This window comes from Spirosoma profusum, assembly GCF_014699005.1.
Lineage (GTDB): Bacteria > Bacteroidota > Bacteroidia > Cytophagales > Spirosomataceae > Spirosoma > Spirosoma profusum.
This window is the reverse complement of the sequence record NZ_JACWZY010000003.1, coordinates 285,945-343,615: the sequence shown is the minus strand read 5'-3', so window position 1 is coordinate 343,615 and position 57,671 is coordinate 285,945. Positions and strand designations below refer to the sequence as shown.

General features: G+C 47.5%; 53 protein-coding genes and 1 tRNA gene (2 of these 54 cut by a window edge). 25 read left to right on the top strand and 29 right to left on the bottom strand.

The genetic code is table 11. The features are described from left to right. From IC229_RS06165 to IC229_RS06155, 3 genes are all read left to right on the top strand, one after another. Window positions 1-638: the 3' portion of a FecR family protein gene (locus tag IC229_RS06165; protein ID WP_190886056.1), read on the top strand. 484 nt of this gene lie to the left of the window's left edge; the window shows 638 of its 1,122 coding nt (coding positions 485-1,122); its start codon lies beyond the left edge, outside the window; it ends in the stop codon at window positions 636-638. A gap of 223 nt (window positions 639-861) precedes the next feature. Next, a complete protein-coding gene (locus IC229_RS06160; RefSeq protein WP_223833881.1) occupies window positions 862-4,395 on the top strand; it encodes a SusC/RagA family TonB-linked outer membrane protein in 3,534 nt (1,177 codons plus the stop codon). A gap of 20 nt (window positions 4,396-4,415) precedes the next feature. Continuing rightward, window positions 4,416-6,188, top strand: a complete 1,773-nt coding sequence (locus IC229_RS06155; protein WP_190886055.1) for a RagB/SusD family nutrient uptake outer membrane protein — start codon at window positions 4,416-4,418, stop codon at window positions 6,186-6,188. A gap of 148 nt (window positions 6,189-6,336) precedes the next feature. Here the strand turns inward: IC229_RS06155 and IC229_RS06150 are convergent, their stop codons facing one another. Beyond that, window positions 6,337-6,879: a nuclear transport factor 2 family protein gene (locus IC229_RS06150; protein WP_190886054.1), complete on the bottom strand. Its 543-nt coding sequence runs from the start codon at window positions 6,877-6,879 to the stop codon at window positions 6,337-6,339. A 151-nt stretch (window positions 6,880-7,030) separates the two neighbouring features. Between IC229_RS06150 and IC229_RS06145 the strand changes: the two genes are divergently transcribed. Then, the gene (locus IC229_RS06145; RefSeq protein ID WP_190886053.1) at window positions 7,031-8,062 is read left to right on the top strand and encodes an AraC family transcriptional regulator; all 1,032 of its coding nucleotides are present in this window, start codon (window positions 7,031-7,033) and stop codon (window positions 8,060-8,062) included. A gap of 109 nt (window positions 8,063-8,171) precedes the next feature. Here IC229_RS06145 and IC229_RS06140 read toward each other — a convergent pair whose 3' ends face one another. Then, entirely contained in the window at window positions 8,172-9,011 is an 840-nt protein-coding gene (locus tag IC229_RS06140; protein WP_190886116.1) for a ThuA domain-containing protein, read from the bottom strand. 299 nt (window positions 9,012-9,310) lie between these two features. Here IC229_RS06140 and IC229_RS06135 point away from each other — a divergent pair, with 299 nt between their 5' ends. Together IC229_RS06135 and IC229_RS06130 are read left to right on the top strand one after the other, a co-directional pair. Next, a complete protein-coding gene (locus IC229_RS06135) occupies window positions 9,311-9,469 on the top strand; it encodes a hypothetical protein (protein ID WP_190886052.1) in 159 nt (52 codons plus the stop codon). After that, on the top strand, window positions 9,450-10,121 hold the full coding sequence (locus IC229_RS06130) for a hemerythrin domain-containing protein (RefSeq protein ID WP_190886051.1): 672 nt from the start codon (window positions 9,450-9,452) through the stop codon (window positions 10,119-10,121). Before IC229_RS06135 ends, IC229_RS06130 begins: the two co-directional genes overlap by 20 nt. A 342-nt stretch (window positions 10,122-10,463) precedes the next feature. Here IC229_RS06130 and IC229_RS06125 read toward each other — a convergent pair whose 3' ends face one another. Both IC229_RS06125 and IC229_RS06120 read right to left on the bottom strand, forming a co-directional pair. Then, on the bottom strand, window positions 10,464-11,210 hold the full coding sequence (locus tag IC229_RS06125; RefSeq protein ID WP_190886050.1) for a LytR/AlgR family response regulator transcription factor: 747 nt from the start codon (window positions 11,208-11,210) through the stop codon (window positions 10,464-10,466). An 11-nt stretch (window positions 11,211-11,221) separates the two neighbouring features. Next, a complete protein-coding gene (locus IC229_RS06120; protein ID WP_190886049.1) occupies window positions 11,222-12,382 on the bottom strand; it encodes a sensor histidine kinase in 1,161 nt (386 codons plus the stop codon). Between the two features lie 248 nt (window positions 12,383-12,630). Between IC229_RS06120 and IC229_RS06115 the strand changes: the two genes are divergently transcribed. Further along, window positions 12,631-12,972, top strand: coding sequence for a hypothetical protein (locus IC229_RS06115; RefSeq protein WP_190886048.1), 342 nt, complete (start codon window positions 12,631-12,633; stop codon window positions 12,970-12,972). A gap of 80 nt (window positions 12,973-13,052) precedes the next feature. Here IC229_RS06115 and IC229_RS06110 read toward each other — a convergent pair whose 3' ends face one another. After that, on the bottom strand, window positions 13,053-15,692 hold the full coding sequence (locus tag IC229_RS06110; protein WP_190886047.1) for a S8 family peptidase: 2,640 nt from the start codon (window positions 15,690-15,692) through the stop codon (window positions 13,053-13,055). A gap of 349 nt (window positions 15,693-16,041) precedes the next feature. Between IC229_RS06110 and IC229_RS06105 the strand changes: the two genes are divergently transcribed. Then, on the top strand, window positions 16,042-17,502 hold the full coding sequence (locus IC229_RS06105; protein WP_190886046.1) for a Gfo/Idh/MocA family protein: 1,461 nt from the start codon (window positions 16,042-16,044) through the stop codon (window positions 17,500-17,502). A gap of 112 nt (window positions 17,503-17,614) precedes the next feature. Further along, entirely contained in the window at window positions 17,615-18,673 is a 1,059-nt protein-coding gene (locus tag IC229_RS06100) for a class I SAM-dependent methyltransferase (RefSeq protein ID WP_190886045.1), read from the top strand. 7 nt (window positions 18,674-18,680) lie between these two features. Here IC229_RS06100 and IC229_RS06095 read toward each other — a convergent pair whose 3' ends face one another. Next, complete coding sequence (locus IC229_RS06095; protein ID WP_190886044.1) at window positions 18,681-19,004, bottom strand: potassium transporter KefB; 324 nt, start codon at window positions 19,002-19,004, stop codon at window positions 18,681-18,683. A 305-nt stretch (window positions 19,005-19,309) separates the two neighbouring features. Between IC229_RS06095 and IC229_RS06090 the strand changes: the two genes are divergently transcribed. From IC229_RS06090 to IC229_RS06080, 3 genes are all read left to right on the top strand, one after another. Next, window positions 19,310-19,708, top strand: coding sequence for a hypothetical protein (locus tag IC229_RS06090; protein ID WP_190886043.1), 399 nt, complete (start codon window positions 19,310-19,312; stop codon window positions 19,706-19,708). A gap of 378 nt (window positions 19,709-20,086) precedes the next feature. Then, window positions 20,087-21,265: an acetyl-CoA C-acyltransferase gene (locus tag IC229_RS06085; RefSeq protein ID WP_190886042.1), complete on the top strand. Its 1,179-nt coding sequence runs from the start codon at window positions 20,087-20,089 to the stop codon at window positions 21,263-21,265. Between the two features lie 142 nt (window positions 21,266-21,407). Continuing rightward, window positions 21,408-23,219: an acyl-CoA dehydrogenase family protein gene (locus IC229_RS06080; RefSeq protein WP_190886041.1), complete on the top strand. Its 1,812-nt coding sequence runs from the start codon at window positions 21,408-21,410 to the stop codon at window positions 23,217-23,219. A 122-nt stretch (window positions 23,220-23,341) separates the two neighbouring features. On the opposite strand, the gene IC229_RS06075 is transcribed toward IC229_RS06080, so the two are convergent. From IC229_RS06075 to IC229_RS06045, 7 genes are all read right to left on the bottom strand, one after another. Then, on the bottom strand, window positions 23,342-28,885 hold the full coding sequence (locus tag IC229_RS06075; RefSeq protein ID WP_190886040.1) for a putative Ig domain-containing protein: 5,544 nt from the start codon (window positions 28,883-28,885) through the stop codon (window positions 23,342-23,344). Between the two features lie 340 nt (window positions 28,886-29,225). Then, complete coding sequence (locus IC229_RS06070) at window positions 29,226-31,160, bottom strand: helix-turn-helix domain-containing protein (protein WP_190886039.1); 1,935 nt, start codon at window positions 31,158-31,160, stop codon at window positions 29,226-29,228. Window positions 31,161-31,336: 176 nt separating this feature from the next. Next, a complete protein-coding gene (locus IC229_RS06065) occupies window positions 31,337-31,615 on the bottom strand; it encodes a DUF167 domain-containing protein (RefSeq protein WP_190886038.1) in 279 nt (92 codons plus the stop codon). A 5-nt stretch (window positions 31,616-31,620) separates the two neighbouring features. Beyond that, on the bottom strand, window positions 31,621-32,010 hold the full coding sequence (locus IC229_RS06060; RefSeq protein ID WP_190886037.1) for a tautomerase family protein: 390 nt from the start codon (window positions 32,008-32,010) through the stop codon (window positions 31,621-31,623). Further along, window positions 32,007-32,921, bottom strand: coding sequence for an SDR family oxidoreductase (locus IC229_RS06055; protein ID WP_190886036.1), 915 nt, complete (start codon window positions 32,919-32,921; stop codon window positions 32,007-32,009). Before IC229_RS06055 ends, IC229_RS06060 begins: the two co-directional genes overlap by 4 nt. Before the next feature lie 84 nt (window positions 32,922-33,005). After that, window positions 33,006-33,713 carry a peptidylprolyl isomerase gene (locus IC229_RS06050; RefSeq protein ID WP_190886035.1) on the bottom strand — a complete coding sequence of 236 codons (708 nt, stop codon included), beginning with the start codon at window positions 33,711-33,713 and terminating at the stop codon, window positions 33,006-33,008. A 21-nt stretch (window positions 33,714-33,734) separates the two neighbouring features. Continuing rightward, window positions 33,735-34,361 (bottom strand): ABC transporter ATP-binding protein, encoded by a 627-nt coding sequence (locus IC229_RS06045; RefSeq protein WP_190886115.1) that lies wholly within the window; start codon window positions 34,359-34,361, stop codon window positions 33,735-33,737. 124 nt (window positions 34,362-34,485) lie between these two features. On the opposite strand from IC229_RS06045, the gene purN reads away from it, so the two are divergent. Then, the gene (purN, locus tag IC229_RS06040) at window positions 34,486-35,061 is read left to right on the top strand and encodes a phosphoribosylglycinamide formyltransferase (RefSeq protein WP_190886114.1); all 576 of its coding nucleotides are present in this window, start codon (window positions 34,486-34,488) and stop codon (window positions 35,059-35,061) included. After that, window positions 35,054-35,479 carry a hypothetical protein gene (locus IC229_RS06035; protein ID WP_223833879.1) on the top strand — a complete coding sequence of 142 codons (426 nt, stop codon included), beginning with the start codon at window positions 35,054-35,056 and terminating at the stop codon, window positions 35,477-35,479. Before purN ends, IC229_RS06035 begins: the two co-directional genes overlap by 8 nt. A gap of 94 nt (window positions 35,480-35,573) precedes the next feature. On the opposite strand, the gene IC229_RS06030 is transcribed toward IC229_RS06035, so the two are convergent. Next, window positions 35,574-35,807 carry a DUF4834 domain-containing protein gene (locus IC229_RS06030; protein WP_190886034.1) on the bottom strand — a complete coding sequence of 78 codons (234 nt, stop codon included), beginning with the start codon at window positions 35,805-35,807 and terminating at the stop codon, window positions 35,574-35,576. Between the two features lie 126 nt (window positions 35,808-35,933). Next, the gene (locus IC229_RS06025) at window positions 35,934-37,457 is read right to left on the bottom strand and encodes a M20/M25/M40 family metallo-hydrolase (protein WP_190886033.1); all 1,524 of its coding nucleotides are present in this window, start codon (window positions 37,455-37,457) and stop codon (window positions 35,934-35,936) included. A 128-nt stretch (window positions 37,458-37,585) separates the two neighbouring features. Between IC229_RS06025 and IC229_RS06020 the strand changes: the two genes are divergently transcribed. Beyond that, entirely contained in the window at window positions 37,586-39,340 is a 1,755-nt protein-coding gene (locus IC229_RS06020) for a DUF6044 family protein (RefSeq protein WP_223833878.1), read from the top strand. Between the two features lie 76 nt (window positions 39,341-39,416). On the opposite strand, the gene IC229_RS06015 is transcribed toward IC229_RS06020, so the two are convergent. Beyond that, on the bottom strand, window positions 39,417-40,319 hold the full coding sequence (locus IC229_RS06015) for a LysR family transcriptional regulator (RefSeq protein WP_190886031.1): 903 nt from the start codon (window positions 40,317-40,319) through the stop codon (window positions 39,417-39,419). Window positions 40,320-40,676: 357 nt separating this feature from the next. On the opposite strand from IC229_RS06015, the gene IC229_RS06010 reads away from it, so the two are divergent. From IC229_RS06010 to IC229_RS05995, 4 genes are all read left to right on the top strand, one after another. Then, entirely contained in the window at window positions 40,677-42,014 is a 1,338-nt protein-coding gene (locus IC229_RS06010; RefSeq protein ID WP_190886112.1) for a dihydroorotase, read from the top strand. Between the two features lie 82 nt (window positions 42,015-42,096). Further along, window positions 42,097-42,180 (top strand) — tRNA-Leu (locus tag IC229_RS06005). Window positions 42,181-42,239: 59 nt separating this feature from the next. Beyond that, the gene (locus tag IC229_RS06000) at window positions 42,240-43,475 is read left to right on the top strand and encodes a tyrosine-type recombinase/integrase (protein ID WP_190886030.1); all 1,236 of its coding nucleotides are present in this window, start codon (window positions 42,240-42,242) and stop codon (window positions 43,473-43,475) included. A gap of 270 nt (window positions 43,476-43,745) precedes the next feature. Next, window positions 43,746-45,311 carry a hypothetical protein gene (locus tag IC229_RS05995; RefSeq protein ID WP_190886029.1) on the top strand — a complete coding sequence of 522 codons (1,566 nt, stop codon included), beginning with the start codon at window positions 43,746-43,748 and terminating at the stop codon, window positions 45,309-45,311. 66 nt (window positions 45,312-45,377) lie between these two features. On the opposite strand, the gene IC229_RS05990 is transcribed toward IC229_RS05995, so the two are convergent. Both IC229_RS05990 and IC229_RS05985 read right to left on the bottom strand, forming a co-directional pair. Continuing rightward, complete coding sequence (locus IC229_RS05990) at window positions 45,378-45,554, bottom strand: hypothetical protein (protein WP_190886028.1); 177 nt, start codon at window positions 45,552-45,554, stop codon at window positions 45,378-45,380. A 7-nt stretch (window positions 45,555-45,561) separates the two neighbouring features. After that, window positions 45,562-45,759, bottom strand: a complete 198-nt coding sequence (locus IC229_RS05985; RefSeq protein WP_190886027.1) for a hypothetical protein — start codon at window positions 45,757-45,759, stop codon at window positions 45,562-45,564. Between the two features lie 365 nt (window positions 45,760-46,124). Between IC229_RS05985 and IC229_RS05980 the strand changes: the two genes are divergently transcribed. Further along, window positions 46,125-46,313, top strand: a complete 189-nt coding sequence (locus tag IC229_RS05980; RefSeq protein ID WP_190886026.1) for a hypothetical protein — start codon at window positions 46,125-46,127, stop codon at window positions 46,311-46,313. A gap of 80 nt (window positions 46,314-46,393) precedes the next feature. Here the strand turns inward: IC229_RS05980 and IC229_RS05975 are convergent, their stop codons facing one another. Genes IC229_RS05975 through IC229_RS05960 form a run of 4 tightly spaced genes read right to left on the bottom strand, consistent with a single transcriptional unit; the run spans window position 46,394 to window position 48,452 of the window. Further along, on the bottom strand, window positions 46,394-47,302 hold the full coding sequence (locus IC229_RS05975; protein ID WP_190886025.1) for a hypothetical protein: 909 nt from the start codon (window positions 47,300-47,302) through the stop codon (window positions 46,394-46,396). Between the two features lie 55 nt (window positions 47,303-47,357). Further along, entirely contained in the window at window positions 47,358-47,972 is a 615-nt protein-coding gene (locus tag IC229_RS05970; RefSeq protein ID WP_190886024.1) for a recombinase family protein, read from the bottom strand. Then, entirely contained in the window at window positions 47,969-48,196 is a 228-nt protein-coding gene (locus IC229_RS05965; RefSeq protein WP_190886023.1) for a hypothetical protein, read from the bottom strand. Before IC229_RS05965 ends, IC229_RS05970 begins: the two co-directional genes overlap by 4 nt. Window positions 48,197-48,230: 34 nt before the next feature. After that, window positions 48,231-48,452, bottom strand: a complete 222-nt coding sequence (locus IC229_RS05960; RefSeq protein ID WP_190886022.1) for a hypothetical protein — start codon at window positions 48,450-48,452, stop codon at window positions 48,231-48,233. Between the two features lie 698 nt (window positions 48,453-49,150). Between IC229_RS05960 and IC229_RS05955 the strand changes: the two genes are divergently transcribed. Further along, window positions 49,151-49,525, top strand: a complete 375-nt coding sequence (locus IC229_RS05955; protein ID WP_190886021.1) for a LytTR family DNA-binding domain-containing protein — start codon at window positions 49,151-49,153, stop codon at window positions 49,523-49,525. Between the two features lie 33 nt (window positions 49,526-49,558). Here IC229_RS05955 and IC229_RS05950 read toward each other — a convergent pair whose 3' ends face one another. Further along, complete coding sequence (locus IC229_RS05950) at window positions 49,559-49,906, bottom strand: hypothetical protein (protein ID WP_190886020.1); 348 nt, start codon at window positions 49,904-49,906, stop codon at window positions 49,559-49,561. Between the two features lie 120 nt (window positions 49,907-50,026). Here IC229_RS05950 and IC229_RS05945 point away from each other — a divergent pair, with 120 nt between their 5' ends. Further along, window positions 50,027-51,310 (top strand): Y-family DNA polymerase, encoded by a 1,284-nt coding sequence (locus IC229_RS05945; protein ID WP_190886019.1) that lies wholly within the window; start codon window positions 50,027-50,029, stop codon window positions 51,308-51,310. Between the two features lie 21 nt (window positions 51,311-51,331). On the opposite strand, the gene IC229_RS05940 is transcribed toward IC229_RS05945, so the two are convergent. From IC229_RS05940 to IC229_RS05925, 4 genes are all read right to left on the bottom strand, one after another. Then, a complete protein-coding gene (locus IC229_RS05940; protein ID WP_190886018.1) occupies window positions 51,332-51,793 on the bottom strand; it encodes an RES family NAD+ phosphorylase in 462 nt (153 codons plus the stop codon). 26 nt (window positions 51,794-51,819) lie between these two features. Then, a complete protein-coding gene (parS, locus tag IC229_RS05935) occupies window positions 51,820-52,710 on the bottom strand; it encodes a type II RES/Xre toxin-antitoxin system antitoxin (RefSeq protein WP_190886017.1) in 891 nt (296 codons plus the stop codon). Window positions 52,711-52,877: 167 nt separating this feature from the next. Further along, the gene (locus IC229_RS05930; protein ID WP_190886016.1) at window positions 52,878-53,171 is read right to left on the bottom strand and encodes a hypothetical protein; all 294 of its coding nucleotides are present in this window, start codon (window positions 53,169-53,171) and stop codon (window positions 52,878-52,880) included. Window positions 53,172-53,298: 127 nt separating this feature from the next. Beyond that, the gene (locus IC229_RS05925) at window positions 53,299-53,877 is read right to left on the bottom strand and encodes a phage antirepressor N-terminal domain-containing protein (RefSeq protein WP_190886015.1); all 579 of its coding nucleotides are present in this window, start codon (window positions 53,875-53,877) and stop codon (window positions 53,299-53,301) included. Window positions 53,878-53,978: 101 nt separating this feature from the next. Here IC229_RS05925 and IC229_RS05920 point away from each other — a divergent pair, with 101 nt between their 5' ends. Next, on the top strand, window positions 53,979-54,125 hold the full coding sequence (locus IC229_RS05920) for a hypothetical protein (RefSeq protein ID WP_190886014.1): 147 nt from the start codon (window positions 53,979-53,981) through the stop codon (window positions 54,123-54,125). A 71-nt stretch (window positions 54,126-54,196) separates the two neighbouring features. Continuing rightward, window positions 54,197-54,742 (top strand): hypothetical protein, encoded by a 546-nt coding sequence (locus tag IC229_RS05915; RefSeq protein WP_190886013.1) that lies wholly within the window; start codon window positions 54,197-54,199, stop codon window positions 54,740-54,742. A gap of 113 nt (window positions 54,743-54,855) precedes the next feature. Here the strand turns inward: IC229_RS05915 and IC229_RS05910 are convergent, their stop codons facing one another. Beyond that, window positions 54,856-55,167 carry a hypothetical protein gene (locus tag IC229_RS05910; protein WP_190886012.1) on the bottom strand — a complete coding sequence of 104 codons (312 nt, stop codon included), beginning with the start codon at window positions 55,165-55,167 and terminating at the stop codon, window positions 54,856-54,858. Between the two features lie 248 nt (window positions 55,168-55,415). Between IC229_RS05910 and IC229_RS05905 the strand changes: the two genes are divergently transcribed. Next, on the top strand, window positions 55,416-56,099 hold the full coding sequence (locus IC229_RS05905; protein WP_190886011.1) for a hypothetical protein: 684 nt from the start codon (window positions 55,416-55,418) through the stop codon (window positions 56,097-56,099). Between the two features lie 44 nt (window positions 56,100-56,143). Here the strand turns inward: IC229_RS05905 and IC229_RS05900 are convergent, their stop codons facing one another. Then, on the bottom strand, window positions 56,144-57,671 hold the 3' portion of the coding sequence (locus IC229_RS05900; RefSeq protein WP_190886010.1) for a phage tail tape measure protein. Its footprint extends 2,183 nt past the window's final position; 1,528 of the gene's 3,711 nt are visible here — the last part of the coding sequence; its start codon lies off the right edge, out of view — the gene reads right to left on this strand; the stop codon is at window positions 56,144-56,146.

Below are 57,671 nucleotides of genomic sequence, written 5' to 3'. Positions count from 1 at the left end.
GCTCTTTGGTGGTGTTGGCTCCGCAAAGCCGATTACGGTATCCGGCTTCTTATGGCCAGCAGGAACGTTCGGTGTTTTTACTGGGCGAAGCTACGTTCGACGTTCTGAAAAATCCCCGGAAACCGTTCTACGTCTATGCCGATAAGGTAATCACCCGAGTTCTTGGAACGCGCTTTATCGTTCGCTCCTTCGACCGCGATCCGCAGGTAGTTGTGCAGGTTCAGCAAGGTCACGTAAGTGTTTATAAGGGGCCGTCTGCTACGGAACAATTGACTTCCAATAAAACCAGACAGGGCGTGTTGTTGCTACCAAATCAACAGGTTGTTTTCTCCCGCGAAACCGAAACGTTCACGAAAACGCTGGTCGACACTCCGCAACGTATTGACACCAAACAACCTGTACCAGTCAGTTTTGTGTTCGATGAAACGCCCGTTGCCCGCGTATTCGCTACGTTGGAGAAGGCGTATGGAATCGATATTGTGTATGATGACGATGTATTGGAACATTGCCAGTTAACAGCCTCTCTGACCGAAGAATCTCTTTTCCAGAAACTCGACGTGATTGTTCAATCAATTGATGCTTCCTACACCCTGGTCGATGGGCAGGTTGTCATTAATGCGAAATCCTGTACACCCTAACCTATTTCACGTTTTTCTCCTGGACCTGCATGACAGAACCTTAACTTACAAGTCAAAACAATCCTTAGTTTTTGCACACTTATTGACTGTCGATCCCTTCGTTTTATGGTCGTAAATACAGTTTAAAGAACTGTATGGAAGTAATTCCCCTGATTTTCTTAACCCAAATAAACCGTACACCAGTATGAGAAAAAATCACTTTTACCTAATTCATTACCTGAAAATGTCGTTAGTACAAGTACTGATGGCTGTTGTTTTTGCCGGAATTTCCTGGGCAACTGATGCCAATGCTCAGGAACTACTCGACCGTCGACTAACGCTACAGGTACGTAACGAGAAGATTAAAAACGTGTTGATGATGATCGAAAAGTCGGTCAATGTCAAATTTTCGTACAGCCCACAACTCATTCAGTCAGGCCGCCGGATTACGTTTCAGGCGCAGGGTGAGCCACTTGGCGATGTGCTGAATAAACTTCTGCCAACTCTCCAGTTGACCTACAACGTAGCAGGAGCGCAAATTATCCTCAAGCAGTCGCCTAAAAATATGTCGGGCGAGCCTACCTCTCAGTTGCTCATTCCAGAACCAGCCACGGCACAAAATTCTGCTGATCAGACCGTTACAGGCACAGTAAGCGATGAGACAGGGGCTGGTATACCCGGCGTGAGTGTTGTCATGAAAGGCACGCAACGTGGTACCAATACAGATTCGCAGGGAAAGTATTCGCTGAACGTACCGAATGGCTCAACCGTATTGGTCTACTCATTTGTGGGTTATACAACACAGGAAGTTACGGTTGGTAATCAGTCGTCGATCAACGTATCGCTTAAAGCCGATCTGAAAACACTCAGCGAAGTGATTGTTGTGGGTTACGGTGTGCAGAAAAAAGCCAACCTGACCGGCGCTGTCGACATGGTTACCAGCGAGGTGTTTGATAACCGCCCCATGACCAACCTGAACCAGGGCCTTCAGGGTGTTTTGCCGAACCTGAACATAAAAATGGGTGACGGAAAACCGAATCAGGCACCTTCATTCAACATTCGGGGTACTACGTCTATTGGTCAGGGCGGCAGCGCGTTGGTCCTGATCGACAACGTAGAAGGCGATCCGAGTTTGCTGAACCCCAACGACATCGCCAGCATCACGTTGCTGAAAGACGCAGCTTCCGCGTCGATTTACGGAGCCAGAGGGGTGTTTGGGGTTGTGCTCATCACCACCAAAACGCCAACAGTGGGCAAAGTAAGCGTTAATTATTCCAGCAACTATTCCTTCAAAAGCCCCATTGCGAAACCTGATTTAGTTACCGACGGCGCTACGTGGGCCACCATGTTTGCCGAATCGTTCGTCAACTTCGGTGGTACGTTCCCGCAGAATGCCAACAAAACGCTGAAGTTTTCGCAGGCGTATCTGAATGAAGTAAAGCGACGGGCAACGGTTGGCGGATTGCCGGAAGTTGAAATTGACCCGACAACGGGTGAGTACGTTTATTATGGCAACACGGCCTATTACGATTTGCTGTACAAACCCACTACGTTCGCCAACGAACAAAACCTGAGCATTTCGGGCAGTACCGAGAAAGCCAGCTATTTGCTTACCGGCCGCTACTACGGCCAGAATGGGTTGTTTCGGTACAATTCCGACAATTATCGGGTATTTAATTTCATGGGAAAAGGGTCGATTCAGTTAGCTCCGTGGCTAAGAATCAACAACATGTCGCAGTATTCCGATATGTTTTACCACAATCCGTCGAACGTTGGCGAAGGCGGTGGTATCTGGCGAAATATTGCCGACGAAGGTCACCCATTATCGCCGTTGCTGAATCCAGACGGTACGCTCACGGCGTCGGCGGCTTATACCGTTGGTGACTTTTATTACGGTAAAAACGGCATCGACAACAACAAGCGGATATTCCGGAATACATCTGGCTTTGCCACTAATTTTTTTAATGACAAGCTCAGATTCAAGGGCGATTTCACGATTCAGCAAACCGACAATAACGACAAAGCCAAAGCGGTTCCGGTGCCGTACAGCATCAAACCGGGTACCATTGCCTACGTCGGAACGACAACCAACTATATCGGTGATACGTATCGGGAAACGGCTTACATGACCACGAACCTGTATACCGAGTACGAAAACACGTTCAATACCAATCACTACGTAAAGGTTCTGGCGGGTTACAACTACGAGCAATCGACGTACAAACGACTCATCGCCCAACGTAACGGATTGATTTTCGAAGACGCCAACGACATCAGTTTGGCGCTTGGACAGGCGATTACAACAACGGGCGGCTGGGAACGCTGGAAAATTCAGGGCGGTTTTGCCCGACTCAACTACTCGTTTGGCGACCGTTACCTGCTCGAAGTGAATGGCCGCTACGATGGTTCAACCAAATTCCCGGCTAATCAGCGCTTTGCGTTTTTCCCGTCCTATTCGTTTGGCTGGCGGGTATCTAAAGAACCTTTCTGGAAGGTGTCCGATCAGCTTATTTCTGATTTAAAATTCAGAGCGTCGTATGGTTCGTTAGGGAATGGCAACATCGGTTCGTACGCCTATCTGGAGCAATTCAACATCTCCCAATCATCCATGGTTCTGAACGGGCAGCGTCCGCAGCAGACCCGGAACCCAACGGTGATACCGGAAGGGCTTACCTGGGAAACGGCCACAACCAAGAACATCGGTATCGATTTATCCATGCTTTCCAACCGATTAAATTTCGTTGCTGACGCCTATATCCGCACCACAACGGATATGTTTACGGTTGGCTTGACGCTGCCTGCCGTTTTTGGAGCTACTGCGCCTAAAGGAAACTATGCCAATCTGGAAACCAAAGGGTTTGAAGCCGCGCTTACGTATCGGGATAAATTTTCGCTCGGTTCAAAACCGTTTAACTTCGATCTTCGGCTCACTCTCGCTGATTATACGTCTACCATTACCAAATACAATAATCCTCAGAAACTGCTGAGCGATTATTACGAAGGCCAGCGCGTAGGCGAAATCTGGGGATATACGACCGCTGGTTTCTTTACGTCGGCTGAGGATGTAAAAAACAGTGCCAACCAGAATCTGTTCCGAACGGCCTCCAGCGGTCTGTGGTTTCCGGGTGACATCAAGTTTGCGGATACCAACGGCGATGGTGCCATTACGCCCGGTACCAGTCGGGTTGATAATCCCGGCGACCGGTCTATCATCGGCAACTCCACACCCCGCTACACCTACGGGGTCATGCTGGGAGCTGACTGGAATAACTTTTTCTTCTCGGCCTTTTTTCAGGGCGTGGGTAGCCAGCAATGGTATCCGAGTGGCGAAGCGAGCCTGTTTTGGGGTCAGTATAACCGACCATACGGCGGTATTCCAAAGGCGCAGCTAGGCAACATCTGGACGGAGCAAAATACGGATGCTTATTTCCCACGCTACGTATCACGACTGGCCAGCAACGCCAACGGAACGCTGATTGCGCCCCAGACTCGATACCTGCAAAGTGTGGCTTATGTACGTCTGAAAAACATTCAGATTGGCTATAATCTGCCCCGTAATCTGGTATCGAAAATTGGTTCGTCGGCGGCACGCGTATACGTATCAGCCGAGAATGTCTGGACGTTGTCTCCGCTGCTTAAACGTACCAAAGATTTCGACGTAGAGAATGCTGTTGCTTCTGACCGGGTATTTAATCCTGATCCAAACAGCAATTCTGGAGATGCCTACAATTATCCTCTGATGAAAAGCATCACCTGCGGCTTATCCATTACGTTCTAATTACCCAAAAAATCGTAATCATGAAACTGAAGTATATTCTTATCCTGCTCACCACCGTATTCTTCACAAGCTGCGATCTGGAGGAGCTTCCGGAAGCTACTACGTCTAAAGGCCCCATATTTAGCAATGAAAGTGGTCTGGTGCTGTATACGAACTCGTTTTACACGATGTTCAACGGCAAAAACCTGCACCGGGCCGATGCCATGTCCGATTACCTGGCCCGTAAGGATACCCCGCCGTTTATCACCGAGGGCAACTACAGCCCTCAGGTAAGTACCGACTGGACCTGGACTGATTTACGGAACATTAACTATTTCATTCAGAATTGTAATGATCCCCGCGTGCCGGTGGCCGTCCGGAAAAACTACCTCGGGATTGCCCGGTTTTTCAGAGCCTGGTTTTATTTCGCGAAGGTAAAACGGTTTGGCGACGTACCGTGGATTGGCAAAGCCATCGACGTAACAGAAACCGACCTGCTCTTTAAACCCCGCGATTCCCGCACGGTGGTGATGGATTCGGTGATTGCCGATCTGGATTACGCCAGCCAGAACATTACGTCGGCCAGTGAACCTACGCGCAGTTTGGTGACCAAATACGTAGCATACGCCTTCAAATCGCGGGTGTGTCTGCACGAAGGTACGTTCCGGAAATACCACACCAACTTAGGCTTGCAGGGTTCGGTAGAAAATCTGTTGAATCAGGCTGCTGTAGCTGCAAAAAAGGTGATGGACGAAGGCGGTTATAAACTGAACGACGGTGCCGGAACGGATAAATCGTATCGTCAGGTGTTTATTAATGGTGCGCCAGTCGCAACAGAAGTGATGCTTTCGGCGGTTTGTGACCTCGCCTTGAACAACCTGAACGATGGCAACTGGTACTGGACGAGCGGTACGTATGGCGATAAGGCCAGTTTTATCCGAACGTTCATAAATACCTATCTGAACATCGACGGTACGCCCTATACGAACAATCCAGCCTACAAAACCATGTTGTTTAAGGATGAGGTGAAAAACCGCGATAAACGGCTTCAGCAAACCATTCGCGTTGGCGATTATAAACGAACAAACAATGGTGTTCTGGTTGCTTCTCCTCCGCTTTTCTCGTACACGTACACGGGCTACATGCCCATCAAGTGGACGCTGGACGATATGTATTACGATACCCGCGACTTGAACATCAACTCCGTCAGCATTTTCCGCTACGCCGAGGTTTTATTGAATTATGCCGAAGCAAAGGCCGAACTGAATACGCTTACCGATGCGGATTGGGCGCTAACCATCGGCGCGTTACGTAAACGGGCGGGTATCACGGGTGGCCTGACCGCCAAACCCGTAGTTATCGACCCATATCTGCAATCAAAATATTTTCCGGGTATCAACAGTGCGGTCATTCTGGAAGTACGTCGGGAACGGGGTATTGAATTGTGTCTGGAAGGTTTCCGTTTCGACGACATCGTCCGGTGGAAACGGGGTGAACTGATGCAGATGGAATGGAACGGCATGTACGTTCCTGAACTGAATACACCGATGGATTTGAACGAAGATGGTATTCTGGACGTAGCGTTTTATAAAAACACTTTGCCCGCCAACCGTCCCGCCGGTGTTACGTACGTAGATGTTTCGCCTACAGTTGGCGGCAAACCCAATTCGCAGCTTCTGGCCGGTGATACGTCCGGTGAACTTACATGGCTGAATAACATTCCCCGGAAATTCACCGATAAAAATTACTATTACCCCATTCCAACCGGCGACATTATTACAAATCCGAAACTGACGCAAAACACGGGTTGGTAAGTTGAACGTAGCAAAACAGCAAAGCCTCTGATTCAACTTGAATCAGAGGCTTTGCTGTTCTCTGGGGTCGCGTTTTTTGTCATTCTTCGTTCCTCAGAATGACAAAACGTATTCATAACTAGTCAGCCTATGGGATGTACTGAGCGATTTATTTCCCCCAAAACTCATCTTCCTGGGCGATGTCTTCCGAGTAAATCATCGCTTCCACGATTTTACCCTTTTCGACGGTGTACACATCGATGTTGTGAACATCCAGCACACCACCACCGGGCATCACGGCTTTCCACCGAACCAGGCAGGCCACTTTATTACCATTGACAGTCAGTTGTTTTATATCAGCCAGGCTCAACGTCTGCGACGACGCCTGAATCATGCCGCCCACCATATGTACGACCGCGTCGCTCGACTTTTTGAGTCCTGAGAAGCGATTTGTCCCCGGCTGGTTCCATTGAATATTCGGATCAATCAATGCTTTCGCGGTCGGGTGGTCGCCCTTTTGCACGGCGGTCAGGAAGGTTTTGATAACTTGAGCAGGTTGGTCGATTAGTACGTCAGATGCATTCATGGTTGATAAACTGGTTTTATTTGACATTGCGGTAAGACTGGTTTGTGCTTTTGCGCACGTAGTGGCTACGAGTAGAATCGATACGGAAAGAGCCGAAAACAACGTAGTAACTGAGTGATTTTTCATGGCGTTTCAATTGATTATCAGTGTTTGACTGATGCAAAACTAGAGCTGACAATTGGGAGAGGGCTTACCTCAATCCGCCAATCACTTACCATTTCACGCCAGCTTATGACGCGGGTAGTTTATTCCGTTTACCTTCGCAAAAACTTCTGTCATGGACGATTTTCAAGTACGCTTTGTCGGTACGTTGCTGAGCTATGCCGCCCAGCGCGACCTTTCACCGGAGCAGCTTTGTCAGCTTTCTGGGATCGATTGGGAGGGAATTAAACAACGTAGCGGTTTTATCATTACACCCCAGCAGTTCAATAATCTGTGGCTGAATGCCAGCCAGCTCAGCAACGACGCCCTTTTCGGCTTGCATTTTGGCGAATCGCTGCAACTGGCGGCACTCGGAATTGTAGGGCAGATCGTTCAGAATAGTCAGACTGTAGGCGACGCGCTCACGCAAGCGGCAGACTTTATTCCGCTATTGACCAATCTGTTCGATATGGACGTATCGAAAAGCCACGATACGTTTACGGTTCGGTTCATTCCCTACCTCGACCGGGCGGATGAAGCTCCTTTTGCCCTGCGGCAGATGCTTGATTTGGCGATGGTGTTCGTGCTACACGAAGTCAATGGGTTGATGCTGAGCAAACTGAAGCCGGAAGCGATTTTTCTACCATACGCAGCAGAAAATGAATTGGAATATACCCGAGTGCTACGTTGTTCTCCTACCCAAACCGACGGTACGTATAGTCTGACATTTGCCGGACATAATTGGGACGTACCGATTCTGACGGCTAATTATGATGTACAACAATTTTTGGTACAGCAGGCAACGGCGTTGAGCAATCCAGTCAATGCAGAGCCGACGCTGAAAGAACGTATCGGCAACTACCTGATTACGAACGCGTATCTGGGAATTCCAACGCTGGAAGGAATGGCGGCTAATTTCAACACCAGCGCCCGTAGCCTACAGCGTAAACTTCAGGATGAGGGCGTTACGTATCAGCAACTGGCCGATTCCATCCGAAAATCGCTGGCCATGACGTATCTGGAATCTGGAAAATATCCGCTTAAAGAAATTTCCTATTTACTGGGATACAATGAGTTAAGCGCTTTCAGCCGAGCGTTTAAACGCTGGACGGGAGCCGCACCGGTAACGTATCGAACTTTTGTCATGCTGACGAAGGAAGCATCTTAAGGCGTCCTAATGCTCAAATAAGGAAACGTTAAGATGCTTCCTTCGTCAGCATGACAAAACACCCTTTTTTGTCATTTCCGAAAAACGCGGACTATCTCTAGATAATTACTCATTTCTTCCGACTGCCGAGCCACAGCAATGCGTTGATTAATAGCTCATTCTGCGTATCGCTTTCGAACGTAGAGGAAAGTTCCTTGTTGGTTTTACCCTCGTAATCGATGTCGTTATGGCCCATATTAACGTAAAGCATCCGATATTTTTTGTTCGTCCAGATTACTGGATAATCGCCACTGTGCCAGATTTCGTGGGGTTTCGGGCCGGTGCCGAGCGGGAAACTGGTTGAGTCGATGGAAGCGAGGACGGTAATGTCTGGGTTTTTCCGTAAGTCATTCGTCCAGCGATACCACTCGTTTGGGGCCGTTTCGAACGTACTGGGTATGTGTTTCATAACGGGGTGTTTTCGATTTTCGACCCGAAGAATGGCTGAGGTAGGTCGCCACGTATTGCTTTTATACGAGCCGGAACCCAGAAATTCATTGTGGTACCAATCCCAATTCTGCGGGTATTTCGACGGCGTCAGCGCAAACCCAGCGAAGTGACAGCCTAGCCAGCCTCCCCCGGCCTCCATATATTTTCGAAACGCTTCTCGCTGCGCGGGTTCTTCGGGGCGAGTATCCAGAAAAATAACAACCTGATAGTTTTTCAAGAAATCGGTGTTCAGATTATTCCAGTTATCAGTGGAGTCGTAATAGAAATTATACCGCTCACCCGTCTTCTGAAACCATCGATTGGCTTCGTGTACGTAACTGATGTGTGCTCTGTCATTCTGCGCTGTATAAAATCCGATGACTTTAAATTTAACAGACTTTCTCTGCGCCTGAACATTGACAATCAGGCCAATTACGCAAATTATAATAAGTAAATATATTCGCTTGCTGAACAGAAACATGAGCGTTACGTGGTGAATGTCGGTGCCTGCTAAAGCACGAAAACGCATGAGCCTACTACGTTCACTACGTTGAGGGACTGAACCACGCGACTACGTTTAATTAGTACGTCTCACTCCTGTCTGGGCCAAACAACTCTTCACGCAAAAATAGTGGACCTACGGATCAGTGGTCACTTTTTACGGTTGATACGTAGCTTCTGTCACTCTAAAACATTGGTCGTTGAAACTAGTCGAGGCACCAGCCACCTTTGCATTGTCAAACACAAATACGAACAGAACACACGTCAAGATCTAAAGTTATGGCAACGCAACGCTGCTCACAATGTGCACTCCAGACATTGTGCACCAACAAACAATCCCCTGCCCGAGAAACCGCTACGTCCGGGCAGGTGCGTCAACAATCACTACGTAAATCACCTTTAAATCACGCACATTCCAATGCAAGGCCAACGCTATAACGTATTTAACCAGATTCACAAAGGCCTGAGAGGCATGCTCTATGATACGGCCATTCGTTTACAGCAAACCGCTTTTACTTCATCAGAAGCCAATGTTACCGTCGACCAACTGGAGCAGGTATTGCATTTTTTCGATGAACATGCTGATAACGAAGATCATTTTATCCTGCCACACATTCGTAAACACGATGCTCAACTAATTGACGAACTGGAAAAAGACCACGACGTAGATCATCAGTTGACCCAAACCCTGTTCGACAATATTCAGGAATGGCGACTGACAGCTGATGTAGCCCAAAAGGAGTCAATCGGCAAACGTATCCTGTTGGCTTTCAACGAGTTCATCGCTTTTAATCTCTACCACATGAATAAAGAGGAAACGGTACTGATTGACCTACTCTGGAAGCATTACACAGATGGCGAGATTTTGCAGATGGAAGAGCAGATTATACATGCCATCCCAATCCAGACGCTGCTGGCTGAGAGCCGCTGGATGATGCGGTCTATCAATGACACAGAAGTAATTGGCTGGTTGTCAGGCGTGAAACAGGGGGCTCCTCCGGAAGTGTTCAACACCTTCCTGCAAATGGCTAACGAAGAATTGCCCGCTAATCGGTTAACCAAGGTAGAAGCAGCGTTGAGCTTGGTTTAATCGCCTGCCAATTACCTGCAAAAACGCATACGTCTATGAAACGCCTGTTGAAAAAATTTCGAACAAAAAAAGCGATTCGGCCTAAACAGCCAACAGTTCGTCCCCAGCAATGGTGGGGTCACGAATAATGATTACTTCCTATCTCTTACTACCGTTACATTCTTTGAAAGAAACGCGTTTGGTAGTAAGAATTAGGAGTCTTTTTAAACGTTTGAGGCCAGTATCGAAAAGAGCGTTTTTGTCATGCTTCGTGCCGCTTCGGCGGTCCGACTCAGCATGACAAAAACGCTACTACATAAAAATTTACTAGGCGCTTGATATACAGCTCTATATAAAGAAAATTTACTCCATGCCGATTTTCAGCACGCGACCCACTTCTTTGTGATAAAGTCGACCGATGGGCAATTCCTGTCCGGCAACATCAACGTAGCTAGGGGTAAACGCAGCGATTTTAGTAACGGCTACGATAAACGAACGATGGATACGAAGAAAACTCGTTTCGGGAAGCATTTCTTCCAGTGAGCTAATGCTTTGCTTCACCACCAGCGGCCGCCCCTGCGACGTAACAATTTTGACGTAATCTTTCAGGCTTTCAACGTATTGAATATCGTGCAGAAACACCTTTACCATTTTCCGGTCTACACGGAAATAAAGAAATGAATTTTCGGACGTAGCGACTTGATTTTCAGAGGGAAGCATGGGTAATTCCACCGGATTTTGTTGCGTAGGTAACGTATCGACCCGCATTACTTTGGAAATAGCCCGCAAAAAACGCTCGAACGAAATCGGTTTCAGCAGATAATCTACTACGTCGAGTTCGAAGCCATCCAGCGCATAATCGCGGTAGGCCGTCGTGAAAATGATTTTCGGCGGATTACGCAGGCTTCGAACGAAATCAGTACCCAGCAATTTCGGCATCTTAATGTCAAGAAACATCAGATCCACGGGCGTTGCCTGCAAAACGCTAAATGCCTGAATGGCGTTGTGGCACTTACCGACAATTTCCAGGTTATCAATGCTGTTAATGTGTGATTCAATAACCGCCAGCGCCGGAGGTTCGTCATCAACAAGCAGGCAACGTAGCGGCATACAGCTTTCGATTAAACGGCTTCGATTAGTTCCGACTCTGGCAAACGTAACGGTGCCGATGTAGTAGCAAGTTCCAGCGTCAGCGTAACCATAAAGGTTTCCTGTTCGGTCACGATACGTTGTTCATGCCGATTCGGATACAACAATTGCAGGCGTTTTGTTACGTTCTGCAAACCAATACCACCTAGTGGCGCGTCGCCATAATCGGCCAGTTCGCAACTATTTATAACCTTGAATTTCAACATGTTGTCCTGTACCGACAAGTCGATATGCATCCAGGCCTGCTCAAGCTGTTCACTGGCTCCGTGCTTAAACGCATTCTCCAGAAACGGCACCAGCAGTAAAGGCGCAATCTGTTTATTACCGTACTCGCCCGTTATATTGACCGACATATCCAGCCGTTCGCCATACCGGAGTTGTTCCAGCCCGATATAGTTCCGCATAAACGCAATCTCTTTCTGAAGCGGCACTTCCGTGGCATTACATTCATACAGCATATAACTCAGCAATTCCGAGAGTTTCAGGACAATAGCCGGTGAGCGGTCGGATTTATGCAAGGTGAGCGCATACAGATTATTTAACGTATTGAACAGAAAATGAGGATGTATCTGAGATTTTAGTAACTGCAATTCGGCCTGTAATTTCTCGCGATCAATCTGCTGGTAGGCTTCCTGTTTCAGATACCAGGCTTTCGCCAGTTTGATTGCAGCGGCAAAACCACCAACCGTAATGGCACCTCGCAGGCCCGCCAGGATGGCAAAGAAAAAGTTGTTTCCCGATGTAGGCATTCGTAACCAAATACGTATTGGATCGACCACAAACGTGGTCAGTGACGCCGATAGCAGGGCCGTAAGTACCATTAAACCGACAACGGTGATCAGGGTCCACCAATACCGCGATTTCAGCAAAAACTGAGGAACTATCCAGTCGATAATCACATACGTAAAAAACATATGCGCCGGGATAAACAGTATTGAATCGATTACCGCCCTGCTAAAACCCAACGCAAACGCTTCAGGCCAAGACATCCCCTTCTGAATCAGATAGTTGATAGGCAGAAAACTGTAGATTACGGCAAAAAACAGCATCCATGTCAGCCAGAACAAACCATGCCGGGCCAACCGATAGCGAGGCTGACTGGAGAAGACAAATTCTTTGTTCAGACGTTGCATACATTCGTCGTTTATCTACCCGAAAATAGCCAAACAGAGCGGGTTCGCCTATTAACCGGTCTATTAATCGACAAACGGCACGAGACTGTCGCTGAACAACGGTATCCATTGCCGAATAACCGTTTGTCGACCGTTCGCTGCTATATCCTCCCTGCTACGTGCCAATGGGCGATTATCCTGGCAAGCAATTGTGCGGGCTCATACTTTTGAATCGGTAATGAACAAACACCACCAAAAACACAAATACGATGAAAACTACCTCAACAATTCGTCTGGCCCTGACGGCCTTCCTCTTAACGTTCGCTACGTTCACCATACACGCTCGAAAAGTCGACGAACCCCTACTACCCCGCGACGGGTTTTGGGTTGTCGAAAGTCAGCCTAAAAGCAAGCAATGTACCGTTCGGTTTTATACTGAGAACCAGACTTTAATTTATCAGGAAACCATTAACTGTCGCCTGAATATAGCCCGCGCCCGCGTTAAGCGACAACTCAACGCGGCCCTCGAACAGGCCATGTTTGTCTGGAACGCTACGCACAAAATGCCAACCGAACGTCAGTGGGTAGCCATCCAGTTCGACAGCAAGTAAACAACGAATACAACGTAGTAAATGCCAAAGCCCAGACGCAAATCTGGGCTTTGGCATTTACTACGTTGGTATCAATTCAATTACTGTTTAATCAGTTTTATGGATTTCCGTTCGGTTGGCGTACTAACATTCAGCATTAGCAATTCCTTACTGCCGCTGAGCGGAATACGAACCCGCTCGACCGAAGCTGCTTCGCTGATGGTATGCTTGTGAAGCACGCGCCCCTGTGTATTGACCAGATTCAGACCAACCGGTCCGCCAGCCGCGCCCGAAATCTCGATTTCGGCCATTTCGCCAGCTACCGGGTTGCCCAGCACACGTACCGATAAGTTCAACTCGGCACCTATGCGCGCACCGGATGTCTGGCTACCACAGGCCGCCAGCCAGTTAAAACTATAGCTACCCTGATCTGGCGTACCCTGCTGAATGGCTTTCAACGTAATGACCGGGTTATCGGTATAAAGCGTTAATGAGTAGGGGCCCGATGCCGTAGTGGGCATCATCTCATTGGCTACCGAAAAACTGATCGGTTGACCATTTGTACCGCTATATTGAGGTGAAAAACTAATTGCCCGCGAATTTGGCCCGGCCGGATTACAGCTAAACAACGTAGCGCCTACAATCGCAAAACCAACCGAAGGCGGTGGCGTTGGATTGCTTCCGCAGGCGCCCAGCCAGTTGTAATTGAAGGTAGATTGCACACCCGTCTGCGCTGCACTCAGGATAATAACCGGATTATCAGTATACAAAGTCAGTGAGTAAGGCCCAGATGCGGTGGTTGGTAACAGCTCGTTGACAACCGAGAAACTTATCGGATCACTGTTCGTGCCGCCATAGGTCGGCGTAAACATCAACGCGCGCCGACCAGGGCTGACGATTGTACAGCTAACAGTAGTTACACCTGTAATTGAGAAAACACCCGAAGTTGGTGGCGTCTCGGTAATTACTTCCAGCGCTCTGTCGGCCTGAATAAAGCCAAAACCCGTTCCAAAATCAAAGCCTGCATCAAAACCCGGTGTAGACGGGTCATCCATATCCAACGCCGTCGATTTCAGCGCCGACAGGATGGCAGCCGGCGTAATAGAAGGCACTTTTTGCTTCATCAGAGCCGCCACAGCCGCTGCGTGTGGAGCGGACGCCGACGTACCAAAGAAATTCGGCTTCCCATCTCCTTCCGCATCAAATCCGAAAAATGTAGTGTTTGTCCCATCCACACTGGTAATTTCCGGTTTTTGACGGGTAATGGGTGAAGTAAGTCGGGTTCCATTCAAATCGAATAGAATGGGCGTTCCACCAGCCGAGGAGTAGTACTCTAGATTAGCAGTTGTCAACCCATTGTTAAAAGCGGGGGTATCACGGTAGTAAGCTGCGCCGGTTGAAATACACCGGCTTGAATTCGACTGACCAACAATGGTCGAGCTTTTAGTATCATGTTCTGTTGTAATCGTATAGCCATTTGTGAAAGCTATCCATTTGACTAACGATGGAGCGGGCCCAGTAAAGCGCCCAATAACCAACTCGAACGTAGCAGGTGCATTTGTGGGGTTAGATAAAACGGCGATTTCAACCGCATCTCTTTCTACATTGAAATCTAAACCGGATGAAAAAGGCTGAAACACGCCGTTTTTATAGACTAATAAATCCAGATCAGTCTCAGCGCCAGCCCCTCCACTCACCGAGAAAAAGGGATTATCCCACTGCAAACCAATATAAATCTCACTTTGCGGAGGTATCGTAACTGACTGAGCCACATCGCCCCCGCCAAAATTATGGGCTCCCAGATATGGATCGCTAAAGGGACCCGCGAAGGCAACTTCAGAATAAGCACTCTGGTACGAATCACGGCCGTTGTTAGCCGCCGACGAAAAATAGGTTACGCCACTATTGACTACCTGATCGACGGCTTGCGCGATAACACCGTCCTGAAAGTAAGGTTCGTCAAAGTACGATACGTCGTCTACAATAACCTGACAGCCAGCGGCTGCCAGATCCAGAATACCCTGCGCAAAATCCAGGTTTCCATCAAAAGCGGTATGAAAGGCCAAAGCAACATTTGGGGCTAAGTCATAAACCAGCTCCATCATACCCCGCCCTTCATCAATAACGTCAGCGGCAGATCCTGGGTAATCTTTCAGAACCTGTACACCCGTTGGCAGGTCGCCTGAAGCGACGCCCAAAGCTGCGCCACCCAGCTTGTCATACGAGTCGGAAAGGACGCCCACTTTAATACCTGTTCCATTGACACCGTAGGTTGTTCGCGCTACGTTCGTCCGTAGTGATGCATCGCCCTGCGAATTAACCGAGCCAGCACTATGCCTTGGTTTATAAGCAGGTCGGGCAAATCGTAATGGGCCGATAGTATTTAATTCACTCAGCCTATCGGCGGGTAAATAGCCGTATACATGATGTTTTGAAACCCGACCTTTTGCGAGGCCTAGCGCCTGCAACGACTGGAGCAATGCCTGCCCTTCTCCTTCAGAATTAGCGAAAGCATCAATGGCAACTCTATTGCCCTCAGTAACAAACAGATTTGCTCGCTGAAAACCATTGTTAGGTCGTAAGTTTCCATTGTTCTCTACCACTCTCAATAAGTCGGCTGAGATTTTGGCAGACCTGGCTTTCTCTTTTTCTGATGTTTGCGCTGTTGCACTAATACACACACTTAGCAGGGTTGCAGCCACTACAAAAAGTGTCCTGCACGAAGGTATCACTTGGGTCATAACTACTTGGTTTAGAATGCTGAGATGATAAGTAAAGAACTTAACTAAGAAGCTGTTACGTCAGAAAAAGCAACTGGAAATAATCACTTTTCTGCGCTAAATTTTGGGTTAAAGTAGAATAAAAAACTGTTTGTAACGTATTATTTCAAATATTTTTATTTCGTGCTATAATGCGCCATAATTCGTTCAGTTTAAATGCGTTAAAATGGACGAATAACTGTTTTTCAAGATAGCCTTACCTGTTCAGTAGGTATACCGATTAATTCTCTTTTGCGTAGATAATCATCATGTAAATCGAACGTAGTACAACAAAGTCGAATTCTGCTCATCTACTAAAACGTATTACCCTATGCCCTCAAACAGACGTACCTTCATAAAAAGCCTGTCAGCCGCTTCGGCACTGGTCGCAACACAGGGCATTGCCCGGCCACTCGTGCAGGCGCCGGCCTATATCCCGAATCTGAAAAAAATCAGCCCGAACGATAAAATACGTATCGCCACCATCGGTATGGGTATTCAGGGCAATTTCGATACGCGGGCTGCCTTACGAAATCCCGACGTAGAACTGGTGGCCGTCGCCGATTTGTACAACGGCCGACTAGAACATGCCAAATCGGAATACGGCAAGGACAAGGATTTGTTTACCACCCGCGATTACCGCGAAATTCTGACCCGGTCTGACGTCGATGCGGTGCTCATCGTTACGCCCGACCACTGGCACGATCACATTACGATTGCGGCCCTTAAAGCCGGGAAGCACGTTTATTGCGAAAAACCGATGGTGCAGCACCTCAACGAAGGCAAAGCCGTGATCGACGCCTGGAAAAAGTCGGGCAAAACAATGCAGGTAGGTAGCCAACGTATCAGCAGTGCCGCGTTTCAGGAAGCCAAACGGCTGGTGCAGGCTGGCGACATTGGTGCCATCAACTACGTCGAATCGAACAACGACCGGTTCAATGCCATCGGCGCATGGCAATATTCCATTCCGCCCGATGCATCGACCGCAACGCTCGACTGGGACCGTTTTCTGGGCGACGCGCCGAAACGTCCGTTCGATGCCACTCGTTTTTTCCGCTGGCGGAACTACAAAGATTACGGTACGGGCGTAGCAGGCGATTTGTTTATTCACCTCATCACCGGGGTCCATTTCGTTACCAATACGCTGGGGCCAACCCGTATTTTCTCGTCAGGTAACCTGGCCTACTGGAAAGATGGTCGCGACGTACCGGATGTGATGTCGTGCATTATGGATTACCCAAAAACCGACCAGCATGAAGCCTTTCAGATGGTGCTACGTGTCAACTTCGCGAACGCTGGTAAAATCAGCAACGTAACGCGCATTATCGGCAACGAAGGCCAGATCGAGTTTTCGGAGAATAACCTCATTATGACCAAGAAGAAACTTCCGATGGCGCCCGGTTATGGCAACTACGATAGTTTCTTTACGTTCACGGAACCAGTGCAGCAGGAATTTGTGCGGCAATACGACGCCAAGTACCCACCCGATACACGCAAATCTGAACCAGCTCAGGAAATAAAATTCGACGCACCGAAAGAAGACGACGCCCACGCCAAACACTTCGCCGATTTCTTCGACAATGTGCGCAAGGGTAGTCAGGGCACGGTGGAAGATCCGGTTTTTGGGTTCCGCGCGGCCGCTCCCGTACTAGCCTGTAACGAAAGTTATTTTGAGCAGAAAGTAGTGTACTGGGACCCCGTTACCATGACGCAGAAAAATCCGGCAGCCCCCGGCGCGAAATCCTCGAAGAAGAAACCGGCTACGGTCGCGAAAGCAGTAGCGAAGAAATAGGAGAAACGTTCTGCAAAAACTATTAGCACGGTGATACGTTGATTTTATGGTTTTCGCCAACACGGTGTGAAATCCTAAACTCAACGTATCACCGTGCTTCTTTTTACTACGTATGCAACTTACCGTTACGCCCGAAAATCTGCTTGAGTGGATAGCGCTACGTGCCAATCTGGTGCCCATTCCCCTACTTCACGCCCAGATTATGCCCGTATTAGCCAAAGCCGTACTCGAAGCCGCCGATAAAGGTATCTTCGAAGCGGCTCGTTATGGCTCCAAAACGCTTGCCGAACTCAACGTAACGCTTCAATTAAATGAGAAAGCGCTCGGTGAGTTAATGGGTTTGCTGACGGCGATGGGCTATTTCAACTTTCGGAACAACCGATTTACGCTCACGCGGATGGCTCGCCGGTTCACGCTCAGCGATGATCCTCGCTCGGTGCATGGGCTGATTGTGTTCAACAACCGCGTTACGTGGGATTGGATGAATCATCTCGGCGAATATCTGCAAACCGGCAAAGGCATTCAGTACCACGATACCTTCACGCCCGAACAGTGGCACTATTACCAGCTCGGCATGGTAGCGGCCAGCAATGCCGAAGTGAGCGAATTTGCTCGGCGGGTTCCGTTAACCAAAACGATACGTTCCGGCAACGTAGCAACCATGCTCGACATTGGTGGTTCGCACGGAAATCATGCGGTTGCGCTTTGCCGAAAATATCCAGCCTTAACTGCTACGTTACTCGATCTGCCTCAAGCCATCGAACAGGCCGCTCCGATGCTGGCAAAGCAGCAAATGGGTAACCAAGTCCAGCACCAGGTCGGCAATGCGTTAATCGACGATTTCGGTGAGAATGCATTCGATTTAGTGCTTATGTCGAACGTAGCCCATCACTTCACGCCTGAAGAAAATCAGGACGTAGCAAACAAAGTGGCGAAAGCGTTACGTCCAAACGGGCTCTTTATTATCAACGAATTTATCCGGCCCGACCTATCGTCTCCTCCCGAACTGGTGGGCAGCAGTACTAATTTGTTTTACGGATTGAGCAGCACCGCCGGTAATTATTCCATCGCCGAGATTCAGGCGTGGCAGCAAGCGGCAGGGCTTGCTACTCACAAGGTTGTCTGGTATCGAACTATACCAGGTCGGGCGATGGTCGTCGCGAGGAAATAATGTTGGCTCAATTCCACAACGTACCATCCAATCCTAAAACGATACCCATCCACAGTCCAATGAGGAATACGAATAAGCTCAGTACGTTGATGGCTATTTTTTTCCAACCTTTCTGGAAGGGTAGATAATTCGTGAAGTAATAAAAAGCACCACCACAAGCACCAGCCAGTGGAACAATAATTAACGGTCTGACCATCCAGAACTTGGGCCAGTCTGGGTTAGGATGGTTCACGTTGGACAGGAAAAAGCAGATTAATACAAGACCTATTGCAGCACCAAACAGTGCTTTTTTGCTAAGCGATGCGACATCGAGCGGTTTCAGTTCGTACATGTTCGTTTTGTTCTAGAAGTTTCAGACAGTCAAAGCCCTTAAAAGTACTTTGTAATTCAAAGTAAGTGTGAATTTTTGATTTGAACAAATCCCTTACAGAATTTTTTTGTATCATGACAAATAAGATTTACGTAATACGTGTTAATTCCACTCATTTACAGACTCTTAAATGCTTGTGGTTATTACTGATTTTATAACTGAACTAACTCCAGTCAGGTTGTTATTGGTAAAATTCAACTGAAACGACTATAGCAGAGAACAACAATGCTTCAGCGGGAAAGCTACCGGAAACGCCCAATCCAGCTTTGAAAACGCTGGAACCCCTGATCGGCAAATGGAAATTAACCGGCGACGATTTAGCCGGTGAAGTAACTTTTGAATGGATGGAAGGTGGCTTTTTTATGATCCAACGCTTCGATCTCGTTCAGGCAGGAAGGCACGAAAAAGGGATCGAGTATACAGGCTTTGACGAAGAAACACAGACGCTACGTTCTCGACTGATGCAGACAAATGGAAGTAATTTCACCTACACGTATCAAATCGAGGGAAATGAATTCTGGTACTGGTTTGGGTATAAGGGGTCGGACAATTACAGCAAATCGACGTTTAGTGCGGACGGAAATTCCTACTCAGGGCGTTGGCAGTGGTCGTTGGAAAACGGCGAAGCCGGCGGCTATTCTTACGTAGCAACACGTATCGAGTAACTGACAGTAGGCGCATCTGGCTAAGTTAATGCGCACGATGAAATTTTTTATAGTTAAAAAGCTACCGCATAGGCCTTCGACAGGCTCAGGGTGACTGGAAACTTGACTTTGTTTCCCTGAATGAATTTAAGTTTCCAGTCACCCTGAGCCTGTCGAAGGCCTATGCGGTAGCCAAATTTATATAAACCAGTATGAATCAGCATTATTGACATACAAAATCTCGTAGTCGGGTTAAGTTATTAAGTCGGACTACTGGCTATTCATGGCGGCTACAAAAAATAGTATGCTTGCATAATAATTTGTCTTAGATTTGTAATTATTCCAGCAGCGAATCAGTTATTCGGGTAGATTCCTGCCAAACCAGTAATCAAGATAAACATGGATGCATACATTGTAGCCGGATACCGCACTGCCGTTGGGAAAGCTCCTCGCGGAGGTCTCCGTTTTACCCGCCCCGACGATATGGCGGCTGAAGTTATCAAGCATTTATTAAGTCAGGTTCCCAACCTCGATCCGGCTCAGGTCGAAGATCTCATTGTGGGTAACGCCGTTCCCGAGGCTGAACAGGGCATGCAGATTGCCCGATATATTGCCCTGCTATCACTGCCAAAAAGCGTTCCGGGTATGACCATTAACCGGTATTGCGGCTCAGGCCTGGAAGCGATTGCGATTGCATCGGCCAAAATTCATGCCGGGCTGGCCGATTGCATCATTGCCGGAGGTACCGAATCGATGTCGCTGGTGCCTGTAATGGGCTGGAAAACAGCATTGAATTACGAAATAGCTAAAACACATCCCGATTATTACATTGGTATGGGCCTGACCGCCGAACAGGTAGCTCAGCAATTCAAAATCAGCCGCGATGCCCAGGATGAATTTGCGCTCGAATCGCATATGAAAGCGTTGGCGGCTCAGAAAGACGGCAAATTCACCGACGAAATTGTACCGATTAACGTAAGCGAAACGTATTTCGATACAGAAAGTAATAAAAAGAAAACCCGCGAGTGGACAGTAGCGCAGGACGAAGGCCCGCGTAAAGACACCAGCGCCGAAGGTTTAGCCAAACTGAAGCCTGTTTTTGCGGCCAATGGTTCGGTAACGGCTGGCAATTCGTCGCAAACATCCGATGGAGCTGCTTTTGTCGTCGTTATGTCGGAAAAGCTGGTGAACGAGTTGAATTTACAGCCCATCGCCCGGTTGGTTTCGTATGCCACGGCTGGTGTTGAACCCAAAATCATGGGCATCGGTCCAGTAGCAGCTATCCCAATTGCCTTGAAAAAAGCTGGTATAAAACAGGACGACATTGACCTGATCGAACTGAACGAAGCCTTCGCGGCCCAATCGCTGGCCGTTATTCAGGAACTTGGTCTTGATCGTAGTAAAATCAACCCGAACGGTGGCGCTATCGCACTTGGTCACGCACTCGGTTCTACCGGCGCTCGTTTATCTGTCCAACTATTGAATGAAATGCGTCGTCGCGACCAGAAATACGGTATGGTTTCGGCCTGCGTTGGTGGCGGACAGGGCGTGGCTGGTATTTTTGAACGCCTTAATTAGCAACGTTTTAACTTATAACGTGCTCGTATTCAAACGACAATCCGGCCACGTTAAAAATTCTTAATAGTATGCTTGCATACTAATTTTAAAGTTAGTTTCTTTGTAAACGAATTAGTATGCAAGCATAACAATAACACAGATCATGATTGCAACCGAACCTAAAGCCTCTATCAAGGGTGGCGAATTTCTCATTAAAGAAACGCAAGCCTCACAAGTATTCATTCCTGAAGAATTTACAGAAGAGCAACTAATGATTGCGGCTACCTGCCGCGAATTCCTGGAACGCGAAGTCTGGCCACGCCTGAATGAAATCGATAATGCCAAGTCGCCGGAACTGATTTCGTCATTGATGGACAAAGCGGGCGAGCTAGGCCTGCTAGGTACGTCGGTGCCTGAAGAGTACGGCGGTTTCGGAACGAATTTCAATACGTCGATGCTGGTGGCTGAGACAACGGGTGCTGGTCATTCGTTCTCGGTAGCTCAGTCGGCGCACACCGGTATTGGTACGTTGCCGATTGTGTATTATGGCAACGACGACCAGAAAGCGAAATACCTACCAAAACTGGCAACGGGCGAGTTCAAGGCGGCTTACTGCCTCACCGAACCCGATTCTGGTTCTGATGCTAACTCAGGCAAAACGAAAGCGATTTTGACAGAAGACGGTAAACACTACGTTCTGAACGGTCAGAAAATGTGGATTACCAACGGCGGATTTGCCGATGTGTATATCGTTTTCGCCAAAATTGAAGAAGGTGGTAAGACCGATAAAAACCTGTCGGCGTTCATTGTGGAACGTACCTACGAAGGCATCACGATGAACGAACCTGAGCACAAAATGGGCATTAAAGGCTCCGATACGCGCCAGATTTTCTTCAACGACGTAAAAGTGCCAGTTGGAAACCTGCTGTCGGAGCGGGAAAACGGCTTCAAAATCGCCGTAAACATCCTGAATATCGGTCGTATTAAGCTTGGTATTGCGGCTGTTGGGGGCTCCAAAGAAGTAATTAACGATGCGGTACGTTACGCTAACGAACGTAAACAGTTCAAAACTGCCATCGCCAATTTTGGTGCGATAAAACACAAAATCGCTGAAATGGCGATCAAGGTGTATGCATCCGAAACAGCTTCGTACCGGGCGGGTCAAAACATCGACGACCTGATCGAAGACCTCAAGTCGAAAGGTACGGACGATGCACAGGCTAAACTGAAAGCGCTGGAACAATTCGCCATTGAATGTGCCATCATGAAAGTTCACGGCTCCGAAGTTCTCGACTACGTAGTGGACGAAGGCGTTCAGATTTACGGCGGTATGGGTTACTCAGCCGATGCTCCGATGGATCGGGCCTACCGCGACGCACGTATCAATCGCATTTTCGAAGGCACGAACGAAATCAACCGGATGCTGATCGTGGATATGCTCTTGAAGCGTGCCATGAAAGGCGAACTTGACCTGATGACGCCCGCCATGGCCGTTGCCAAAGAGATCATGTCGATTCCCGACTTCAGTACTGATGAGGAAGAAGGCGTGTTCATTGCTGAGAAAAAAGTGCTTCGGAATCTGAAAAAAGCCGCTCTAATGATAGCCGGTGCCGCCGTGCAGAAGTTCATGATGACGCTTTCCGACGAGCAGGAAATTCTGATGAACGTAGCCGATATGGCCATCGAAATCTACGCAGCGGAATCGATACTGCTACGTGTCGAAAAGCTCATCGGCATCAAAGGCGAGGAAGCCGTTACGTTGCAAACGCAAATGGCACTCGTTTACCTGCACGAATCCGTCGAAAAAGTCAATAATGCGGGTCGGGCAGCCGTTACGTCCTTTGCCGAAGGCGATGAACTACGCGGTATGTTGATGGGACTGAAACGGTTTACGAAAATTGAGCCGATGAACTTGAAAAACGCCCGCCGTCAGATTGCCGACGCCATTATTGCCGAGAATCGATATATTTTTTAAGAAATACATCAACAGCTAAAGGGAAGAAGCCAACTCCGAAACAGAGTTGGCTTACTTTTTCCTCAGCTATTGAACCTGGTACACAAGGTACCTTCTTCAATTCTTCCTAAGCCCAACTCCGCTTAAAAGCCCAGTCGAAGTCGGGCACCGGTCTGGTTCGTCAGGCCACCGCCACTCCCATAACGTAGCGTTTTAACTTCTGCTACGTAGCCAGCGGGCAAACTGATCGCATGATTGAGTTGTACTCCATCACTGCCTGTAGGCACCACTCCACACGACCACACAGCAGGGTCACTCCAACTCCCTGATTTGACGGTAGTAATAGCTCCGTTAGTATCCCGGCAACCAGAGCCGACCACTCGTAACACAAAACTTGTACTCACACTTAACCCTTGTGGATCTGTACCTGTAACCGTAACCGAACTTACTCCCGTCGAACCAGGAACACCACCAATCTGAACAGGCGGGCTAAAACTCATTCCAGTCGGCAAGCCACTCACCGTCAGGCTAAGACTGTGGGGCGACTCGTTGTCGGTGAAGGTCGTCTGAGGAATCGTATAGCCAAACTCCTCTCCTACTTTGGCGGTCTGGTCGGTGAGCGGCTGATTCACCCGAGGTGGTGTATTCGGCTGCGGGTTCTGGCAAAAACTCAACCAGTTGTAAGTAAAACTGGCTTCGCCCGCGCTACCCGTCTGCCGGGCTTTCAGCACAACCGTTGGATTATCAGTATAGAGTTGCAGACTGTAAGGCCCCGACGCGGTCGTGGGCGACATTTCGTCCTGCACCCAGAAACTGATCGGCTGCCCATTGAGGCCACTATATCGGGGATTGAAGCTGATATCATAGCGATTAGCCGCAATCTGCGTACAAGTGAGCGGACTTACTCCCGTAATGGCGAAGGGCGCACTGGCCGTTGCTGAAGAAGGCAGTACCGTCATGCCGAAAGTCATGGTAGCACTCAGCCCGCCCGGATCGGTAGCCGTCAGCGATATGGTGGACGTACCACTTACGGAAGGCGTACCGGAGAGCGTAGTCCCCACCAGCGTAAGTCCAGCAGGTATGCCACTGGCCGTCAACATCAATGTCTGGGGCGTCTGTGCATCACTAAACGTATTACTCAGACTCAAACTGAAGGGTTGCCCCTGAATAGTCACCTGATCGGCGACGGGGTTAGCCAGCGTGGGTGGTGCGTTGGTAGCAGAAGGATCGACCACAGTGAGTACAAAGGTGGCAACTGCAGTAAGTCCGCCGGGATCGGTAGCCGTTATGGTCACCGAACTTACACCCGCTACGTTGGGTATCCCACCGATCTGAAATGGTGGCGTGAAGCCCAACCCGGCGGGTAATCCCGTAACAGCGAGCGTTAGACTTTGGGGAGATTCGTTGTCCGTGAAGGTCGTCTGAGGGATCGTGTAGCCAAATTCCTGACCGACGCGGGCAGTCTGGTCGGTAAGCGGCTGATCGACTCTTGGAGGTGTGTTGGGTTGCGGATTTCGGCAGATAGCCAGCCAGTTATACGTGTAATTGACCTCGCCCGGCGTGCCTCCCTGTTGTGCATGAAGAATGATAGTCGGATTATCGTCATAGAGTTGCAGCGTATAGGGACCGACATTGGTAGTAGGAAATATCTCGTTGGCAATCGAGAAACTAATCGGCTGTCCATTGCGCCCGCTATACTGCGGAGTGAAGCTGATAACGTAGCGATTACTGGCAATCTGCTGGCAGGAATGCGAAATGACCGCAGAAATAGCGAACGGAGCCGATATCGTTACGGAAGCCTGCGCCGAACAGATACCTATAGTACCCGTGACCGAATAAACACCTTCCGAACTGACCACGATGGTGGACGTAATTGCCCCCGTATTCCAACGGTACGTAGTAGCTCCGCTGGTAGTGAGCGTAGCACTCTGCCCAGGGTTAATGGTCAGAGAAGGACTTACGGAAACAGTAATAGAAGGCGGGGTATTATCCTGACTAACCTGCGCCGAAAAAGTTGCAGTGCAGCCGTTAGCCCCGGTCAACGTAACGGAATACGCACCCGCGCCGGTCACACTGATCACCTGCGAAGTGGCCCCGGTGTTCCAGCGATACGTACCACTACCTACCGCCGTTAAACTAGCCGTAGGATTGACGCAGGTTAACGTAGCACTACCTGGTGAAATACTCACCGACGGCACGCTGTTATTCTGGAAGACTTGTGCTGAAGCCGTTGCCGTACAACCATTGGCAGCCGTCAACGTAACAGAGTACATTCCGGCGGACGTAGCACTGATAGTAGGCGTAATAGCACTCGTATTCCAACGATAGGTCCCACTACCCACCGCCGTCAGACTAACCGAGGAATTGGTACATGTCAACGTAGCACTGGCAGGGTTGATGGTCAAATTAGGTACGTTATTATTCAGGTAAACGGTGGCGGATGTAGAAGCGGAACAGCCGCTGGTTGATGTTAATGTAACGGAGTATATTCCAGCAGCAGTCACACTGATGATTGCGGACGTAGCGCCGGTGTTCCAGCGGAAGGTGCCGTTGCCTGTCGCCGTCAGACTCGCAGCAGGGCTTGGGCAGGTCAACGTTGCCGAACTGGGATTGATACTCACCGACGGTACACTATTATCCTGAAACACCTGAACGGAGGTCGTCGCCGTACAACCATTAGCGTCCGTCAAAGTCACTGAATAAGTCCCCGCTGACGTAGCGCTGATCACCTGTGAAGTGCTCCCTGTATTCCAGCGATACGTACCATCTCCCACCGCCGTCAGACTGACCGTGGGGTTAGCGCAGGTTAACGTAGTGCTGGTCGGTGAAATGCTGACTGATGGGATAGTTGTGTTTTGAAACACCTGAGCCGTGGCTGTTGCCGTACATCCACTAGAAGCCGTTAAGGTAACGGAATAAGCCCCCGCCGACGTAGCAGTAATGGAAGACGTAGTAGCTCCCGTATTCCAGTGATACGTCCCGTTGCCTACCGCACTCAAGCTAGCTGTGGGACTAGTGCAGGTCAACGTAAAACTCGATGGATTTATGCTCACTGCTGGTACACTATTATCCTGAAACACCTGAACGGAGGTCGTCGCCGTACAACCATTGATCGCCGTCAACGTAACAGAGTATATTCCGGCGGACGTAGCACTGATCATGGACGTAATGGCTCCGGTATTCCATCGGAACGTACCGCTGCCACTGGCCGACAGGATGGTAGAGGAATTGGCACAGGTCAACGTAGCACTGGCGGGGGTAACAGTAACGGTTGGTATGCTACTGTCCTGAAATACAGTTACGCTAGCTATAGCCGTACAGCCACTAGCGTTAGCCACAATCACGCTATAAGTACCCGGCTGATTAATTACAAACTGGCCTGTAGTATTACTCTGCCCATTGCTGAGGGTGTAGCTTGTACCTCCACCGGCCGTTAAGGTCAGGCTGGTTTGAGAACAGCTTAGGGTTGATGATGGACTGACAGAGAGGGTAGCTGTAGGTAGGCTACTGACCGTCAACGTAGTAGTTGCCTGCGCTATCTGGATGTTACTGTTAACTGTCAGCGTAAAATTTTGCCCACTAGTACTACTGGATATCAGGCTCTGACTGAACGTATTACTTGTTGATGTACCCGTAACCGGATTACTGCCATCTGTCAGCGTGTAGGAATAACCACCGCTTACATTGCCGACGGAAGCCGTAAACATTACCGGATTTCCTACACAAACTGCGGCCGGATTAGCCGAGAATCCTGTAATTGTAGGGGCCGTATTGATGACGGTGACGACCACACCTGTTGTCGATGAACAGCCCCCGGACGTACCAGTGACCGAATAGGGACCGGCCGTACTTACGGATATGGCCGCCGTATTTTGCCCGCTCGACCAGCTATACGAACTCGCTCCCGACGCCGTCAACGTAGTACTGCTACCCGATGTAATGGTCAGGCTGGGGTTGGCTGTGATGCTTACTGCTGAGCCCGTTGCCGTTACACTCACCGTAGTGGTGCTCTGAGGGCCGCCCAATCCAGCAACCGAAACAGTGAAGGTCTGTTCACCGGGCGCCGTTAATGTGGCTGAAACAGCGGACGTATTGGTAGCTGACAACGTAGCACCCGCCGGGGCTATCCATGTGTAGGAAAATGGAGACGTACCACCATTGGCCGTTACAGAAAGAGCCACCGTGCTGCCTACGCAAACCAAAGTAGGTCTGGCAACAACATCTAACTGATTGAACTTGAGAACAAACGTATCATAAGTTCCCCCAGCTGACAGATTGAATACACCCGAACCGGGATCAAAATCAGCCGAGCCCTCGAAAAAACCAGTTGTGTGTACATCACCCGATTTATCGACTGCGATTCCGTTACCGGTATCAAAACCAGCACCAACCAAACTGCTGGCCCGGGCAAAATTGCCCGATATATCCAGTTTGCTGATAAAGATGTTACCGCCACTACTACCGCCTTCTGTCAGGTCGTATACGCCCGGTCCAGGGTCAAAATCGGATGTACCTCGAAAACGACCAGTTGTATAGACATTCCGTAATCCATCAACCGAGATCGAATAGCCTATCCCCCCCAGATTCCTGGCCCACACGAAATTTCCCGCTGCATCGAGTTGACTCACAAAACCTTTTACACCACCTGTTCCGGTGAGATCGAATACGCCAGAGCCAGGATCAAAATCGACGGTGCCGTTCAAAGTGCCTGTGGTGTAGGCGTTCCCCGCTCCATCCACAGCTATCGAGAAAGCCGCAATTCCACCCTCCAGCAATTTCACCCACGCGAGGTTACCCGAGGCATCGAGTTTAGTGATGTACATCGCCCCCGTCGAAGTCAGGTTGTTTACACCTGGGCCGGGATCAAAATCCGTCGTGCCGGAGAAAATGCCTGTGGCGTACACACTTCCCGTTCCATCCACCGCAATTGCGTAGCCGAAATCGTTACTGGTATCTCCCAAACGATACGCCGAAACGAAATTGCCCAATGCATCGAGTTTGCTCACAAAAATGTCATCATTTTGAGGAGTGTTGGCCAGCGTTACTGCACTCAGGCTGTAGACGCCCGGACCCGGATCAAAATCGGTCGTATAACTGAAAACGCCGGTCGTATGAACATTTCCGGAGCCATCAACGGCAATCGAATAGCCATCAACACTACCATTTCCGGCCAGCGCTTTGGCCCATACCAGATTGCCCGCTGCATCGAGTTTACTCACAAAGGCGCCTTCGAGTCCTCCCGCAGTCAGGTTGAATACGCCCGGTCCAGGGTCAAAGTCCACTGTTCCGGAAAAATGACCCGTGGTGTAGACATTCCCAGACCCATCTACCACAACGGAATTAGCCGCGTCAGAACCAGGACCGCCTATACGCCTGGCCCATAGTAGATTACCAGCCACATCGAGCTTGCTCACATACATATCGATATCGGTTGCTGTCAGGCTGAAGTCACCTGGTCCGGGGTCAAAATCGACTGTACCATTAAAGAAACCAGCGGTGTAGACATTGCCCGCGCCATCTACCGCGATGGATTTTCCCGAGTTGAAACCGCCCGCCATTTGTTTTGCCCACACAAATGTTTGTGCATAGGCAGCGGTTGTCAATCCAACCCAAATCAACAGTCCAATGCAAATCCGAAAACAGTCAGACCAATAAAGCGCATCACGAAAGCGTAAAAATGAGTTCATACCAGTAAAGAGCTGAGGATAACATGAAAAATAGACGCAAACAGCCAACTGAATCGATAGCCGATTAACGGTTGCCAATCAGTATCCAACTGCCCCGGAGCAGTCGGTTAACACAAAAATTTTCAGCAATAGATAGCTCGACAGACCACCCTGGCCTCGGATGGTTGAGCATGACAAAAGTGGAATCAGGCTAGAGGAAAGGCTGCGCTTATTGTTTCAAAAACTTGGTCTATTGTCTCACGATCAGGAAAAGCTTATTCTATTATTGCATTTGTATACGCTATTGCTTTATACATACAATACACGATGCAGAAGGAGAGCCAGAAAAGGGTGTTATTAATTACCGATCTGATGGGTAATGATACTGGCGCAGAATGCCTTTGAAAACAGGATGAGCGTGGTAAGGTTCAAAAAACGTTACCACCTTCATATCGCGGTAGATGTAGCCTGCATCAGCCGCTTTTTTAAGATAATACAACGAGCTATCTGACTGGTTCAGACCGGCATAGACAACCGCCCGATTGTAGTCGATGCGGGGAGTGGTGCTGGCTAGCCCACGAAGATAAGCCTGTGCTTTGGATCGATTGCCCCGTTTAGCCTCACAATACATCAACGCTGGCAAATTACCGTTGTCGTCGGGGTTCAATAGCAAGGCTTTTTGAAGATCAGTCACTGCCCGGTCATAAGCACGCTGACTTATCCAGAATCTGGAAATACCTGATTGATAACTGTATGACTGTTTAAAGAGTACCTCCCCACTCTCGATGCCCGCCCGTGCTAAGTCGAACTTACGGGCATAGGCGCAATTAGCGATATGCCCACCCATGAAAACCGGATGGAGCGGGTCGAGCGCGATAGCCTTGGAACTATATTGAACAGACTCATCGACCCGCCCTATAGCCCTGAGTAACAGACTATACCAATAATTGATCTGGGCATCGTTTGGGTTGTTCTGGAGCGCGATTTTAAAGGCGTTGCTGGCAGCCTGCCACTGACGCGTATCGAAATAAATGGTCCCTAAAATTCCGTAAGCTGTACTATTCCCCGGATCGATCCGTATAGCCGTCAGGGCAAGTTGTTCAGCGATTTGTTTATTTTTTGGAGGTTTTATAGTGTCTGTTTCAGGGAGCACATAATAAGCCAGCGCTTTCAGCGCATACGCTTCGGCAAACGTAGAATCGAGGGCCAGCGCCTGATCGAAGCGGGTTATACTTTCCAGTACGTCGCTTTTCACACGGGTAATCACCAACTGGCGGCCCTGCAAAAAATGGTTATAGGCAACCGTATTTTTGGTACGTGCCAACTCTAATTTCTCACTAGATGTAGGTTTGTTTTCCAGGTTCAACTGTTTTGCTACGTCCTGCGTAATTTGATCGGTGAGTTGAAACACGTCACGGTGCGCTACGTTGTAGTTTTTAGTCCAGATGAGCCGGTCTTCTTTGGCGTCGATGAGTTCGATCTTCATTTGAATCTGCTCCCCGGATTTCAGCACTTTCCCCCGCAGAATATTGGCAACCCGCAGGTCATCACCAATTTGCCAGATACTTTTTTGCGTATTTCGGTACTGGTCGGACGATGAACGGGCGATGACGCGCAGATGCGGAATAAGCGAAACGCCGGTATGAATATCCTCCATCAGCCGTTCGCAGATGGGGTCGGTATCGGGCGAACCCATGTTAATTAAGGGCAGCACAGTAAGCGACGTTTTGACGTCATCAGACGGCCGGGCATCCGATTGAACATACGTAGTGATGAAAATAGTCAGTCCTAAAACCAACACGATCAGGAGAAAACCATACAGTACCCAGCGGTTTGCCCGCTTTGACGAAGAATGGGAATCAGGAGGAATTGCTACGTCTGGCGCTGCCAGTACGGGCGGCAACATAGCATCAGGAATCGTAATCGTTTCAGGAGTTACTACGTCAGCCCCGTTCGCCGGAGCCTGCTTCAGCCGCCGGAATTCGGTTGGGCTGATGGCGAATGTTTCGGTAAAATATTTACTGAAATTCTGAGGATTATTGATGCCCACCCGGTCGGCCACCTCCGAAATACGCAGATTGGTATTGGTTAATAATTCGTTGGCTTTTTCCAGACGAACTTTCCGGATATACAACGTAACAGACAGGTCGAACTGATCTTTTACAATCCGATGCAGTTGTGCCCGACTGATCCCCAACTCCGTACAGATGGCGTCTACTGAAAACGACGGATTATCCAGATTGGCATCAATCAGTGACTTCAGTTTAGGAATGAACTCGCCCTCGGAACTTATCATGGGTTAGCTGGAACATCCATCGGCCTCAACCATGGTCTATTTTTAACAGATCAATACGTCGTTAACGTGGGGCATGGATTATCAGCAAGCTAACTAGCTGATTTAAAAAGCGTAGGAACGAAAAGATACGGAGATTTATAGAACCAAGCAACAATATTTCCATCAACGATCACATGTCAATTATGGCGTTTCTCACGTTCCAATCGTTTCACAAACGTATCGAAACGGTCTGGTGCTACGTTCAGGTCGATACGTTTGTGAGGATTGGTGAAACCAGACACGATTGTTACGTCCGATTTAGAAATGCCAACTTGTTTAGCCAGATAATCAATCAGATAGGCGTTGGCTTTGCCGTCCTGTGCGGGTGCTTTGATTTTGGCCGTAAGCTGACCAGCCGCATCGTAAAACAATCGGTCGATTTTGCTACCGGGTTTTACTTTCAGATGCACGATCATGCTGGTCAGACGTTGACGTTGTAATTCAGCGTGATTTCGTCGCCAGTCATGCCCCGGAATCCCCAATTATGCGCCGGGCTCTCCAGAATGCAGATTTCCAGATCGGTTACGGGCAGATTCAACTGCGTACTGATACGTTCGTAGAGAAGATGAATAAACTTCTTTTTTGTGTCGATGCTACGTCCTTCCATCATGATAAACTCCAGAATAACGTAGCGGTCGGAAGCTGTGGCGGGCCGGAAGAAATCTTCGGGTTCGAGACAGAAAAATCGGTGGGCCCGTTTGTTTGGCGGAAACTGTAGTGCATCGACCACGCACGAATGAATAACGTCTGAAAGTTGCTCCCGAATTGGAAGCAAGTTCAGACGTTCTCCATAAATTTTCACCTGACTCATATGGTCTGTGGCTTCAACTGGCCAGCCAGCACCGCGATTCCTTCGTCGAACGAATGCGGATCATAACCAAGCACCGTGCGGGCTTTGTCCAGAATAAAGCCGGTTCGCGGTGGTCGGCGGGCGACCTGCGTGAACGTAGAAGCGTCGGCTTGGGCGATAAGCGATTTGTCGAGGCTGAAATAATCGGCGGTTTTGATGGCCATTTCGTAAGGTGTCAAAACCTCTTTTCCCGAAATATTGAAAACGCCTTCCGCCTGTTTATCAGCAATCAGGTAACATCCTATCGCCAAATCTTCGGCTAGTGTGGGGCTGCGCCACTGATCCGTAACGACTTTAATATTTTTGCCATCTTCGAGCGATTTTTTCACCCAGAGAATAATGTTGCTGCGGCTCATGTCGTGGGCAATGCCATAGACAAGCACCGTGCGGGCGATGGCCCATTTTATATCCGAATGCCGCACTACCGATTCGCCGGCCTGCTTGCTCCAACCGTAAAAACTGATCGGATTTGGCTCAGCCGTCTCGTCATAAGGGCCAGCCGAACCATCGAAAATAAAGTCGGTTGATACGTGTACCAGAAACGCTCCTGTATTTTGGCAGGCTTCCACGATGTATTCAACGGCATGGACGTTTTGCGCCCAGCAGGCATCCTTCTGGGTTTCACACTTATCCACATCGGTCATGGCCGCGCCGTGGATAACTGCGTCGGGTGCTACGTCGCCGATTACGTCGAGCACTTGTTGACGGTCGGTAATATCCATCGACCGATACGTATAGCCATCTGTGTAAGGCAGACGGTTATCGCCCCGCGCGGTGGCAATTAAGTCAATGTCAGGTTGTTTGGTTAATAAATCGACCAGTTTTTGGCCCAGCAAGCCATTAGCGCCTGTAATCAGAATGCGTTTTTTCATAAGTGAGAAGCTAGCAGTAGAATCAAGATATCAGGAGAGCTCATGTACGTATAATTGACTATTCTCCGATTCAATACCTCATGTTTAATACTGGTATTTATACTGTTTTGTGATTTTCTTTTTCTTCACCCAATCGCCGGTCATACTTATTCGAACGTTTTTATTTGGGCGATCCATTTCGTTACGTGGTTGTTTGGCAATGCTATCCACAACGGCGATTCCGTCAATTACTTCGCCAAAAACGGTGTAATTTCCATCTAAGTGTGGCGCACCGCCCAGTGTTTGATAGACCTTTTTCTGTTCATCGGTAAATACGCGCCCGCTGGCACCTCTCGCCTGACCGCGTTCAATTTGTTTCTGCAATTCATCGGCCGTCCATACACGCCCCTGCACTACGTAGAACTGGCAACCACTCGACGCTTTTTCAGGATTATTATCGCGAGCTGCGGCTAGAGCGCCTTTCTTATGGAACAGATTCGGCACAATTTCAGCCGGTACTTTATAACCAATATCGCCATTACCAAGCGGTTCACCGTCTTTGCTTTTTTTAGAATTCGGGTCGCCCCCCTGAATCATGAACAGCGGAATGATGCGGTGAAAAAGCAAACTATCGTAGAATTTCTGGTCGACCAGTTTGATAAAGTTTTCCTTATGCTTCGGCGTCTGATCGTACAGAACGAGCCGCAAGGGGCCGTATTCGGTGTTGAGTGTAACCAGATAATCTTTTTTCTTCCGATTCTGGGCTACGGTCAGGAAGGGCAATAAAATGAAGAGGAGTAACAGTTTACGCATGTTTGGTGATGGAGTGATACGTTACAATTCTACCCGATTCTGGAAGGCATCTTTCAATCGCTGGTCGTGGGTCACAACAATCAGGCTGGCGCCGATCTGCTCCGACTGATCACGTAGCAGTTGCACAACGCGATCTGTGTTCATATCGTCGAGGCTGGAGGTTGGTTCGTCGGCCAGAATAACACCGGGCTGATTCATCACGGCCCGAGCGATACTGACACGTTGCTGCTCTCCCTGACTGAGTTCGTTTGTTTTTTTATTCAGATGATCGCTAAAACCCAGTTGATTTGCCAGATCGCGAGCGCGATTTCTATCCTGTGGTTTTTTCGCTAAATAATTCGCCATCAGCAAATTATCAAGCACCGAAACCGAACTCACAAAGTGAGGTTTCTGATAAATGATCCCAACGTGCTGAGCGCGAAATGCTGCTGTTTGGGCCGCGCTGAGTTTCGTCAAATCGGTCTGGTCGATAACTACGGAGCCGCTTTTAGGCTTCAGCAGTAGCGCCAGCAAATGCAGAAAGGTGGTTTTACCCTTCCCCGAACTTCCCAGAATCAGCAGGGCTTCGCGGTTGTCGCAGCGTACGTCGGGAAACGTAAACTGTTTTTCAGGGCTGTATGCAAACGTAAGTTGGTTGGTTGCCAGCATCGTATTCAGGCGAGTATCCACAAAAATAGGCAAAAGTTGTAATTTTGGCTTGATAGTCGTTAGTCAATAGTCATCAGAATACTATTGACTAATGACTGTTGACTATCGACTAACAACTATTCATTTGAAACGTATCGTTCTGTTTGCTTCTGGTTCGGGCTCGAATGCGGAAAAAATTGCCCTTTATTTTGCCGATAATACGCAAGTCGACGTATCACTGATTGTTTCGAACAATCCGAAAGCTGGTGTTATCGAGCGGGCCAGACGGATGCACATTCCTGTCTTATTATTCGATCGTACTACGTTCTACGAAACCAGTCAGATCACGCAACTTCTTTTGAATCAGAACGTTGACTTGATTGTGCTGGCTGGTTTTATGTGGCTGATGCCAGCCGAACTGGTACGTGCATTCCCGAATAAAATCGTTAATATTCATCCGGCTCTTCTGCCTAAATTTGGCGGAAAGGGTATGTACGGGCACTACGTTCACAAAGCGGTAGTAGCGGCTGGCGAAACTGAATCGGGTATTACAATTCACTACGTTAATGAGCATTACGACGAAGGGCAGATCATTTTTCAGGCCAGTTGCCCGGTTTTGCCATCGGACACGCCCGAGGACGTAGCACGCAATGTACAGATGCTTGAACATACGCATTACCCGAAAATAGTGGCTGACGTACTAAAACTAAAACATGAATAAGTCTTTTTACCATCAATTAATAAGAAAAGGATTGCTGTCGCTACTATGTCTAGCGGGATTAGTAAGTTGTTTTCAGCCTGTTGTGTATCTGCGTAACAAGCGTAATTACCCGGTCGATGTGTTTTATGACAACCAACGGCCCGATCGTCCATTCGAACCATTGCAGGATTTGGAAGTAAAGGGGGAGGTGCCGCTGAAAAATCACCAGTCGGCCGACCGCCGAATGATTGATCGGGGCAACGACATGGAACAGAAGGATTTAATGCTGGCTCGGCTCACGATGCAAGCGAAAAAACTCGGTGCCGATGCCCTGGTTGATGTAAAATACACGTACTACACATCCATAACCGACAATGGCTACATTATGAAGGGCTTAGCCGTGAAATACAAGCGCGAAGTCGATACAACCCAAAAATAAACCAGCCGCTAAAAATTTAACGGCTGGTATTACGTGGACATCTTGTCCGCACTGTATATAACGTGACTATGCGGACAAGATGTCCGCCTTACAATCACTTCACTTCTTCGTAGTCAACATACTCTCCGTCCCCAAAGCTTGTATTACGATCTTTTTTGGGGCGGTTATCTACCCGTATATCACCTTCGCGACGCGCGTCGCGAACATTGCCGTTACGTTGTTGCTCTTTCACCAGTTTCCGACCGACGAGCAGGTAAAACACAAACCGACGTACAGGCGGTACAAACAAAATAATCAGCGTGATGATAAACAGATATTTGAGTAACATGTCAGCGTATTGTTGATAGTTAGTTAACGCCAGAGTACCTGATTTAGTTTGCCGATACGTCCGGGCGGTTCTAATCGGGGTTGACTGGTCGGCTACCTAGATAAAAGCACATTTCCGAAAACTTTACTACTGTCCGTAAAGCGCTTTCCCGGCGGCTTCGTATTTATCGCCGGGCGACCACTGCGGGCGCGTAGGCCGGTCGGCAATCAGGCGGGCTGAGTGGGTATACGCCTGACAGAATCGTAATACGTAATTGAAATTCAGCGATTCAGGGTTGTCGATAGCCTGATGGTAATATTTGGCGATTTCTCCATCGAACGACCTGAGACCCGGTGCAAAATCAGGTGCGGGAATTCCTTTCGCGGCAAAGCTCACATTGTCAGAACGGTCAAAAAGCCCTTGTTCGGGCACAGGATCGGCAAATACGCTCAAGCCAAACGCTTTGGCGCCGGCTTCAATTTCGGCTTTGGCACCGGTACGTTCCAGTCCAATAACCGACACAATCGTAGTATCGCTGTAGCCTGCGCCATCGGTGTTTAAATCAAAAATGGTTTGTTTCAGTGGAACCAGTGGATGTTCGGCATAATAACGGCTTCCCAACATCCCAACTTCTTCACCCGTCAGGGCCAGCACCAGAATCGACCGTTTGGGGCGCTGTTGCGACAACGCTTTGGCGGCTTCCAATAGAGCTACCGTACCGATGGCATTATCGCGTGCACCATTGAAAATACTATCATCGGGTTGATAACTGCCACCCTGTCTGCCAACGCCTACGTGGTCGAAGTGAGCCGAGAGCACTACGTATTCATTTTTCAGTTTGGGGTCGGTGCCTTCGATGATACCCGCTACGTTGGCCGATGATACTGCCGTGGCTGGTCGGCCCGAGCTACGTAACGTAACGGTTTGACCAGCCTCTTTCATTTGTTTATACTGATTGTTGGCGTTGTTGAGCCAAAGATGCAAAACGGGTTTACTACGTCCGTCCGAAGCAGAAAGGGCTACCTGTTCCTTGGTAAAATACTGATTGACCATGCCCCACGGAATCGATTCACTGTAAAGTTCAATCAGAGCAGTGGCGCCTTTTTCGGCAGCCAGTTTTCGTTTTTCCGCCGATGCCCGAAAGATTTCACCAGGGCCTTTAGCTTCCGGCGAACCACCTTGTGCCACTACGATACGTCCTTTTACATCTCGTCCTTTATAGCCATCGTCACCGTTAGTCAGGCCATAGCCCACGTAGATAACTTCACCCGCTACGTCGGTAGGTTCGCCCGCCATAACGATCAAATCTTTGCCCAACTTCAGCGTGTCTTTGCCAATAAGCATTGAGGCCGACGTAGCGGCTTTCACTTTTTCTAACTCAACACGCTGAAAATAACCCAATTGATTTTCAGTAGTGATAGCAGGTTTCAGGCCCAGTTGTCGGAACCGCTCAGCAATGTAGCGGGCAGCAACCCAGTTCCCCGGTTCTCCGGTACGGCGACCCTGTAATTCGTCGGATGCCAGGAAGCGCGTATGAGCTTCTACGTCGGCCCGGCTCATGGAAAACTCGGGCAGTTTTGGGGTGGATTTAGTAGGTCGATTCTGCGCCTGGACTCCAAACAATATGAGAGTCAACCCGGTGAAGAACGTAGTGGCAGTGAGGGTTTGCATGATAATGTTAAGTCTGGACGGTAAAAATACGAAAAATGCATGGGCCTTTATCGTTCCGGCCAATTGATCGAATTTGACTACTTTCGCGGACTTTATGGATTCTGGAAATCTGTAAGGTCTGGTTGTATATGCCGTCTGATTCACTAAAAAAGCTTTCCCGCAACGCTGATAGAACCTATTTGCTCATTGCAACAGGGCTTTTGGGGTTATATATTCTCCCTTTTATCCTGCTTGGCGAAGATGCATACGTAACAATCCACGACAATCTGGACAGCGATTTTCTGTATCTGCACCTACTGAAAATTACGCGCACCGCCTTCGATTTTGATCTCAATACGGTGATTCCGAACGTAATGAGTGGTGGGCCGTTCAAAGGCATTCCACGAGCGGCACTACGTTCGGGCCTGAATCTGGAAGTGTTGTCGTTCTGGCTGATGCCGCCCTACGTAGCACAGGTTGTCAATTTTAGTGTGATTCATAGTGTCGGGTTGATGGGAATGTACGTATTGCTCAAACGCTACGTTCTTCCCGAACCGGACTGGGCGTTCGTTCGGGTTTCAATTGCTTTCTTATTTGCGCTAATACCTTTTTATACGGTTCATGGCGTATCAGTAAGCGGTCAGCCACTGCTGTTATTCGCGTTTTTGAATCTGCTAACGTATCAGGCCCGCTGGACCGACTGGCTTATTATTAGTCTCTTTCCGTTTTATTCATTTTTTGTCTGGGCCGGGCTTTTCATCTGCGTTGCGCTGGGGGTGATTGGCATAGGGCATGGGGTTTGGGCCCTAGAAAGAAAGGGTTTCGGGCGATTCAACTGGACGTATTTCGGCGGGCTGGTTTTGCTGAGTAGTCTTTACGTAGTATGCGAGTGGCAGATGATTTATTCGTTTCTGGCACGAACTTATGTTTCGCATCGAACGGAGTATGACTATGCACGGCTCATGCCGATTACAGTGGCGGAAAGTCTGCGCAAAAGTTATCACTTGTTTGTTCAGAGCCAGTACCATGCGGGCGCTTTCATTACGGTCTGGATTGTTCTGGTTGCTACGTTGTCGGGTCTGCTAGCCTATTTTCGACGTAATACGAAGCATTTTTGGCAACTGGCGGCACTGCTGATAAGTATTGGAATTATTTGCCTGATCAACGGATTTTACCGGTTTCCGGCCGTCTGGATGAGTAAAGGTAGCCTTCTGCAATCGTTTCAGTTCGATCGGTTTTATTTTTTATTACCCCTGCTCTGGCTGCTGTTGTTAGCCGTCGCGCTTCGGGAGTTTGGCCCCAGGAGTTATTTAAATGGCCTGTTTCTGGGGGTTCAGCTGGTCGTTATACTGGCAGCCAACAAAGAATTTATCGCGAACGTCAGAAAGCTAACTGGCTCACCACAGAACGAGAAATTTCCGTCTTATCAGGCGTTCTATTCTCCTCATTTATTTGGGCAGATTCGGGATTATATTGGGCAACCTCAATCGGCATACCGAGTCATTAGCATTGGGATGCATCCGGCTGTTGCGATTTACAATGGGTTCTATACACTTGATGGGTATCAGAATAATTACCTGCTGGCTTATAAACATGCCTTTCGGCAAATCATCGCGCCTGAACTAGCGAAAGGTCGTGCGGAAATGAGGACGTATTACGACGCCTACGCCTGTCGGGTTTACCTTTATACGGCAGAATTGGGAATGAATTATATGTTCGGAAAAACACAAAATCGTTCGCTTAATCATCTGCAAATCAACACCAAAGCGTTAGCTGCTTTAAACGGGCAATACGTTATCTCAGCTGTTCCGATACGTAACGCTACCGAAAACCAACTTCACCTCGAAAAAGTATTTGACGACCCCACGAGTTTCTGGCGCATCTGGTTGTACAAAGTAGCATAGGGCATAGGGGAAAGGGCATAGGGCACATCACACGGGAACTTTACACCCTATGCCCTTTCCCCTATGCCCCATGCCCCTATGCATCCGTTCTCCGCCACTGCTGACGGGCGAAACGCATGAACGTATCGGCTAAGCCTTCGCTAACGCCTTGAAGCTGAATGGAGTACAAATCCCGTTCGATGGTAAGCCCCTGTACATCAAGAATTTTCAAAGTACCGGCGCGTAATTCATGCTGAACGGCAAAGACCGATACGAAAGCCATACAGCGTGAACTGCTAAGATATGATTTGATGGTTTCGGTACTGCCTAACTGCATTTCGACAGTCAAATCCGTAAGACGTAGCCCAACGCCACGTAGCGCGTGTTCAATGACTTCGAGTGAGCCAGAGCCGCGCTCTCGAAGTACGATCGGAATGGTTTTTAGTTCGTCCAGCGTAATCTCATCGCGGTCGGCAAGCGGGTGGTCGGGGCGGCAGATGAGCACGAGTTCGTCTTTCACAAACGGCGTGTAGCGAATATCGCTGTGATGGGTCCGCCCTTCCACCAATCCTAAATCAATATCGTCATTAAGTAATTGTTGCTCAATCTGTTCGGTATTGCCACTCAGGAGCGAAATCGATACGTCGGCCGATTGTTCATGAAAACGTGCCAATACGGGCGGAATAACGTACTGCGCCACCGTGGTGCTGGCTCCTACACGTAACGTACCGCGCGACTCGCCTTTCAGCGCGTTCATGTCGAATTCCAGTTGACGATACGTTGCCATAATACTTTCGGCGTGACGTAGCAATACGCTTCCGGCCGCTGTCAGGCTAATCTGGTTCCCTCGACGGTCGAAAAGAGCCGTACCGAAATGATGCTCCAGTTCCTGAATGTGTTTGGTTACGGCAGGCTGTGTTACGTATAATTCCGCAGCTGCTTTGGTGAAGCTGAGTCGTTTGGCAACAGTGTAAAAGACATTCAGGCGGAAGTCGAGCATAGGTTTTGAGCGCTGGCTGGAAACGGTACGTTGAAGAAACCTCGGGTTCGTAATTTCTTTAAAGGTAACATGGCTACTATTCTGACCAATCATTCGAACCAAAAGACTGCGTAATAGCATACCTCAAATTTCCGGAATACGTATTGCCTGAGCAACGAGAGCCGAAAATAGCGGACTTGCTACATTTTACTGAAGGATTTTTTAGGCAAATTTGACTCTATTCATACAGTTGACTCCTGCCTTTTAAACATCTTCCAGATCGTAAAATAGTAACTCCTGATTATTTGAAGATTTATAATTTGGAATCAAACGAAAGAAGAGCCAATTATGCAGATCAAAATTTTTGGATTCCAGCACATGCGTAAACTCCTGGTTCGTAATGCCCGTATCATCAACGAAGGGCAAATTACCGAAGCGGACATATTGATCGAAAACGGCTTCATTTCGCAAATCAAATCGGGGCTTTCGGATAAAGACATAAATCAGATTATCGACGCTGACGGTCAGTACGTATTACCAGGCGTTATTGACGATCAGGTTCATTTTCGGGAGCCTGGGCTGACGCATAAAGCTACTATCCATTCTGAATCGCGAGCCGCCGTAGCGGGTGGGGTTACCAGCTTCATGGAAATGCCCAACACTGTGCCGAATGCACTGACGCAGGAATTACTTGCCGATAAATACGCGATTGCGGCCCAACGATCGCTGGCAAATTATTCGTTTTTTATGGGTGCGTCGAACGATAATATCGACGAAGTGCTACGTACCGACCCAAAAACCGTTTGCGGTATCAAGGTTTTTATGGGTTCATCAACAGGTAATATGCTGGTTGACAATGAGCGCGTTCTGGATGCCTTATTTCGACAAAGTCCGATGCTCATTGCTACGCACTGTGAAGATGAGGCTACTATACGTAGCAATACCGAACGCTACAAAATCGAGTATGGTGATTCGGCTACCGCAGCCCTGCACCCACTGATACGTAACGAGGAAGCTTGTCTGAAATCATCGTCACTGGCCGTGGCGCTGGCCCGGCAACACAATGCTCGTTTACACGTATTGCATATTTCTACGGCTGACGAACTGGCTCTATTTACTAATCAATTGCCACTTACGGAGAAACGTATCACGGCTGAAGTTTGCGTTCACCACCTCTGGTTCGATAGCGACGATTACGCTACGTTGGGTAATCAGATAAAGTGTAATCCGGCCATCAAAGCTCGGCATCACAAAAAAGCGCTGATGGCGGCCCTGATGGATGACCGCTTGGACATTATTGCTACAGACCACGCCCCTCATACTTGGGCCGAAAAGCAGCAGAATTACTGGCAGGCTCCGTCTGGTTTGCCATTGGTACAACATCCACTGCTGCTGATGCTTGAGTTTGTGAATCAGGGTAGGCTTTCTCTGGAAACAGTTGTTCGAAAAATGTGCCACGCCCCTGCCGATTGCTTCCAGATTGACCGCCGTGGTTACGTTCGGGAAGGCCATTGGGCTGATTTGGTTCTCGTTGATTCCACGCAGTCAACTGTCGTTTCGAAGCAAAATATTCTTTATCAGTGTGGTTGGTCGCCGTTAGAAGGGCATACGTTTAAGAATTCGGTAACACATACGATTGTATCGGGTGAGTTGGTTTATAAAAATGGGCAATTTTTAACCAACAAGGCTGGTGAGCGATTAGCCTTTAGTCGATAACCGTATAAATTTTTTAGCTGATTTTCTTGCAAAAAGAACGTAGCGGCTCGTATCTTTGCCATCCCAATACGGGGAACGTACTGCCGAAGTGGTGAAATTGGTAGACACGCACGTTTCAGGGGCGTGTGTCTTTACGGACATGCGAGTTCGAGTCTCGCCTTCGGCACTTTGCAACAGCCTGTAAGTCAAGTACTTACAGGCTGTTTTCTTGTCATAGCTTCGATAATGGCAAGAAAATGGCAACTTTTTCTCAATAAACAGATCACGCCATCGCCCGTGAAATACCCGTTTAAAGAGCCATTTATCTCCAAACCGGAGGACAATGACCTCACCAAACAGTGGGTGGTCGAGTATGGCATTTACTCGGAGCGTGAGCAGAAGATAAAACGGAAACGGGTAGTGCTGAAAGGCGACACCGTCGCCGATCGGCTGAAGGATGGCCGCGAGGTTGTCGGGCTGATCAAACAGAAGCTTAAAGCGGGTGCCTGCGTGGATCCACAGGCCAAAGCGCCGGAGGTCCTCGTCCGGGACCAGGCTGATCAGGTGGGTGGCCATACCATGATCCGGCAGGCGATCGATCTGTATCTGGCCTATAAGCAGAAAACCACTTCGGTCAACTCGTGGCGTACGTACCGTTCCAGCCTGCGCCTGTTCAAACAGTACCTGCTCGATACGCCCGGGCTGAAGAACGTAACACTGGCGAACTTTCACCATGGCGACGCCCTGCATTTTCTAGACCAGGTGATTTTAAAATACGGGCTGACCAATCGGGGCCATAACAACGCCAAAGATAACGTCGGTATGTTTTACCGGCATTGGCTCAAACGGATCAACCGGCCCGGCAAGCTGGCCATCGTGAATCCCTTCGACGATATTCAGGATAAAACTACCCACACCAATAAACACACGGCGTTTACTGATGAGCAGCGGGAAACCTTTAAGGAGATCTGCCGAAAGGAAAACGAAACGAATCTGCTGCTGTTCGTTCAGTTCATGTTCTATACGTTCTTTCGGCCGCGTCAGGAGCTGCGCCTGATCCGGGTGGGCGATATCAAAGCCGATACGATTTACGTCAATGCAGAGGAGGCCAAAGATAACGAGGGGGCATACATTGAAATCCCTCCTCCCCTACAGGCGCTCATCGAGCAGTACAAACTACGGACGTATCCACCCCATTTTTACGTATTTACCCACCAGGGTGTACCAGGTAGCGAACCAGTGGGCCCCGACTACTTTTATCAGCATCACGTCAGGATCTTGGCGAAACTAGGCTGGAAGGGTAAGTATGATATGTACAGCTGGAAACACACCGGCGTGATTGCGCTCTGGAGTACAACCCAAAATATTCGATTGATTCAACAACACTGCCGGCACTCAACGGCCGCGCAGACCGAAGATTATTTGCGGGATCTGGGCATTATCGTCCGGCATACCCAGATTCAGGATTTCCCGGAATTTTAGTCTAATAATCCATACACTCTTGTGTCTAAACGAAGAAATAAAAGTACCAATATTCTATAAACTCTATACCAACTATGATTAAAACAAAGTCAGAGGAGTAGCAAGGACAAGATGATAAGATGGAGCAAGATAAAGATCCTCTGCAATGGGTTATGACATTCTTAAGCTAGAGCAACTATAGTATTGTCCTTAAAAAATTGGTTTCCTTCAACTGTTAGGTACGTTTATTTATAACTACCTTGGATCTACATAATCTATTCTAGTTCAATTATGAATTCTACACCGACACCCACATCAACTCCGCTAGTTCCACTTCGGGCTAGTGAGTTAATTGACATTATTAAAGTAACGAATACAAGTCGATATACCGACTTTTATGAAATAGCCCCAAATGGACAATATAATATAAAAATAAAAGATGTTGAGATACTAGACCATGTTACTCTCGATGGTAATATTATCACCTCAGATTTTTTATCTATTTGGAATTGTTTATTTAGGGAAGGTATTACGTTTTTTGGAATAAAATTAAAACAACATATTTCTATTTCAAATAGTACGTTTGAGGGACAATTCTCAATTCCAGACGGTGTTTTTAATGGAACATTCAGTACCTCTTATTGTAAATTTAATGATGGATTTGTGATTGCGGGAGGAACGTTTGACGGAAAATTCTTTATTTCTCACAGTGTGTTTAAGAAACATGCCGAAATTACAGGAGGAACTTTTATAGAAAATTTTTATATTTCAGACAGTAGCTTTGCCAATTTATTAATTTCTGGAGGGGCATATAACAAAGTTTTTTCGCTTCAAAATATAAGAGTGGCAGATTCTTTTCAAATTGAGGGAGGGATATTCAAAGATTATATATCTGTTGCAGATAGTTTTATCAATATTTTGGGTATCCGGAACCTGAAGGAAAAGACTTTAATCTCTATACCAAACAGTGTAATTATAAATTCACTTCATATCAAGCACACTATTTTTAAAGACTCTTTCATTCGTATATATACGGAGGTTAATGAACTAGCATTTATCGATGTATTAAACTTTGGAACAATTCTCTTTACAGGATGTACATTTAAAAATTATCTCCACACCTTTAATTCCTCAACGGAAGAAATAGTAGATGATAAAATTAGTAAACCTAGCTTAAAAATAATAAACAGCGATATTGGTAAAACAACTTTCATCAACTGCGATCTATCCAGCTTTGATTTAGACTTTAATAGTTCAAAAATTACCGAAGTTTTCGTTACTGGAACCAGAATGCCTAGAAAAATTACTACGGAATTAGCTCTAAATCACTTGAACTATCATCAGCATCAGTTAGGTTATAGCCAGATCAAAAAAATATATGAAGCCAGGGGTGATAAGGTTGAAGCCAATCGATATTATGCCAAAGAAATGCAGGCTTATCAGCAAACGCTGTCGTGGAGTAATTGGGATGATTTTTGGGAAAAGCTCAATCTTGGGCTTAGTAAGATATCCACTAATTATGGCCAAAGCTGGCAAAGGGGATTAGGAATGACCCTATTTGTAGGCGCAGTATTCTATACATTCTACTGCTGGTCCCTAGGCTTTTGGCCAGCTTTGTTAGATGAAAAGTCATTCGAACGTTTTAGTTCGTTATGCACTTACTATTTAGAATTCCTCAATCCCATCCATAAAGCAGACTACGTTGCTGAGCAGTTACTTAGTGATGATTTATTAATTGAAAAAGTTAAAGTACCTGGGTGGGCACGGTTCTGGGAGGGTATTAGCCGGATATTTATTGCTTATTTTGGCTATCAACTCGTCCAAGCCTTCCGTAAACACGGCAAATCAAGTGGTTAAATTAAGGTGATGACTTCTACCTGCACATTGCCAGTATTCAGAAATATCTGGCTAAAATATAGTAGATTATAACCTGCTTTGCTTAAAAACCCGCCACGTTTTACCGTTTTCGGTGTAGCGGATGAAGCGTAACGTTTTGCCGTCACCAGACCGCTCTGCTGTACAGTAAGCGGTTTCGGTGCGGCTGATTTCGATTTCCTGACTTGGTTGGAGTTGGTTAATTGTAGCGTCTAACTGGATCATGGTGGTATTAGTTGGCGTATTCAAAACCTGCTTTTACTAAGATGCTGGCGTCGCGGTTGGAAAGTACCCAGAACCGGCCGTTATCGCCTAAAACAATTGCCCATTTGGAAGGGGAGTCGCACCGGCTGATGTAGCTGTTGGCCAGGCTGATCTGGCTGTATTCCATACGTAGGCTGCGGGTGGCTAAAATGGTATGGGCGGTCATGTTTTTGTGCGTTTTGCTTGAGACAAACCACGCACTTCGTACCGGCACACGCAAGTCGTGCCGGCACTATTTTCTGAGGAATGATCGTGTGGCCCGGAAACGAAAAAACCCGGCTGAAGTGGCCAGGTAAACTCGTATATATTGTACCGAAAAGGGGGTGCTGCCTGACCCGCTGCTAAGATTATCCGCTCAACGGAGTGCTCTCTCTGGTCCATTATAGACACAGAGACGGGGGACAGCACCGCCTACTCGACCAGTAAGGCGGCACCATCCTCCGTTGAGCGTAATAATTAATCTTAGCGAGGCAAAATTACGCAAAAAAAGCCATTTGGCTGGGCAAGAAAATGGCCGATAATCGTAAATTGATGGAATCTGAAATTGAGCCCCGAGTCCCTAACATGGGCGTGGTCAATTTGCTCCGGGAGGGCAAAACGTTCTCCTTTACTGATATCATGATTCTCTGGTACCGTTGTCAGAATTACGAAATACTGGAAACGTATTTAGACAACGCCGACAAAAACCATATACCAATCTGGGCGGCTGAGGAGCAATGACGGAAAGGATGAAAGGTATTTATCTTGGGCTTAAATCAACCACTAAATAGTTTATTTAGGAACTAAATAGTCGATTGAAATTACCTCATGCTATTCACCAAATTTCTGTAATTTTCTGTTCGCCTTATTAATTCATTTCGATAATAATTAAAACTACTTCCGAAAAGATTACCAGCACGATTGAGTGGCTGAACTAATTCATCTTGGGCTACAGTATTAATACCAATTTTCTTATCTAAAGTATTCACGATAAATGCGCTGTCGCCTTTTATATTTTCATAGAATATACGTATAGATAAATTATTTTGCTGTTCTTCAATCTTTTCCATAACGGCTAACCATTTGTTCAATAACGGCTCATTTTCTTGAAGTGCAGGATTGTTTAAATTGCTTCCTAATAAAGATATAATTTTCCTTGACCAACAATTAGGACCTATGTAGTTAGCGACGTAAGTATTTTGTAGAGTGCGATTTATATCTCCCATAATCTGTTGAACTTTGCCAAACTCGACAATATCACTAACAGACTTAGCTGCACGCTCTATTTTCTGGATTGAATACTGCCCTTCAGAGACTGCTAAGTTATTTTTACTGATTTGCTCAAGCCGAGCGTTTAATTTAATGTCATCATTTCGTTTCAGCTTAGCTAATTCAAATTGGAGTTTATTTAAATCCATCTGTTTAACAGCTAACATGCTGTCATTATAATATTTTTCGTTTTGCTGCTCAACTGCTGACTTTGTGAATTCGAGTTGTTTTACTGCCTGTAAACTATCATTTGAATATTTTTGATCAGATCGCCTTGTATCAGCACTATCGTTTACCGCTTGCTGATTAGCAATTTGTTTAGTCAATGCTATTTGATCGTCCCCTAATTGTATTTGATAATAGATTGCCACTGCTGCTATTGCAGTGGCGGGTAATACTCCAATCAAAGCGTTTACTATTGTTGCCTGAACCGACGCTTTCTCGTGCCACTTTTGTGCCATTCTATTATTAATCAATTGATTTTACTCCCCATTACCCCTAAATACCTATAAAGCATTATTGAACTGCTCCTGAGTCAAGTATACGAAATACGTCATTGCCAATATTTATACCTCGATGCTTAAGATATTTATACAGCGTAGTCTTCGAAATAGTCAGCCGTTTAGCAATCTCCTGCACCGAATACACATTTTCCCGATACATACTTTCAGCCACCCGGGCGGTTTTTTCAGCTTCTTCCGATAGTCCTTCCTTCCGGCCCAGCTTTTTCCCCTGACGCCGGGCAGAGGCAAGGCCTGCCTTGGTACGTTCCCGGATCAGCTCCCGCTCGTATTCAGCTAAAACGGCAAATATTTGAAAGGTGAATTTACCCTGGGCGGTGGTCGTATCGATCGGGCCGTTCAAGGTAACCAGGCCAACGCCCCGGGCCTGCAGACTGGTCACCAGCTCCACTAGGTTGGGCAGCGATCGGCCGAGCCGGTCGAGTTTCCAGATCACAATCGTATCACCCTCGCGCACGTGCTCGAGTAAACGGGTAAGCTCCGGTCGATCAGCCTTGGCGCCACTCGCTTTTTCCTGATAAATCTTGTCACAACCTGCCGACTTCAGCGCATCGAGCTGGAGGGATAAATTCTGATCCTGGGTAGATACCCGTGCGTAGCCAATATTCATAGCATATAATCCCCTGGTTCATTGTAAATCAATGCACGTTCAATCCGCTCTTGTTCGTGATGATCCCGAATCGATTGCTGATATTTAGCTGCACTGTCAGCCGCTTCATAGGTTTCAAATATTTCAACCTCATCCCGTTTAGCTTCCTGACGTGTACAACGTGCTGCCCGAAGTTTCCAAGTATCGGCATCAACGCCAACAATCCAGCATAGTCTACTTTTCATGAGTTTACCAGTAAAATGTTCCAGGGTGTATTTCTCACTTGCCATGATCTAAAGCGGTATCTATGGCTTTAACAAAATCGATTAACTCAATCAGATCTTCGCGCTGTAACGTAAGCGATCCGATCTTAAAACCGCCATCACTATACTGAGTAAGTATAACGTTTCCTACGTTTCCCTCACCTTTTGATAGATCAAATTGACCTTCTTTGCTTTCCGGCTCGTGGCCACCTTCTAAAAGGTGATCAATTATATCCATGATAGTACGCTTAATTGAATTTTGAGCGTTGTCCTGTTTGCATAAACTCAAAGGCATCATCCCAACTGTCGAACTTAGGGTTCACATACGTGAATTGGATTGGTACCGAGACATGATAGCGACCAGTAAATCGAAACAACTCTGCATCGAATTCTCGTGCCTGTCTTTCCAATTCTTCCGGACTTGGTTTATCGTTTGGAGTATCACTCATTTCAATAGCTGAATTGCAATAAAGGGAATGTCTCTTTCCGGTAGTGAACCATATCATTATAGACCTCACTCCACGCTGAGTAAAAAGGACTATCAACGTTAGGCATGAATAGTCCGTAAGGCTGACTGTAGATTATTTCCTCTCCAGCTTTCATAGTGATGCTGTCTAGCTCCCGCATGTAGAAAGCCACTACATGAGAAGTCCGGTAGTTTTCAGCCTGCTGGCTTATATCGTTTGACTCCTTTTTAGTAAATAGGTGGCTTGCCTCCAAGAATCTATAGGCCATAGGTCGGAAATCGTTCAATTAATCATCTACAATATACGCATTCATTGAACTTAATAAGTGAACCGATTAAATGAACGGCAAAAAAGAGGTTTAGGCGGAGTCGGGCTGCGGCCGGAAATCGTCCAATTTGACGGCCGTTTTACTGAACGCGCGGTCTGGCTTAGTTTTTGCCCCTGACTACATAGCCTCTTAATCTGACCGATGTTTACAGCACTACCGTTTGACAATCAACTGGAATCTTACCCACCTTTGCGCATTTATACCCCTGATGGTCGGGCGTGGCTGCCATTGACCCATATTATTTATCTGGAGGGTTCGGCAAATTATACCTGGTTGCATACAGTGATGGCCCAACCCTTTTTGGTGGCCTACACGCTCAAATGCTTCGAGGATCAACTACCACCAACTTATTTTCTTCGAATCCATCGGCACTACTTAGTGAATCGACGGTTTATAGCTCAAATTGACAGCTATGGAAAACAAGGGGAGGTATGTTTAACGACCGGCCACCGTCTGATCGTCTCCCGACGACGCTTTTCCTGGTTAAAACAATTGCCCTTTTTTGAGCACCTATAAAAAATCCCCGGAGCTGCTCCGGGGATTTTTAGTTTAGTTTAACGAAAGGCTTTTTCGATCCACCAGCTTTTCCATCTCCTGAATGTAGTGTATCGATTCGGGGATCATAAACAGCTCCCATTCCTCCTGCCGGATCAGAAACACCTCCAGCAATAGGGCTTTTCGACCCGGTATGTTTGGATCTTCCATTTCGGATATCTGGGGTATGTTGCCAATAAAATAGATTGGCCAATCCTCGACAGGCGTGTCATCATCGCCGACTTTAATGGGGCTGGCATAGGCGAAACCGTGCACCTCATCAATGGAAATGTCGGGATGAATCTGGGTGGTGATCTGGCGCGACGGATCGTCGTAACGCTGGAAGCGAAGGTACTGCTGCATGGGCTATCTGGTTAAGAATTTCACCCAAAAGTTACCGAATTATATGTTTTACTTGCAACATATATAGCAAAAATATATTATAGCAGTTCTAAATCAGTTTGGACCTAAAACTGCCATTTGATGTACGGATTAGTCGATGGGAATAACTTTTACGTAAGCTGCCACCGGGCCTTTCGGCCTGATCTGGAAGGGGTACCGGTTATTGTTCTCAGTAATCGGGATGGCAATGTGATTGCCCGTTCGAACGAAGCCAAAGCGCTGGGCATCAAAATGGGGCAACCCTTTTTTGAAACCAAGGAACTGCGCCAACAGCACGGCATTGTCGTATTTTCGTCGAACTTTCCCCTCTACGGCGATATGTCCAGCCGGTTAATGAGTCTATTGACCAACTTCGTGCCCGATGTGGAGGTGTACAGCATCGATGAAGCCTTTTTGCAACTGGAGAATTTCTGGGGTCTGTATCCAACCTATCAGGGATTAGGGCAGGACATCCGGACGAAAATCGATCAATGGCTACGGATACCGGTTGGCGTTGGGATTGCCCCGACGAAAACACTGGCTAAAGTGGCCAATAAACTGGCGAAGAAACGTTCGGAACTGAACGGCGTGTGTGTACTGGAAACACCCCAGCAGATCGAGGACGCCCTGGCTAATTTTCCGGTCGAAGATCTGTGGGGCGTTGGGCATCAGTCAGCCGCCCGGCTCAAGCGGGAAAACATACGTACGGCGGCTCAACTGCGAGATACCAATGATGACTGGATTCGGCAGATTATGACCGTAAACGGGCTGCGTCTCGTACACGAGTTGCGGGGAATGCCCTGTAAATTACTGGAGGTAACACCGCCCCCTAAAAAATCAATCGGTTCCGAGCCAGGCTTTGGCACGGTGATTCCCGATCTGGATACCATCGCCGATGCCTTAACGTCTCACCTCACCCGGGTAGGAATGAAACTACGCCGGAGTGATCAACTCGCCGGAGCAGTGACTATATCCTTACGTACCAGTAAATACCGAAAAACGCCGGGCAATGGGTTAGCCGCCAAGCAGTACAGTAATAGCATCACCCTGAATTTGCCACATCCCACCAGTGCGACGCCGGAACTGCTGGGTTACGCACTTACGGGCCTGAAAGCCATTTATAAAACGGGCTATCAATATCAGAAAGTGGGCATTCTGCTTACCGATCTGGTTCCTGAAAGCTACCGGCAGAAGGGCGTGTTCGTGGAAGGCCCCGACGAACGGCTGATTAAGCTGGCCGGTGTTGTTGATAAGGTCAATAAGCGATTTGGCCAGGATAAACTCCGGCTAGCCTCCCAGATGTACAATCCAGAATGGCCTTATCAGCAAAAATACCTGTCACCCCATTACACGACTCGCTGGGAGGATATACTGGAGGCTATGTGATTGCTTCGGCTACCCTGTGATTTATAATCGACTATCGAACTTATACGAAATAAACTGGCCCATTTTAACCAGGTCGATATGTGGATGTCGCGGATTAATCAACAGGTTACGTTCAAGGGGATTAATCACCGATGGCACGCTGAAAGCAAGCGAATTACCTGGCTCAAGATAGGTTGCTAAAAACTCCCTGGCAGCGAATGGATCTGGGTCGGTATCCCAGCCGACTGGTAAATCAGGAAGGACAAATTCATGAATGCACTCTTCTGGAACAAGTAATTCCACAAAGTTAAAGGCTGTCGTGGCCAATAGTGATCGCTGTGGACTGTGTACCAGCGTCTCCAGAATAGCTAAAGAACTGGAATAAGAGGCATACACTAAGGGGACTCCTCTATCATTCCAGCGTCCGCCCGCAATGCTGGCTCCTTCGCCTTTTAATGTAAATGGGTTGTATTTGGGTTTTTGTAATCTATATACGAGAAGCATCGACTGAGTCTAGTCTAAGCTTAACGCTATCCATATACGCCGTACTCAATTCGCTCCAGAATCGTTTTAACCTGATTGAATCCAGTGGCAGTATTCAGCGCGTTAAGCGGAGTTATATTTCCAAGCTCGCGCAAAGGAAGACGTAGCCACTGATTGAAACTGTGCTGGTTCTCGAATACCTCCAGACCAAATGTTGCCAACTCTTTGAGCATCATCAGGCGTTCGGAGGCTACTGGATTCAGCAGACCGTTCAACTTTAAGCGGTGATACGTCCGGATCGAAATTGTTAGGACGGTGGCCATCTCCTTGTCCATCAGATCAAGCAGATCGGCAACCTCCTCAGCCATCGAAAGCGGTAGACGCTCATTCACGCGCTTAGGTTCTTCGTCGTCAGGTGCTGGTATTTTATTGTCTTTAATAAAAGTAGTAGGAAGTGCAGGCGGAGCAGGTATTGACACCGCCTCAAGTGATATGGTAATCTGGTCACGATTAAGTCTGGTGACCAGTTTCTTCAACTCAATTACCTGCTGGCGAATAAATTCACGAGCTGCCTCAAGAGTGCCTAATGATTTATACGGAGACGTATCAAGTAAGGTCTGTAATATACCCAGGTAGCTACTATAAAGCTCAAGGCGTTCATCAAGTTGCTTGAGTAGAAGTTTATCAAGCTGATCAATAAAGTTTTTATCAAATGAGTAAGTACCGTTCGTTGTATTAGAATCTAAATACTTAATAACTTCCCAAATGGTAAAATGGCTATGGGGAAAATATCCCAGATGGTCTGCCTGAGCTTCCTGCTCAGAAGGTATGCCAGCCAATCGGTCTCTTAATTCGGAAATGCGGAGGAGCTCTTTTTCTTGTATGCTTATCAACCGATAAAGGCGTTTAATTAATTCTGAGCTCTTTACGACTTCCATGGCTTTAATTATAATAATTACATTACAAATGTAAGTGACATTTGGCACTTATGCAACTATTTTAGTAAAAAATAAAAATAACCAGCCCAAAACTTGAGCTGGTTATCCGAATTATATAATCCACACAGTTAATAAGATCTATTCTTAATCGACTGAAATGATGTCAACTACCGAATTGAAAATTCGTTCATGTTCTCAAGGGTCTTGCGCATCTTCACCAGCCAGTAGTTGGCTTGTGCCCATTCATCTACAGCCACTTGACATCCTCTAATTTTGGGTACTGAAGTGCTTAAGAAGTCATGCACTTCCTGAATTTTCTCAATGATGCTCTGGGGGCCATCGTTTAGAGCGTCTTCGCTCATTAACTCGAACAGAGGCAATACATTGACCATTTTTCCGGAATATGGATTTTCAATGATCATGTACTCGGGTATCTTGTTGGGTTTTACTGAATTAGGCATATCTTTGGTGACTTAGAATTATTGTAATGTCTTTTCTTAAGGAGGGAGGGCAATACGGAAATCTGACCCCGACAGTTGCTACCTGTCGGGGTTTTCGTTTCATTCCGGGATTATCCCGGAATAAGCTCTACGTATCGGCGATTTTAAGTTGCTGGCCTAGAAACTTCCGTTTCTCATATTCCTTCTCCGCTCCATCGTGAATCGGCTCCAAACGGTAGGTAATCGCCCGTCGGTTCAGGATCGTTTGCAGCTCGATTTTATTAGTGGCCTGCTCAGCCATTAAATCCCGAACCAGCTTATTGATTTCCTTATTACGGGCGATAAGACCATGTTCCCGTTCGGCATCCAGACGAGCTATCCGGGCATTACCAAAGAAGTGCTCATATAATACGTCGTAACATTCCTTTTTGAATAGTAGCAGGCGAGGGCGGACTTCTGGCTTAACTAGGTTGTCGGGAATACTAAAAAGCCATCCGTGAACATACCGCAACGGTATACAAAACATCTTTTGCCGCCTTCCAGAAGCGTCGTGAACGTACCGCTCGGTATGCTCACGAGAGATAATTGAGTCACTTTTTAAGCGAGATATCTGCTTGTCGGTATGTACACCGATGCTCTCACAAATTGGTCGAACTGGTACAAACACCTCATCGCCGACCTGTTCTCCAAACAATACAGCATCGTGAAATTTTATCGTTTCTGTCATATAATTGATATTTATGATTTATGTCACAAATATAAATACGTGAAAAAATAAATTGCAATCATTAGTCATAAATATTTTATTTGTGACAAAAATCATCAAACATGGAAACGACCAAGATTTATTTAGATGTACCGAATGATATACACCTGCTCATAAAGGAGATGCAGATTGAGAAACAACGTAACGGAGAAAAGGTCAACCTTAGGGAGTTATATATTCAATTGCTGAAGCAAGCGGTAGCTAAATAGGTTTCTGACATATAAATAAAGCGGCCCGGTACTGGATGTACCGGGCCGTATTACGTTTACGACACCTAAATATGACTATCGAAGAAAAGACAGCTATTGTCTTACACCGGCTGGCGCAGTATAAGTTACAGCATGTTATTCATGTTACGAACCTGCTGGATGACTTAGATCCAACGGTAGAGGAGGTAAAAGAAATTTTGAAGCGGCTTGAATTCGAGGGCTATGCGACTTCTGACCAATTGCAATATGGTCAGTTGTTGCTGACACCACTTGGAAAAAAAGTAGGTATGCACGATATGTATCTGGAGCTACATAATCAGCGGGTAACAGAAGCCCGTAAGCTTCGGAGAAATCAATTCTGGACTTCCTCGGGGAAAGTAATTGACCGGGCAGTTACCTATGTTACTGGGATAGGTACCCTCTGTGTTCTTTACTGGGGGACTTCACTCAACACAGACATGAAGGACGTTAAGGTTGCAATAGACTCCGTTAGTATTGAGATTAAAGCGCTTAAAATAGCGCTCTTAGAAGCGGAAAAATTACGAGATAGCAAACCGTTGCCACCTGTAACCCCAGTAAAAAGCACTTCAGATACATTGGGTCGATCTCAAAAATGAGGTAACGAAGTAAATCTTTCATGATTAGAAAATTGTCTGGTAAATATAGAAAATTGTCTGATTGTTTTGCCGATCTAAATACGGGATAATCCCGTATTTAGATCGGCAAAATTTCATTCCTGATATTGCAATCGCTCGACATAGGCAACAGCATACACCTTATCCAGTACGTCATGCCGTTCAGCTACCCGAAGTAGCGATTCATTCCGCCCTCGTGGGAAACTGTGCAGATTGACTGCATACATCGCATTGACTTGTTGATAAACCCGTTTCCAGACTTTGGATTCATCTTCACCCGTTAACCGGGCGATGTCAGAAACGACTAGATACGTTTGCATTCGGTAAGAGTGGCCGCGAAAGGGCTGGCCTGTTGTGAGGGGTATTGCATAGTTTCCCCCACCCACGTAGTTTTGCTCCGTAGACATTAGACTTTAGGGTTAAATTGTTTACACCGCCCCTTCGCTATTGCCCTGAGAAAGTTCTAGCGTCGGGGCATTTTCTTTGTAACTCATTGAATTACAGTACAATATAAAACTAAAAAAGTGCCAATACAAGCCGTATTGGCACTTTTTTATGTAAAAATAACCAACCGATTAATATATACTAAATCAGCAGTAATTAACTAATTAAGTTTTTGAATTAGTTTTAGGGTTACATTACCTTCCTCTTTTTTATGAAAAAACTATTTACCCTGCTTGCCCTGGCTGGCTTACTGGTTAGCTGTGCCACCGTTGCTCCCTACGTACGAAATACCCGCGATCCGTTTACAGGCGTTCGTTCGCGGGTTATGTACGTAGGATCTTCCCAGAGCTGGCTAATTCTAGAAGCGTTAGCCTCCGCGAATACGTATTATTACCGGCCACCCTCCACAATGGGCGCGTTGTCCAGCAATCATATCATGACGCTTACGATCAGTGAGGGAGATACGGTACTGAGCTGGGCGCGGTTTTACCCTGAAAAAGCGTACGATGTACCCGAAGAGGCTCTGATGCAACTAAAGTTTTCCCCAAAGGATAATCAGGACGTTATTGTTGATCTACCAGTAACAAAATCCTATCATACAATTGGCGGAGCGTTGGTGTTATCGGCCAAAATCAACCCGCAAACCGCCCAGCTCCTTCAACAGGATGTAGTTAGTGCAGTACGTATCAACAAAGTAAGTACCAACCAATCTGATATTCTGCCTGTCGATTGGTACGTGCCTGTTGAATACTTTCGGGCTTTCCGAAAAGGAACGATCATGCTTTTTGAGCCAGGTAAGGAGCGTAATACGGAGCCACGAGAAAAGGCACCTAAAAAGGAAAAGGCACCCTTCAAAAAATCTAAAGGTAAAAAGGATGTTCCCCGCTATTTTTAGCTAACTAGTGAGGTATCCGTTCATTCGGATACCTCACTGAATATTTATCCTTTTGTCGCCTGACGAATGTAGTCAACCTCTTCTTTATTCCGCTCCCAGGCAAAGTAATCCTGGACTACCGGTTTGGCTGCATAGTTATCAAGCGATTGTTGAATGAGTTGCAGTTGCCGCAAGGTGGCCATTGCTAACTCCTGATTCATTCCAGTTGAGGCCATACCTGCACCCATCGACGTGCCAGGCGAAGCAGCGGCAGAGACGCCCGTATTCAGCATCGAGTAGTTTCCTGATTTTTGCGCTACGTCCAGCATCCGGGCGAAGTTCGCCACTACCGGCTGTTGCAGGGCCGAGTTGGAAACAACAAATTCTCGCCCTGCTTCACCAGCAATGAACCGACGATTGCCCATTTGAAACAGAGTAGGGCCGTCAACGTAACCACCCGGCGCATTCGTAAAACCACCGTCGGCAAATTTAGGCGCATCAAACGTCTCCTTTTTGATTTTGGCCAGCGTGCTTAAATAAGTGGCTGTAGCCAAAGCGGAAAAACCGATGGCCGTCAGTGGATTGGGAGCTGTCGCCCAGATGTGCATGATCGACTGCCCGAATTCCACGGTGGCCATGGCGGCTGCCCAGGCTGACTGCGCTACCATAATGGCGTGCATAGTTTTGGCCCGACTTTTCTGAGCCGCTACCTCATCCCGAACGGCACCCGTATTGATCCCAATTGCTTCGCCGTACTGATTGGTCTGGGTCACTACGTTAGGCATGACACTACCAATCTGAGTGATGATGTTTTTCATTCGCTCCTGTTCGGACGAGCTGAGATTCGTTTTTTGCTGCAACTTATCTAGTTCACCCAGCAGAGGAGACAGGTCCAGTATTTGCTTATTAGGCTCAAATAATGTTTTTAAGGCATCAGCACCCTGCTGAATGTACATGTCCATATTGTCCATGTACTTTTTAAGGTTCCCCAATTTGCCTTCGTATTGGGTCTGCTGGGCCTGCATCAGTTGATTGTCCATATCCAGCAACGCCCGGTTTTTCTCGCGCTCAATATCCTTAATTTGCTCTGCTGACAGATTACCCATACGAGCCATAAGGCTATAGTAATCTTCATAGATTTGACGGCGAGCCATCAGGAACTTTTGCTCGACTTCAATTTCGGCGTTACGGGCTGCTGTGGGAGAAAGTAGCCCCGCTTTCGCTTTCTTCTGAATCTCATTCAGCGATTTTTGCCGTTCATTTTCGATGTCCCGAAGGTCATCTTTAAGCGCTTTCTCAATTTTATCCTGATTGAGTTCACCAACCTTAGCCTGATTATTGGCTCCCTGTGCCTGAATTGCCAGCAAGTCGGTTTGTTTATCAATCTCAATTTGTTTGAGTCGAATAGCTGCCTTTTTATTCTGAGCCTCAGTATTAGTCGTCGATTGCTGATTTTGCTCCGCCTGTTTTTTGTAGTAGGCTTCGGTCAGTAGCTGTTTGGCCGATAGATACGTCTGCTCGGCTTTCAGCTTGGCCTCTTCGCCCTGTTGCTTGGTAATTTTCCCACTAGAAATAGCCAGTTCAATTTCGTAT

What these genes read in the sequence shown, in the direction of transcription:
- IC229_RS05975 (WP_190886025.1), bottom strand. Translation starts at nt 47,302, where the DNA reads ATGGCACAAAAGTGGCACGAGAAAGCGTCGGTTCAGGCAACAATAGTA.
- IC229_RS06080 (WP_190886041.1), top strand. Translation starts at nt 21,408, where the DNA reads ATGATTGCAACCGAACCTAAAGCCTCTATCAAGGGTGGCGAATTTCTC.
- IC229_RS05965 (WP_190886023.1), bottom strand. Translation starts at nt 48,196, where the DNA reads ATGAAAAGTAGACTATGCTGGATTGTTGGCGTTGATGCCGATACTTGG.
- IC229_RS05925 (WP_190886015.1), bottom strand. Translation starts at nt 53,877, where the DNA reads ATGACAGAAACGATAAAATTTCACGATGCTGTATTGTTTGGAGAACAG.
- IC229_RS05920 (WP_190886014.1), top strand. Translation starts at nt 53,979, where the DNA reads ATGGAAACGACCAAGATTTATTTAGATGTACCGAATGATATACACCTG.
- IC229_RS06135 (WP_190886052.1), top strand. Translation starts at nt 9,311, where the DNA reads ATGGCAACGCAACGCTGCTCACAATGTGCACTCCAGACATTGTGCACC.
- IC229_RS06020 (WP_223833878.1), top strand. Translation starts at nt 37,586, where the DNA reads ATGCCGTCTGATTCACTAAAAAAGCTTTCCCGCAACGCTGATAGAACC.
- IC229_RS06015 (WP_190886031.1), bottom strand. Translation starts at nt 40,319, where the DNA reads ATGCTCGACTTCCGCCTGAATGTCTTTTACACTGTTGCCAAACGACTC.
- IC229_RS06140 (WP_190886116.1), bottom strand. Translation starts at nt 9,011, where the DNA reads ATGTTTCTGTTCAGCAAGCGAATATATTTACTTATTATAATTTGCGTA.
- IC229_RS05960 (WP_190886022.1), bottom strand. Translation starts at nt 48,452, where the DNA reads ATGGATATAATTGATCACCTTTTAGAAGGTGGCCACGAGCCGGAAAGC.
- IC229_RS05980 (WP_190886026.1), top strand. Translation starts at nt 46,125, where the DNA reads ATGGAATCTGAAATTGAGCCCCGAGTCCCTAACATGGGCGTGGTCAAT.
- IC229_RS06000 (WP_190886030.1), top strand. Translation starts at nt 42,240, where the DNA reads ATGGCAAGAAAATGGCAACTTTTTCTCAATAAACAGATCACGCCATCG.
- IC229_RS06045 (WP_190886115.1), bottom strand. Translation starts at nt 34,361, where the DNA reads ATGCTGGCAACCAACCAACTTACGTTTGCATACAGCCCTGAAAAACAG.
- IC229_RS06085 (WP_190886042.1), top strand. Translation starts at nt 20,087, where the DNA reads ATGGATGCATACATTGTAGCCGGATACCGCACTGCCGTTGGGAAAGCT.
- IC229_RS06150 (WP_190886054.1), bottom strand. Translation starts at nt 6,879, where the DNA reads ATGAAAAATCACTCAGTTACTACGTTGTTTTCGGCTCTTTCCGTATCG.
- IC229_RS06105 (WP_190886046.1), top strand. Translation starts at nt 16,042, where the DNA reads ATGCCCTCAAACAGACGTACCTTCATAAAAAGCCTGTCAGCCGCTTCG.
- IC229_RS05950 (WP_190886020.1), bottom strand. Translation starts at nt 49,906, where the DNA reads ATGCAGCAGTACCTTCGCTTCCAGCGTTACGACGATCCGTCGCGCCAG.
- IC229_RS05945 (WP_190886019.1), top strand. Translation starts at nt 50,027, where the DNA reads ATGTACGGATTAGTCGATGGGAATAACTTTTACGTAAGCTGCCACCGG.
- IC229_RS05915 (WP_190886013.1), top strand. Translation starts at nt 54,197, where the DNA reads ATGACTATCGAAGAAAAGACAGCTATTGTCTTACACCGGCTGGCGCAG.
- parS (WP_190886017.1), bottom strand. Translation starts at nt 52,710, where the DNA reads ATGGAAGTCGTAAAGAGCTCAGAATTAATTAAACGCCTTTATCGGTTG.
- IC229_RS05940 (WP_190886018.1), bottom strand. Translation starts at nt 51,793, where the DNA reads ATGCTTCTCGTATATAGATTACAAAAACCCAAATACAACCCATTTACA.
- IC229_RS06055 (WP_190886036.1), bottom strand. Translation starts at nt 32,921, where the DNA reads ATGAAAAAACGCATTCTGATTACAGGCGCTAATGGCTTGCTGGGCCAA.
- IC229_RS06110 (WP_190886047.1), bottom strand. Translation starts at nt 15,692, where the DNA reads ATGACCCAAGTGATACCTTCGTGCAGGACACTTTTTGTAGTGGCTGCA.
- IC229_RS06035 (WP_223833879.1), top strand. Translation starts at nt 35,054, where the DNA reads ATGAATAAGTCTTTTTACCATCAATTAATAAGAAAAGGATTGCTGTCG.
- IC229_RS05995 (WP_190886029.1), top strand. Translation starts at nt 43,746, where the DNA reads ATGAATTCTACACCGACACCCACATCAACTCCGCTAGTTCCACTTCGG.
- IC229_RS06065 (WP_190886038.1), bottom strand. Translation starts at nt 31,615, where the DNA reads ATGATCGTGCATCTGAAAGTAAAACCCGGTAGCAAAATCGACCGATTG.
- IC229_RS05985 (WP_190886027.1), bottom strand. Translation starts at nt 45,759, where the DNA reads ATGACCGCCCATACCATTTTAGCCACCCGCAGCCTACGTATGGAATAC.
- IC229_RS06145 (WP_190886053.1), top strand. Translation starts at nt 7,031, where the DNA reads ATGGACGATTTTCAAGTACGCTTTGTCGGTACGTTGCTGAGCTATGCC.
- IC229_RS06030 (WP_190886034.1), bottom strand. Translation starts at nt 35,807, where the DNA reads ATGTTACTCAAATATCTGTTTATCATCACGCTGATTATTTTGTTTGTA.
- IC229_RS06125 (WP_190886050.1), bottom strand. Translation starts at nt 11,210, where the DNA reads ATGCCGCTACGTTGCCTGCTTGTTGATGACGAACCTCCGGCGCTGGCG.
- IC229_RS06100 (WP_190886045.1), top strand. Translation starts at nt 17,615, where the DNA reads ATGCAACTTACCGTTACGCCCGAAAATCTGCTTGAGTGGATAGCGCTA.
- IC229_RS06130 (WP_190886051.1), top strand. Translation starts at nt 9,450, where the DNA reads ATGCAAGGCCAACGCTATAACGTATTTAACCAGATTCACAAAGGCCTG.
- IC229_RS05970 (WP_190886024.1), bottom strand. Translation starts at nt 47,972, where the DNA reads ATGAATATTGGCTACGCACGGGTATCTACCCAGGATCAGAATTTATCC.
- IC229_RS06060 (WP_190886037.1), bottom strand. Translation starts at nt 32,010, where the DNA reads ATGAGTCAGGTGAAAATTTATGGAGAACGTCTGAACTTGCTTCCAATT.
- IC229_RS05990 (WP_190886028.1), bottom strand. Translation starts at nt 45,554, where the DNA reads ATGATCCAGTTAGACGCTACAATTAACCAACTCCAACCAAGTCAGGAA.
- IC229_RS05910 (WP_190886012.1), bottom strand. Translation starts at nt 55,167, where the DNA reads ATGTCTACGGAGCAAAACTACGTGGGTGGGGGAAACTATGCAATACCC.
- IC229_RS05955 (WP_190886021.1), top strand. Translation starts at nt 49,151, where the DNA reads ATGTTTACAGCACTACCGTTTGACAATCAACTGGAATCTTACCCACCT.
- IC229_RS05930 (WP_190886016.1), bottom strand. Translation starts at nt 53,171, where the DNA reads ATGCCTAATTCAGTAAAACCCAACAAGATACCCGAGTACATGATCATT.
- IC229_RS06070 (WP_190886039.1), bottom strand. Translation starts at nt 31,160, where the DNA reads ATGATAAGTTCCGAGGGCGAGTTCATTCCTAAACTGAAGTCACTGATT.
- IC229_RS06050 (WP_190886035.1), bottom strand. Translation starts at nt 33,713, where the DNA reads ATGCGTAAACTGTTACTCCTCTTCATTTTATTGCCCTTCCTGACCGTA.
- IC229_RS06025 (WP_190886033.1), bottom strand. Translation starts at nt 37,457, where the DNA reads ATGCAAACCCTCACTGCCACTACGTTCTTCACCGGGTTGACTCTCATA.
- IC229_RS06120 (WP_190886049.1), bottom strand. Translation starts at nt 12,382, where the DNA reads ATGCAACGTCTGAACAAAGAATTTGTCTTCTCCAGTCAGCCTCGCTAT.
- IC229_RS06115 (WP_190886048.1), top strand. Translation starts at nt 12,631, where the DNA reads ATGAAAACTACCTCAACAATTCGTCTGGCCCTGACGGCCTTCCTCTTA.
- IC229_RS05905 (WP_190886011.1), top strand. Translation starts at nt 55,416, where the DNA reads ATGAAAAAACTATTTACCCTGCTTGCCCTGGCTGGCTTACTGGTTAGC.
- IC229_RS06155 (WP_190886055.1), top strand. Translation starts at nt 4,416, where the DNA reads ATGAAACTGAAGTATATTCTTATCCTGCTCACCACCGTATTCTTCACA.
- IC229_RS06010 (WP_190886112.1), top strand. Translation starts at nt 40,677, where the DNA reads ATGCGTAAACTCCTGGTTCGTAATGCCCGTATCATCAACGAAGGGCAA.
- IC229_RS06095 (WP_190886044.1), bottom strand. Translation starts at nt 19,004, where the DNA reads ATGTACGAACTGAAACCGCTCGATGTCGCATCGCTTAGCAAAAAAGCA.
- IC229_RS06160 (WP_223833881.1), top strand. Translation starts at nt 862, where the DNA reads ATGTCGTTAGTACAAGTACTGATGGCTGTTGTTTTTGCCGGAATTTCC.
- IC229_RS06075 (WP_190886040.1), bottom strand. Translation starts at nt 28,885, where the DNA reads ATGAACTCATTTTTACGCTTTCGTGATGCGCTTTATTGGTCTGACTGT.